The 56,027-nt window shown below is 69.6% G+C and carries 58 protein-coding genes (1 of these 58 running past the window's edge); 21 read left to right on the forward strand and 37 right to left on the reverse strand.

All coding sequences use genetic code 11. From position 1 onward, the window contains the following. Positions 1–186: 186 nt before the first annotated feature. The gene (gene rlmN, locus ACN6LD_RS03465) at positions 187–1,293 is read right to left on the reverse strand and encodes a 23S rRNA (adenine(2503)-C(2))-methyltransferase RlmN (protein ID WP_057580538.1); all 1,107 of its coding nucleotides are present in this window, start codon (positions 1,291–1,293) and stop codon (positions 187–189) included. 383 nt (positions 1,294–1,676) lie between these two features. Between rlmN and ACN6LD_RS03470 the strand changes: the two genes are divergently transcribed. From ACN6LD_RS03470 to ACN6LD_RS03480, 3 genes are all read left to right on the forward strand, one after another. Beyond that, the gene (locus tag ACN6LD_RS03470; RefSeq protein WP_319195468.1) at positions 1,677–2,630 is read left to right on the forward strand and encodes a DUF6414 family protein; all 954 of its coding nucleotides are present in this window, start codon (positions 1,677–1,679) and stop codon (positions 2,628–2,630) included. 264 nt (positions 2,631–2,894) lie between these two features. After that, positions 2,895–3,284, forward strand: a complete 390-nt coding sequence (locus ACN6LD_RS03475; protein ID WP_319195466.1) for a hypothetical protein — start codon at positions 2,895–2,897, stop codon at positions 3,282–3,284. Positions 3,285–3,770: 486 nt separating this feature from the next. Beyond that, the gene (locus ACN6LD_RS03480) at positions 3,771–4,331 is read left to right on the forward strand and encodes an HD domain-containing protein (RefSeq protein ID WP_319195464.1); all 561 of its coding nucleotides are present in this window, start codon (positions 3,771–3,773) and stop codon (positions 4,329–4,331) included. Here ACN6LD_RS03480 and ACN6LD_RS03485 read toward each other — a convergent pair. Beyond that, a complete protein-coding gene (locus ACN6LD_RS03485) occupies positions 4,319–4,789 on the reverse strand; it encodes an NUDIX hydrolase (protein ID WP_445042497.1) in 471 nt (156 codons plus the stop codon). The two genes, ACN6LD_RS03480 and ACN6LD_RS03485, sit on opposite strands and share 13 nt — an antisense overlap. Before the next feature lie 34 nt (positions 4,790–4,823). Further along, positions 4,824–5,555, reverse strand: coding sequence for an XRE family transcriptional regulator (locus ACN6LD_RS03490; RefSeq protein WP_445042498.1), 732 nt, complete (start codon positions 5,553–5,555; stop codon positions 4,824–4,826). A 156-nt stretch (positions 5,556–5,711) separates the two neighbouring features. Between ACN6LD_RS03490 and ACN6LD_RS03495 the strand changes: the two genes are divergently transcribed. The 15 genes from ACN6LD_RS03495 to ACN6LD_RS03565 all read left to right on the forward strand — a co-directional run bounded on the left by ACN6LD_RS03495 (position 5,712) and on the right by ACN6LD_RS03565 (position 16,115). Beyond that, positions 5,712–6,068 (forward strand): SCO3933 family regulatory protein, encoded by a 357-nt coding sequence (locus ACN6LD_RS03495; RefSeq protein WP_200735154.1) that lies wholly within the window; start codon positions 5,712–5,714, stop codon positions 6,066–6,068. A 2-nt stretch (positions 6,069–6,070) separates the two neighbouring features. Further along, positions 6,071–7,423 carry an FtsK/SpoIIIE domain-containing protein gene (locus ACN6LD_RS03500; RefSeq protein WP_445042499.1) on the forward strand — a complete coding sequence of 451 codons (1,353 nt, stop codon included), beginning with the start codon at positions 6,071–6,073 and terminating at the stop codon, positions 7,421–7,423. Between the two features lie 82 nt (positions 7,424–7,505). Beyond that, positions 7,506–7,670, forward strand: a complete 165-nt coding sequence (locus tag ACN6LD_RS03505) for a hypothetical protein (RefSeq protein WP_445042500.1) — start codon at positions 7,506–7,508, stop codon at positions 7,668–7,670. After that, the gene (locus tag ACN6LD_RS03510; RefSeq protein WP_445042501.1) at positions 7,670–8,344 is read left to right on the forward strand and encodes a DUF2637 domain-containing protein; all 675 of its coding nucleotides are present in this window, start codon (positions 7,670–7,672) and stop codon (positions 8,342–8,344) included. The genes ACN6LD_RS03505 and ACN6LD_RS03510 overlap by 1 nt, the downstream gene beginning before the upstream one ends. A gap of 22 nt (positions 8,345–8,366) precedes the next feature. Next, the gene (locus ACN6LD_RS03515) at positions 8,367–8,558 is read left to right on the forward strand and encodes a mobile element transfer protein (RefSeq protein WP_319198349.1); all 192 of its coding nucleotides are present in this window, start codon (positions 8,367–8,369) and stop codon (positions 8,556–8,558) included. Between the two features lie 11 nt (positions 8,559–8,569). Further along, a complete protein-coding gene (locus ACN6LD_RS03520; RefSeq protein WP_319198351.1) occupies positions 8,570–8,728 on the forward strand; it encodes a hypothetical protein in 159 nt (52 codons plus the stop codon). A gap of 11 nt (positions 8,729–8,739) precedes the next feature. Next, positions 8,740–9,063, forward strand: a complete 324-nt coding sequence (locus ACN6LD_RS03525) for a SpdD-like protein (RefSeq protein WP_319198353.1) — start codon at positions 8,740–8,742, stop codon at positions 9,061–9,063. Between the two features lie 91 nt (positions 9,064–9,154). Further along, on the forward strand, positions 9,155–9,706 hold the full coding sequence (locus tag ACN6LD_RS03530) for a GGDEF domain-containing protein (RefSeq protein ID WP_319198355.1): 552 nt from the start codon (positions 9,155–9,157) through the stop codon (positions 9,704–9,706). Positions 9,707–9,791: 85 nt separating this feature from the next. After that, positions 9,792–9,977, forward strand: coding sequence for a hypothetical protein (locus tag ACN6LD_RS03535; protein WP_319198357.1), 186 nt, complete (start codon positions 9,792–9,794; stop codon positions 9,975–9,977). Beyond that, positions 9,970–11,349 (forward strand): replication initiator protein RepSA, encoded by a 1,380-nt coding sequence (gene repSA / locus ACN6LD_RS03540; protein WP_445042502.1) that lies wholly within the window; start codon positions 9,970–9,972, stop codon positions 11,347–11,349. Before ACN6LD_RS03535 ends, repSA begins: the two co-directional genes overlap by 8 nt. Further along, positions 11,346–11,543 carry a helix-turn-helix transcriptional regulator gene (locus ACN6LD_RS03545; protein WP_445042503.1) on the forward strand — a complete coding sequence of 66 codons (198 nt, stop codon included), beginning with the start codon at positions 11,346–11,348 and terminating at the stop codon, positions 11,541–11,543. Before repSA ends, ACN6LD_RS03545 begins: the two co-directional genes overlap by 4 nt. Continuing rightward, positions 11,543–12,781 (forward strand): tyrosine-type recombinase/integrase, encoded by a 1,239-nt coding sequence (locus ACN6LD_RS03550; RefSeq protein ID WP_319197090.1) that lies wholly within the window; start codon positions 11,543–11,545, stop codon positions 12,779–12,781. Before ACN6LD_RS03545 ends, ACN6LD_RS03550 begins: the two co-directional genes overlap by 1 nt. Before the next feature lie 420 nt (positions 12,782–13,201). Beyond that, positions 13,202–14,188: an ROK family protein gene (locus ACN6LD_RS03555; protein WP_445042556.1), complete on the forward strand. Its 987-nt coding sequence runs from the start codon at positions 13,202–13,204 to the stop codon at positions 14,186–14,188. Next, positions 14,185–15,126, forward strand: coding sequence for a hypothetical protein (locus tag ACN6LD_RS03560; RefSeq protein ID WP_445042504.1), 942 nt, complete (start codon positions 14,185–14,187; stop codon positions 15,124–15,126). The genes ACN6LD_RS03555 and ACN6LD_RS03560 overlap by 4 nt, the downstream gene beginning before the upstream one ends. Further along, positions 15,123–16,115 carry a hypothetical protein gene (locus ACN6LD_RS03565; protein ID WP_445042505.1) on the forward strand — a complete coding sequence of 331 codons (993 nt, stop codon included), beginning with the start codon at positions 15,123–15,125 and terminating at the stop codon, positions 16,113–16,115. Before ACN6LD_RS03560 ends, ACN6LD_RS03565 begins: the two co-directional genes overlap by 4 nt. A 10-nt stretch (positions 16,116–16,125) precedes the next feature. Here the strand turns inward: ACN6LD_RS03565 and ACN6LD_RS03570 are convergent, their stop codons facing one another. The 9 genes from ACN6LD_RS03570 to rpsB all read right to left on the reverse strand — a co-directional run bounded on the left by ACN6LD_RS03570 (position 16,126) and on the right by rpsB (position 26,442). Continuing rightward, positions 16,126–17,277, reverse strand: a complete 1,152-nt coding sequence (locus ACN6LD_RS03570; protein WP_445042506.1) for a hypothetical protein — start codon at positions 17,275–17,277, stop codon at positions 16,126–16,128. Continuing rightward, positions 17,267–19,423 (reverse strand): ROK family protein, encoded by a 2,157-nt coding sequence (locus ACN6LD_RS03575; protein WP_445042507.1) that lies wholly within the window; start codon positions 19,421–19,423, stop codon positions 17,267–17,269. The genes ACN6LD_RS03570 and ACN6LD_RS03575 overlap by 11 nt, the downstream gene beginning before the upstream one ends. Positions 19,424–19,482: 59 nt before the next feature. After that, positions 19,483–21,006: a hypothetical protein gene (locus ACN6LD_RS03580; RefSeq protein WP_445042508.1), complete on the reverse strand. Its 1,524-nt coding sequence runs from the start codon at positions 21,004–21,006 to the stop codon at positions 19,483–19,485. Beyond that, a complete protein-coding gene (locus tag ACN6LD_RS03585; RefSeq protein WP_445042509.1) occupies positions 21,007–21,363 on the reverse strand; it encodes a hypothetical protein in 357 nt (118 codons plus the stop codon). Positions 21,364–21,627: 264 nt separating this feature from the next. Continuing rightward, positions 21,628–22,830, reverse strand: a complete 1,203-nt coding sequence (locus ACN6LD_RS03590) for a phosphatidate cytidylyltransferase (RefSeq protein WP_319197092.1) — start codon at positions 22,828–22,830, stop codon at positions 21,628–21,630. After that, complete coding sequence (gene frr, locus ACN6LD_RS03595; RefSeq protein WP_057580535.1) at positions 22,830–23,387, reverse strand: ribosome recycling factor; 558 nt, start codon at positions 23,385–23,387, stop codon at positions 22,830–22,832. Before frr ends, ACN6LD_RS03590 begins: the two co-directional genes overlap by 1 nt. 173 nt (positions 23,388–23,560) lie before the next feature. Further along, a complete protein-coding gene (gene pyrH / locus ACN6LD_RS03600; protein ID WP_057580534.1) occupies positions 23,561–24,319 on the reverse strand; it encodes a UMP kinase in 759 nt (252 codons plus the stop codon). A gap of 189 nt (positions 24,320–24,508) precedes the next feature. Then, on the reverse strand, positions 24,509–25,345 hold the full coding sequence (gene tsf / locus ACN6LD_RS03605; RefSeq protein ID WP_306949074.1) for a translation elongation factor Ts: 837 nt from the start codon (positions 25,343–25,345) through the stop codon (positions 24,509–24,511). A gap of 155 nt (positions 25,346–25,500) precedes the next feature. Next, entirely contained in the window at positions 25,501–26,442 is a 942-nt protein-coding gene (gene rpsB, locus ACN6LD_RS03610; protein WP_319197095.1) for a 30S ribosomal protein S2, read from the reverse strand. A 548-nt stretch (positions 26,443–26,990) separates the two neighbouring features. Here rpsB and ACN6LD_RS03615 point away from each other — a divergent pair. Next, complete coding sequence (locus ACN6LD_RS03615) at positions 26,991–27,602, forward strand: murein hydrolase activator EnvC family protein (RefSeq protein WP_445042557.1); 612 nt, start codon at positions 26,991–26,993, stop codon at positions 27,600–27,602. Between the two features lie 122 nt (positions 27,603–27,724). Here the strand turns inward: ACN6LD_RS03615 and ACN6LD_RS03620 are convergent, their stop codons facing one another. The 18 genes from ACN6LD_RS03620 to proS form a co-directional block, all read right to left on the reverse strand. After that, the gene (locus ACN6LD_RS03620) at positions 27,725–28,282 is read right to left on the reverse strand and encodes a TetR/AcrR family transcriptional regulator (RefSeq protein ID WP_319191699.1); all 558 of its coding nucleotides are present in this window, start codon (positions 28,280–28,282) and stop codon (positions 27,725–27,727) included. 114 nt (positions 28,283–28,396) lie between these two features. Next, positions 28,397–29,239, reverse strand: a complete 843-nt coding sequence (gene whiG, locus ACN6LD_RS03625) for an RNA polymerase sigma factor WhiG (RefSeq protein ID WP_266725921.1) — start codon at positions 29,237–29,239, stop codon at positions 28,397–28,399. A gap of 273 nt (positions 29,240–29,512) precedes the next feature. Next, positions 29,513–30,670 carry a DNA-processing protein DprA gene (gene dprA / locus ACN6LD_RS03630; RefSeq protein WP_319191694.1) on the reverse strand — a complete coding sequence of 386 codons (1,158 nt, stop codon included), beginning with the start codon at positions 30,668–30,670 and terminating at the stop codon, positions 29,513–29,515. Continuing rightward, positions 30,667–32,283, reverse strand: a complete 1,617-nt coding sequence (locus tag ACN6LD_RS03635) for a YifB family Mg chelatase-like AAA ATPase (RefSeq protein WP_319191692.1) — start codon at positions 32,281–32,283, stop codon at positions 30,667–30,669. The genes dprA and ACN6LD_RS03635 overlap by 4 nt, the downstream gene beginning before the upstream one ends. A gap of 1 nt (position 32,284) precedes the next feature. Next, the gene (locus ACN6LD_RS03640) at positions 32,285–32,686 is read right to left on the reverse strand and encodes a YraN family protein (protein WP_319191691.1); all 402 of its coding nucleotides are present in this window, start codon (positions 32,684–32,686) and stop codon (positions 32,285–32,287) included. 124 nt (positions 32,687–32,810) lie between these two features. Continuing rightward, positions 32,811–33,119, reverse strand: a complete 309-nt coding sequence (locus ACN6LD_RS03645) for a DUF2469 domain-containing protein (protein WP_005311352.1) — start codon at positions 33,117–33,119, stop codon at positions 32,811–32,813. Positions 33,120–33,175: 56 nt separating this feature from the next. Then, entirely contained in the window at positions 33,176–33,712 is a 537-nt protein-coding gene (locus ACN6LD_RS03650; protein WP_319191689.1) for an NUDIX hydrolase, read from the reverse strand. Continuing rightward, the gene (gene lepB, locus ACN6LD_RS03655; protein ID WP_445042510.1) at positions 33,702–34,478 is read right to left on the reverse strand and encodes a signal peptidase I; all 777 of its coding nucleotides are present in this window, start codon (positions 34,476–34,478) and stop codon (positions 33,702–33,704) included. Before lepB (ACN6LD_RS03655) ends, ACN6LD_RS03650 begins: the two co-directional genes overlap by 11 nt. A gap of 162 nt (positions 34,479–34,640) precedes the next feature. After that, a complete protein-coding gene (gene lepB, locus ACN6LD_RS03660; protein ID WP_319191685.1) occupies positions 34,641–35,621 on the reverse strand; it encodes a signal peptidase I in 981 nt (326 codons plus the stop codon). Next, positions 35,509–36,606: a signal peptidase I gene (lepB, locus tag ACN6LD_RS03665; protein ID WP_319191683.1), complete on the reverse strand. Its 1,098-nt coding sequence runs from the start codon at positions 36,604–36,606 to the stop codon at positions 35,509–35,511. Before lepB (ACN6LD_RS03665) ends, lepB (ACN6LD_RS03660) begins: the two co-directional genes overlap by 113 nt. After that, positions 36,599–37,330: a signal peptidase I gene (gene lepB, locus ACN6LD_RS03670; protein ID WP_319191681.1), complete on the reverse strand. Its 732-nt coding sequence runs from the start codon at positions 37,328–37,330 to the stop codon at positions 36,599–36,601. The genes lepB (ACN6LD_RS03665) and lepB (ACN6LD_RS03670) overlap by 8 nt, the downstream gene beginning before the upstream one ends. A gap of 45 nt (positions 37,331–37,375) precedes the next feature. Further along, positions 37,376–37,726, reverse strand: coding sequence for a 50S ribosomal protein L19 (gene rplS, locus ACN6LD_RS03675; RefSeq protein ID WP_445042511.1), 351 nt, complete (start codon positions 37,724–37,726; stop codon positions 37,376–37,378). Between the two features lie 137 nt (positions 37,727–37,863). Next, entirely contained in the window at positions 37,864–38,697 is an 834-nt protein-coding gene (gene trmD / locus ACN6LD_RS03680) for a tRNA (guanosine(37)-N1)-methyltransferase TrmD (RefSeq protein WP_319191679.1), read from the reverse strand. Further along, positions 38,697–39,251, reverse strand: coding sequence for a ribosome maturation factor RimM (gene rimM / locus ACN6LD_RS03685; protein WP_319191677.1), 555 nt, complete (start codon positions 39,249–39,251; stop codon positions 38,697–38,699). The genes trmD and rimM overlap by 1 nt, the downstream gene beginning before the upstream one ends. Positions 39,252–39,357: 106 nt before the next feature. Beyond that, entirely contained in the window at positions 39,358–39,597 is a 240-nt protein-coding gene (locus tag ACN6LD_RS03690) for an RNA-binding protein (RefSeq protein WP_003973401.1), read from the reverse strand. Between the two features lie 5 nt (positions 39,598–39,602). Beyond that, the gene (gene rpsP, locus ACN6LD_RS03695; protein ID WP_319191675.1) at positions 39,603–40,025 is read right to left on the reverse strand and encodes a 30S ribosomal protein S16; all 423 of its coding nucleotides are present in this window, start codon (positions 40,023–40,025) and stop codon (positions 39,603–39,605) included. Positions 40,026–40,453: 428 nt separating this feature from the next. Continuing rightward, positions 40,454–41,050, reverse strand: coding sequence for a hypothetical protein (locus ACN6LD_RS03700; protein WP_057580519.1), 597 nt, complete (start codon positions 41,048–41,050; stop codon positions 40,454–40,456). 260 nt (positions 41,051–41,310) lie between these two features. Further along, positions 41,311–42,726 carry a proline--tRNA ligase gene (gene proS / locus ACN6LD_RS03705; RefSeq protein WP_445042512.1) on the reverse strand — a complete coding sequence of 472 codons (1,416 nt, stop codon included), beginning with the start codon at positions 42,724–42,726 and terminating at the stop codon, positions 41,311–41,313. A 200-nt stretch (positions 42,727–42,926) separates the two neighbouring features. On the opposite strand from proS, the gene ACN6LD_RS03710 reads away from it, so the two are divergent. After that, entirely contained in the window at positions 42,927–43,787 is an 861-nt protein-coding gene (locus tag ACN6LD_RS03710; protein WP_319191670.1) for an SAM-dependent methyltransferase, read from the forward strand. Between the two features lie 306 nt (positions 43,788–44,093). Here the strand turns inward: ACN6LD_RS03710 and ftsH are convergent, their stop codons facing one another. The 6 genes from ftsH to nsdA all read right to left on the reverse strand — a co-directional run bounded on the left by ftsH (position 44,094) and on the right by nsdA (position 53,881). Next, positions 44,094–46,040, reverse strand: coding sequence for an ATP-dependent zinc metalloprotease FtsH (gene ftsH, locus ACN6LD_RS03715; RefSeq protein ID WP_319191668.1), 1,947 nt, complete (start codon positions 46,038–46,040; stop codon positions 44,094–44,096). A 108-nt stretch (positions 46,041–46,148) separates the two neighbouring features. Then, entirely contained in the window at positions 46,149–47,699 is a 1,551-nt protein-coding gene (gene ffh / locus ACN6LD_RS03720) for a signal recognition particle protein (RefSeq protein WP_266725910.1), read from the reverse strand. Positions 47,700–47,821: 122 nt separating this feature from the next. Next, a complete protein-coding gene (locus ACN6LD_RS03725; protein ID WP_445042513.1) occupies positions 47,822–50,332 on the reverse strand; it encodes a [protein-PII] uridylyltransferase in 2,511 nt (836 codons plus the stop codon). 26 nt (positions 50,333–50,358) lie between these two features. Continuing rightward, on the reverse strand, positions 50,359–50,697 hold the full coding sequence (locus ACN6LD_RS03730) for a P-II family nitrogen regulator (protein WP_003997576.1): 339 nt from the start codon (positions 50,695–50,697) through the stop codon (positions 50,359–50,361). Beyond that, entirely contained in the window at positions 50,694–52,037 is a 1,344-nt protein-coding gene (locus ACN6LD_RS03735) for an ammonium transporter (RefSeq protein WP_319191665.1), read from the reverse strand. Before ACN6LD_RS03735 ends, ACN6LD_RS03730 begins: the two co-directional genes overlap by 4 nt. A gap of 359 nt (positions 52,038–52,396) precedes the next feature. Beyond that, positions 52,397–53,881: a transcriptional repressor NsdA gene (gene nsdA, locus ACN6LD_RS03740; RefSeq protein ID WP_319191664.1), complete on the reverse strand. Its 1,485-nt coding sequence runs from the start codon at positions 53,879–53,881 to the stop codon at positions 52,397–52,399. 447 nt (positions 53,882–54,328) lie between these two features. On the opposite strand from nsdA, the gene ACN6LD_RS03745 reads away from it, so the two are divergent. Beyond that, positions 54,329–55,018: a bifunctional DNA primase/polymerase gene (locus tag ACN6LD_RS03745; RefSeq protein ID WP_319191662.1), complete on the forward strand. Its 690-nt coding sequence runs from the start codon at positions 54,329–54,331 to the stop codon at positions 55,016–55,018. Between the two features lie 256 nt (positions 55,019–55,274). Here the strand turns inward: ACN6LD_RS03745 and ftsY are convergent, their stop codons facing one another. Beyond that, a protein-coding gene (gene ftsY, locus ACN6LD_RS03750) for a signal recognition particle-docking protein FtsY (protein WP_445042514.1) crosses the window boundary here: on the reverse strand, positions 55,275–56,027 show its 3' portion. The gene runs 462 nt beyond the window's last position; only the last 753 of its 1,215 coding nucleotides appear in the window; its start codon lies beyond the right edge, outside the window — the gene reads right to left on this strand; it ends in the stop codon at positions 55,275–55,277.

The raw sequence follows: 56,027 nt of genomic DNA on the forward strand, positions 1-56,027 counted from the left end.
CCTGCCCGGGGTCCGCGCGGGACCCCGGGCAGGGCGCAACAGCTCGAGTGATGACCGAACTTCCTACCCAGAATGACCTGGGCGAGGTTCAGAGGGTCTGCGGCCCGGTTGCCGCACTCTCAGCGCTGTGGCGCTCCCCTGTCGGAATATGAAGATGTCTGAATCTGACGATGTGACGTGGCCAGATTACCTCTCCGTGGCCGCGAGCTGACCACAGGCGCCGTCGATCTCCTGACCACGGGTGTCCCGGACGGTGACCGGCACCCCGTGCGCCGCGATCGCCTCGACGAACGCCTTCTCGTCCTCGGGCCGGGACGCCGTCCACTTCGAGCCCGGGGTCGGGTTCAGCGGGATCAGGTTCACGTGCACGGGCTTGCCGCGCAGCAGCCGGCCGAGCCGGTCACCACGCCAGGCCTGATCGTTGATGTCCCGGATCAGCGCATATTCGATGGAGAGACGACGGCCGGACCGCTCGGTGTACTCGAACCCTGCGTCCAGCACCTCGCGCACCTTCCACCGCGTGTTCACGGGGACGAGCGTGTCGCGCAGTTCGTCGTCGGGGGCGTGCAGGGAGATCGCCAGCCGGCACTTGAAGCCCTCGTCGGCGAACCGGTGGATGGCCGGCACCAGCCCGACCGTCGACACGGTGATGCCCCGCTGGGACAGCCCGAGCCCGTCGGGCGCCGGGTCGGTGAGGGCGCGCACGGCTCCGACGACCCGCTTGTAGTTGGCGAGCGGCTCGCCCATCCCCATGAACACGATGTTCGACAGCCGCGCCGGCCCGCCGGGGACCTCCCCGTCCCGCAGCGCGCGCATCCCGTCGACGATCTGGTGCACGATCTCGGCGGTGGACAGGTTCCGGTCGAGCCCCGCCTGCCCGGTCGCGCAGAACGGGCAGTTCATCCCGCACCCCGCCTGCGAGCTGATGCACATGGTCACCCGGTCCGGGTAGCGCATCAGCACCGACTCCACGAGCGTGCCGTCGAACAGCCGCCACAGCGTCTTGCGCGTGGTCCCCTGGTCCGTCGACAGATGCCGCACGACCGACATCAGGTCCGGCAGCAGGGCCTCGCGCAGCTTCTCGCGGGAACCGGCGGGGATGTCGGTCCACTCCGCCGGGTCGTGCGCGTAGCGCGCGAAGTAGTGCTGCGAGAGCTGCTTGGCGCGAAACGGCTTCTCCCCGACCTCCGCCACGACCTCCTTCCGCTCGGCGGGCGAGAGATCGGCAAGATGCCGCGGCGGCTTCTGGGCTCCGCGGGGGGCGACGAATGTAAGTTCTCCGGGCTTCGGCATAACACGACCAGTGTCGCAGATCATCTCCGGGGGCCCAGGCCAGAGCGGGGTGGGGGTGGTCACCCTCGGGTACCGACTGTCGGCGTTGGTCGACCTCGCACGGCCCAGGGACGGCCCAGGGGGCTCGAGGGCTGCGAATCGGTGGCACGCGATAGCGGGCGTGGTGGACCGTGAGAACAGCCGGGTTCACAAGGCAACGGTGACCAGTCAGGTATGGCCCCCTCAACGGCCACAGGGGCACCTCACCACCAAAGTCATCCCTGTGCCATGTCGTCGCGCAAGCCTGCCCGCCCCCTGCCATGCCTTTATCAGATCCCCAGGCCGCGTCTATCCATTTCCGGGAAGTCATTCCTCGATCACCTGGCGCGTGCTACCTCTACGGTATGGCCGACTACCAGCTAGCGCACCCTCTCTACCTTGATGTCCAGATGATGGTCAGCTTTCTCGCCTACTTGGAGGGCGGCGTCTACGTCACCAGCGAAGAGACTCTCCAACGAGAGAAGAGCAGAGACAATAAAGTCGGCGGCTCGGGAAAGATGAAACTGCCCTCACTGGGGGCCCTACTTGGGCTTGAAGCGTCATTGAACGCCGAAACCGGGGGACACACCGGAGAAACCGCAGAGACTCGGGTCGCACGACATCACACCGCCGCGAGCCTATTTAATGGTTTGTACGGATTCCTGCAAGAGGACGGCGCGATAAAGGTTCTGGAAAGCCGCGAGGAGCTAGCAAGTGTAAAGCCCGGAGACTTCGTCAAACTGTCGGGCCGTTACACCGGGAATCCACTTGAGGAAACCCTGGCAATGATGAGCCAAATCATGGCTTACATGGAGGAGATGTCCCAAGGCGTCACTGGGGCTCGAACCCAACGCTCAGCGAACCGCCGCTCAGGCAACCCGCAGACCCGCGAGCAGGCTGCACAGCCGGAACCGAACCCACTTGCCGAGATCGTTGAGCAATTTAACGAGATTGATCAAAGCATCGAATTCAGAATCCTCAAGAAGATGAAAGAAGAGTTGGAATCTTCTCCGATTCACGATGTCGTACTTGAAACCTCAGCAGGCATTAAAGCTGTCCTGACAGTCGCTTCCGAGTACTACAACAGCACTGTCGCAGAAAAGCTTAGCTCGGGCGACTTCATCGTCCTCGGCAAGGTCACCCGCGTGCTTCGTGAGGGCGAATCCATCAACCTGACCCGCCGAACCGTAATGGGCAAAATGGGCGAGGATAATTTCGCGAGCTCAGTGACGAGCATTCCCGGGTTTGCCACGCAATCCAACGACCCGGTCGTTAACCATCCGGCGGTACAAATTTTGCCCATGGCCATCTTCGTCTAAAAATCCACCCAGGACGGTGCGATTCATAGGCGAGTCAAGACCGAAGTGATCTTGAAACCGCTCGTGGCATCGATGTCACCATGAGCCAAACTCCACACCCACCACACATAAACGACTCCTGACCAGGTGATTCGGCCCAGGGGTTGTCGCGCATACTCGCCTACGCCCGTCACCTCCGGACGCGACGGGCATGGATGAGGCGCGCACAGTCCTGTCTGGATCATCTCTGTTCGTTCCGCGCATGTGCCGCTACTCTGCGTACCCATGGGGAAAGCGGTGCGTCTGTACTGGGGATACATAGCGGTTGCGGCGTTGATCGTTGCCTGGAGCCAACAATGGTCGCTACCAGTCATTGTGGCTCTGTCGGTCGCGGTGTCGGCCTATGCCTCGTTCCAAGTGCCAGTCTGGTGCGGAGCAGTCAACAGGGACGGGCGGACCTACTGCCGCAACAACGCCTACGGGGTATTGATGGGGTGTCGCAACCGCCAACACAGGTGGCAGAAACTCAAGCTGATTGTCCTGCGCAGCAAGGTCGGAGACGTGAGCCGTTCCGTGTTCCCCACGGCCAAAGAGAAGTTCAATGGTGTTCTGGCTGTTGGAGGCCTGCTGTCTGCCGTTGCAGCGGTGATCGTTCCCGTTGTGACAGGTGGTTGACGGCCTACTCCAACCAACCGCAACCTGCTCTCATCCCGTCTGCCGTCGACCCATACACCGTGGAGCGGGCGTGGTTCAGGGCGTCAAGGTGGAGCGCGCCACTGTACGAACGACCTTGACGCCCTGGGCCGCGACTGCTCGGCTCTGCCTGGGTCGACGGCAGACGGGATGAGAGCTCCCGCATCAGCCACTCACGGCCGGCACTCGCGAACGGTGCCCCTGCCATCCTGGAGCCTGAGCGCCCCCGCCGGAGGCATGTCCTTGACCTGCGGGTGACTTCCTCGCTTCCGCCCGCAGCACGTAGCGCGCCGCCGGGCGCGGCCAGCCGGGGCGCAGACAGGAGGCAGGCCGCGCCGCAGAGGCGGCGCGCGCCCGCGCCGTGCGCGGGCTCTTGATGATGTAGGGAAAGTTCTACCGCGCCCGTGATCACGAACCGCTCGATCGAGGCCTGTCGGCTCCGTACTCGTCTCGGATACCGTTCCATCCATGCCTTCTGCACTGGACACGCCCCAAGGGGCTGCGGAGCTCGCCGAGTCCCTGCTGCCTCCGCTCGGGAACCGCTGGCTGCACACACAGGCCGTGGCTGCTCGGGCGCAAGAGATCGCCGGGGCTGTGTCTGAGGCTGATCGGGATCTCCTCGTCGCCGCCGCGTGGCTGCACGACATCGGCTACGCCCCCGAGCTGCGTGACACCGGCTTCCACCCCATCGACGGCGCGCGTCATCTGGAAACGCTGGGTGCGCCGGCACGTCTCGTACGGCTGGTCGCCCACCACTCCGGTGCCGTGTACGAGGCGGAGCAACGCGGCCTCACGGCGGAGCTGGCAGTCTACGAGCGTGAAGACTCGCCGGTCCTGGACGCCCTGATCATGGCCGACATGACGACCGGCCCCGCGGGGCAGTCCTTCGACTTCGACACCCGCATCGACGAGATCCTCGTCCGCTACGAGCCGGGCAGCGAAGTGCACAACGCGATCAGCAACGCGCGGCCGTACCTCAAGGGCGCTGTCGAGCGGACGCGTGCCCGTATGGTTCATCAGCCGATGTAGGGCTCTGCCTGGCCGGCCAAACCGTGCTCGATACGCATGCGCATGGACGGGTGGATGTTCAGGTCGTCCAGCCTGCTCGGGTCGACGAACGCGACTTCCTTGCTCTCGCTGCTGGTGCGCAGCTCGCCCCCGGTGATGCGGGCCGCGAAGCAGATCGAGAACTGTTGACGCACTTCGCCGTCGTCGTAGGCCATGACGTGGCCGGGGTCGGTGTAGAGGCCGACCAGGCCCGTCACCTCGACGTCGAAGCCCGTCTCTTCCTTGGTCTCGCGCACCGCTGCGTCCGCGACAGACTCACCGACGTCGACGCCGCCACCCGGCAGGGCCCACAGGTTGTTGTCGGTCTTGTGGATGAGCAACACCTCTCCAGCCTCGTTGCACGCAACGGCTGTGACCGAGGGGACGATGCTGTTTGCCTTCGGGGCGTTCGGATCGTTGATGTAGTCGACGCGGGCCATGCCTCCAGCCTCGCACGACGGGCCCGCAGTTGAGCTAGGCGGGCCGCCCTCGGTCCCAGGTGTAGTCGAAGCTCCGCATGTAGTGCCGGAACGTGCGGGCGCCAGGGATGTAGCGGAAGTGCAGTACCGGGTTCTGTCCGGCGGGAGCTCCGAGCACGTGCGGGTTCACGAGCACGTCGTCGTCGAAGCGATAGATCGAGTTGTAGAGGATCGTGTCGTGCAGCCGGATCTCCACGCCAGGCGTCTTCATCGCGGGATCGAGGTAGCGCCGAGTGATCCGGGCGCGTGCGGCCAGGTCGTCCCCTATGCCTTCCTCTTCCCCGCGCTGGCGGACCATCTCCGACTCCGGGTCACCGAGGAGGACGCGCACCTGAGCCCCGGACTTGGCCTTCTCGGCCAGCTCGTACGGGAGGTCGGGATGGTTGTCAAAGAGGAACAGCCCCGCGTACACGAGGATGTCCACCTGGTCCGCCGCCTTCTCAATGAGCGATGACCACAACGCGGCCGGCACCGCGCCCCTGTGCGGGTAGTACGTGATGAGCTCGGACGTGCTCGCCGTCTCGGCCTGCTTCTCGACGGCCGGCCACAGGTAGACCTCGTCGACGCCGAGGTAGCTCGCGGCCTTCCAGCGGTGCCCTCGATGCGGCGTGCGGTCGGTCGTGATCCAGCGCTCCACGCTCTTGGGGTCGACCCCGACGTGCTGAGCCACGGACTGGATGGTCTCGCCCTTCGCCGAAATCGCCGCGCGCAGACGCTCGTTCGCCATGGCTTGCCCTTCCTGGGACACCTCGGGGACGTTTTGACGATAGCTCAGACGTCCCCAAACGTCCACACGGGCCGTGATGCGTCCGCCCCCTCTCGCGGTCTCCTGATCTGACCGACGGGAGTCGGTCAAGAACCCGCTACAGCAGGAGACAAGACGATGCGTCAGATCCCCGTGGACACCTCCGCCGCGACCGTGATGGTCGCCAAGACCCCCCAGCCGAAGGTGAAGGACCGCCGGACCGGCGAGATCGCCACCGACATGGAGACCGGCGCGAAGATGATGACCGTGGACGTGATGTTCGCGGCGAACGACGAGGTGGAGATCCTGTCCATCGCGGTCCCGGAGCCGGGTATCTCGGGCGAGCTGGCCATGGGTACGCCGGTCGCGCTCACGGGCCTGGTCGCCCGGCCGTGGGAGAACGACTTCAACGGTCAGAAGCGGCACGGGATCGCCTTCCGCGCGGTGGCCGTCACGTCGCTGGTCGCCGCTGCCGCGTCCTCGAAGGCGGCCTGATCATGACCGTCTTCACGGTCGCGCTGGTGCTGGTCGTCGCCGCTGCGGGTCTCCTGCGGTGGCGGCGTCCCGTCTGGTACTGGATGACCTTCGGCGTCACCCTCGCCACGCTGCGGGTCCTGGTCCGGTACGCCTCCGTCATGGACGCCTGCGGGCTGACGGTTCCGCCCTCCCGCTGGCGGCTGGCCCTGGCCCGGGTCACCAATCGGGAGGTCCCGCAGTGCCGGCCGCCCCGCATCCTGCGCGTCCGGCCGACCCGGACCGGCCTGGTCCTGCGGCTGGCACTGCGGCCCGGACAGGACGCCTTCGACGTCGCCGCCTCCTCAGACCGGCTTCGGCACTCGTTCTCGATGTACGGGGTCACCTCGCGTGAGCTGCGCTCCGGGGTCGTGGAAGTGCGGATGACCGGCTATGACGTCCTCAAGCGGGTGCAGATGCCCGCCACCGTCGAGACCCGTCCGATGCTCGTCCCGGTCGCCCTGCGCGAGGACGGCTCGGTCCACTACCGCGACTACCGCGCCGTCCCGCACGCCCTCACCCTCGGGGCGACGGAGTCGGGGAAGTCGGTCTATCAGCGCAACCTGGTCGCCGGGCTCGCGCCGATGGACGTCGCCCTGGTCGGCATCGACTGCAAACAGGGCGTCGAGCTGTTCCCCCTCGCCCGCCGCTTCTCCGCTCTCGCCGACAACCCCGACACCGCCGCCGAACTGCTGGACGCCCTCGTGACCCGCATGGAGGGCGTCTACCAGGTCATCCGTGCCGAGCAGCGCATCACCTCGGCCATCGCGGACGCGGAGATAGCCGCCGACATCTGGGACCTGCCCGAACACCTGCGGCCCGTGCCGGTCGTGGTCCTGGTCGACGAGGTCGCCGAACTCGCGCTGGCCACGAAGAAGAGCGACCCGCGCCGGGACCGGATCATCAAGGCCCTGGTCCGCCTCGCCCAGCTCGGCCGCGCGGCCGGCATCTACCTCGAGATCTGCGGGCAGCGTTTCGGCTCCGAACTCGGCGACGGCGTCACCATGCTCCGCGCCCAGCTCACAGGCCGCACCGCCCACCGCGTCAACGACGAGACAAGCGCCAAGATGGCCTTCGGCGACATCTCCCCGGACGCAGTCCTGGCCGCCATCCAGATCCCCGCCGAACTGCGCGGGGTCGCCATCGCCGGAGACTCCACCGGCGGCTGGCACCGCATCCGCGCCCCGCACACCTCGCTGCGCCAGGCCGTCAACACCTGCAACCGGCACGCCCACCGCACCCCGGACCTGCCCGAACTCGCGCCTTTCCGGCCCGAGCTGACCGGCACCGCCCCGCCGGTCGAGCAGCTGGCCGAGGCCGCTCCCGCCACGGCCTGACCCACCCCGCTCCACGGTCGGCGCGACCGCTTCGCGCCAGGTCCCTACCCCTGCCATGCCTGATGAAGGGAGAACCCCCGTCATGTGCCCCGACTGCGAGGACTTCGCCCGCACCGTCCTGCTCCTCGGCCAGCTCGCCCTCTACGCCGACACCGCCGGCGCGGACCTCGACTTCGTCGACACCGTCAGCCCCGCCCTGGCCGCCTCGCTCCCCGAGCCGCCCGCCATGCCCGGTGAGGGGTCCTGATGGCCGCCCGCCACGGCCTGCGTGTTGACGCCGTCCTGGTCCAGGCCGTCATCGCCGGAGCGCTGTCCTTCGCCCACCTGCACGACCTGGCCTCCGCTGCCGGTCAGGACGGCTGGAAGGCCTGGGCCTACCCGATCAGCGTGGACATGCTCCTGGTCGCCGCCTGGCGACGACTGCGCTCCGAGGGCCCGTCCCGGCTGGCCTGGTGCTGGTTCCTCATCGCCCTGTTCGCCTCCCTCGGCGCGAACGTGGCCACCGCCGGGTTCCTCGACCTGGCCGACCCGCCCGCCCTGCTGCGCCTGGGCATCGCCGGATGGCCCGCCCTCGCCTTCCTCGGCGGCACCCTCCTCGCCCACTCCGCCGACCACCACACACCCACCGCGCCGGCACCCGCCCCGGCCCCGGAACCCGACCCCGTCACCGACCCTGAGCCGCTCCCCGAGCCCGTGCCCGTACTGGAGCCCGAGTTTTCGCCCGTCCCGGTGGAAGAGCCCCCGGCCCTCCCGGCCGCCGACCCGGCGCCCGCGGTTCCCGCCGTCCTCGTCGACCACGCCCGCAAGGTCGCCGACGACTACCGCGCCCGCACCGGCGGCCCGATCGACACCGACACCCTGCGCGCCCGCCTCGGCGTCCCGCCCCACCTCGCCGACGCCATCGCCGCCCAACTCGCCTGACCCCGAAGGGAGAACCACTGCCGTGCCCGCCCGCGACAACTTCCACTCCGTCATGCGGATCGGCCCCGTGCAGATCGGCACCCACCGCGACCGCAACGGCCGCACCAAGCACGCCGCCGTCTGCACCAACGACCGCTGCGGCTGGTCCGCCGACTACTCCAGCGGCACCGCCGCCCAGCTCGCCGCCCGCACCCACCGCTGCCGCGTCCGCTAGGAGACACCGCCATGCAGGTCCCGCTCTGGTTCGCCCTCGCCGCCGTCGGCTACCTCGGCTGCAAGCTCTTCCGCCCGCCCCTCTGGCTGGTCCTGGTGCTCCTCCTCGGCGGCTACCTCATCGCCGACAGCCTCCTCGCCCCCGTCATCGACACCGCCCTCACCAAGTAGGGAGACCCGCCATGCTCCGCCCCAAGATCCCCACCATGCCCACCCCGACCGGACTCGTCTCCCGGCCCGCCGTCCTCGAGCCGACCACCGTCATCCAGCACGCCCCCGCCCCGACCGCCCAGACCGCACCGGTCGCGCCGGCCTCGACGTCCCGGCCCACGGTGCAGCTCACCCCGGGGTCCGTGCTCGCCCTGGTCGGCGGCGGCACCGCCGTGGTCCTGGTCGTCGGCACGGTTCTCGTCTCGATGCTCCTGGCGGTCGCCGTCACCGCCGCCTCGGTCGCCGTCTGCGCCCTGGTCATCCGCTCGCTGATCTCCTCCCAGCACCGCCGCTGAAGGGTCCCGGGGCGACGCACAAGCCGCCAAGCACGCCGCCGCCTCTGGGACCGCGTTCCGGTACGCCAACCGCATCGCCAAGGAGAACCGCATGGAAGCGCACATAGCCGCGAGCATCCTGCCGTTACTCGGCTGGGCCGTGCACGGCGGCATCCTCGCCCGCCGCCTCGCCTCCGCCCGCCGCGACCCGCTCACCGGCCTGCACACCCGCGCCGGATGGACCGCCCGTGCCGAACACCTCATCCGCCGGCACCCGCGCGCCGCCGTCCTCCTGGTCGACCTCGACCACTTCAAGACCCTCAACGACACCCACGGCCACGCCGCCGGGGACGCCGCCCTCGCAGCCACCGCCGACAGGCTGCGCACCTGGTGCGGACACAACGGCACCGCCGGCCGCCTGGGAGGAGACGAATTCGTCGCCGTCGTACGGGACTTGGCTGCCGGTGATCTCGACAAGCTGATCGCCGCGCTTCACCGCCCGCTCGACTACGAGGGCGTCCCGCTGCCCCTGGCCGCCTCGGTCGGGGTCTGCAACGTCGCCGAGCTGGCGGTGCCCGTCCTGACCGATGCGCTCGCCTCTGCCGACGCTGCCATGTACGCCGCCAAGGGACGTGGCCGCCGGAGCTCCCGCACCACTCGCTGAGAGGCCACCGGGTGGCGCACAAGCCGCCAAGCACGCCGCCACCCGGGGCCGTTCCTTCCAACCGCAATCGAAAGGAACCACCATCATGGCCCACCACAGCTCGCCCCCGCCGAGGATCTGCCCGGCCTGCGACAGCTTCGCCTCCGTCGCCGTCACCCTCGGCGGCCGCGACCACCGTGGCCACCTGCGCACCATCACCGCGCACTGCCCGGCCTGCCAGGGCACCGGCACCACGCCCATCCGCCGCGACCGCGAGGGCGCCCGTGCCTGACACCCTGCTCGACCCGACCACCCTCGGCGACCTGCTGCGGGTGGCTTCGGCGTCCGACTACACCCGCTGGGAAGACCAGATCCGCCGCACCGGCGGCTGCGCCGACCCCATCCACCTGACCGGCTGGACCCTCACCAAGGACAAGACCACCGGCGAGACCCTGCACCACTACTCCACCGAGAACGAGCCGGGCGGACGCCTCCGCCTCGCCTGCGGCAACCGCCGCGCCTCCCGCTGCCCGTCCTGCGCCTGGACCTACGCGGGCGACACCTACCACCTGATCCGCGCCGGCCTCGCAGGAGACGACCGCCGCGACGTCCCCGCCACCGTCCGCGAACACCCGCGCGTGTTCGCCACCCTCACCGCCCCCTCCTTCGGCCGCGTCCACAACCGCCCCGACCACGGCGTCTGCCGCTGCGGCACCCGCCACCAGGCCGACGACCCCACCCTCGGCACGGCCCTCGACCCCACCACCTACGACTACGCGGCGGCCGTGCTGTTCAACAACCACGCCGGACAGCTCTGGCAGCGCTTCACCAATCGGCTCCGCCGCGAGATCGCCGCCCGCGCCGGCCTCTCCCAACGGGAGCTGAAGGAAGCCGCCCGGGTCTCGTACGGCAAGGTCGCCGAGTTCCAAAAGCGCGGAGCCCTGCACTTCCATGCCGTCATCCGCATCGACGGCCCCGACGGACCGGACACCCCGCCCCCGGCCTGGGCAACGGTCGGCCTCCTCGCCGACGCCATCGAGGCCGCCGCCGTCCACTCCTACACCTCGGTCTCGGTCCCCGCCGCCGGTGACCAGCCCGCGCGTACCTTCCGCTGGGGCACCCAGCTCGACGTACGCCCGATCAAGGCCTTCGGCGACGGCTCCGACATCACCGAGCAGGCCGTCGCCTCCTACGTCGCCAAGTACGCCACCAAGGCCGCCGAAAACACCGGCACCCTGGACCGCCGCATCGGCGAACTCGCCGAACTCGACCGCCACGGCGTCCCCGACCACGCCCGCCGCCTCATCACCGCGTGCAAGGAACTCGACCCGCTTTACCCCGACCGCCGCCTGTGGGCCTGGGCTCACATGCTCGGCTTCCGCGGCCACTTCTCCTCCAAGTCCCGCCGCTACTCCACCACCCTCGGCGCGCTCCGCCAGACACGCGCCGACTACCGCTCCGCCCAGGAACACGACGCCTTCGGCCTGGACGACGTCGAGCCGGACACCGTCCTCGTCCTGGCCGACTGGCAGTACGCCGGCCACGGCCACACCCCCGGCGAATCCGCGCTCGCCGCCACCATCGCCCGCAACCTCCAGCACAACCGCGAAACCGCCCGCGAAGCCCTACGCCACCAGCTCGCCCTGGAAGGAGCCGCCGCATGACCGTCACCATGCTCCCCGAGCGCTACCTGACCCCGGCAGACGTCGCGGAGCTGCTCGGCGTTCCGGTCGAAACGCTGTACCAGTGGCGGCGGAAGCGCACAGGTCCTCCGGCCTTCCGCGTCGGCCGGCACCTGCGCTACGACCCCGTCCGGCTTCACCAGTGGGTCGACGGCCTGACCGAGGTGGCCGCCTGATGCCTGGTCATGTGCAAGACCGCTGGTACAAGACCGAGTCGGGTCCGGACGGCAAGCCAGTGAAGGTGAAGACCGACCGCTACGGCAGCGGCCTTCGCTACCGGGCCCGGTATGTCGGGCCGGACGGCACCGAGAAGAGCCGGTCCTTCCCCGACCGTCAGAAGCGCAAGGCGGAGGAGTGGCTGGCCGAGACGGCTGCCGACATGACCCGTGGCCAGTACGTAGACCCCAAAGCCGCGCGCACCACTTTCCAGCAGTACGCGGAACGCTGGATCACGGGGCAGACCACCGACTTGAACACCCGCATCGGAGTGGAGACCCGGCTACGCCTGCACGCCTTCCCTCGCCTCGGGACGCGACCGCTCGGGTCGTTTCGCCCAGTTCACATCCGCGAGTTCGTGCGCGATCTGGAGAACGACGCGGCGATAGGCGGCAGCTACGCCCGCAACATCTACGCCAACGTCCGCGCGGTGCTGTCGGCGGCCGTGGATGACGGCCACCTCGCCCGGAATCCTTGCTCGGCCGCATCCGTCCGCCCGCCGGCCGTGTCGACCGCTCGCGTCGTGCCATGGCTCCCGTCCCAGGTGCGTGCGGTCCGTGACGCTCTGCCCGAGCGGTACCGAGCCATGGTCTCCGTGGGCAGTGGCTGCGGTCTTCGGCAGGGCGAGATCATCGGTCTGTCGGAGGACGCCGTGCAGCTCGACGGCGACACGCTGCGGGTCACCACGCAGGTCAAGCTCATCCGAGGTGTCGCGGTCTTCGCTCCGCCCAAGGGCAACAAGGAACGGGACGTACCGCTGCCGTCCTCAGTCGCCTCGGTCCTGCGGCAGCACATGAAGAGTCATCCGCCCGTGAGCTTCAAGCTGCCGTGGGGCCGGCCGGACGGTCCGCTCACCGAACGGCGCCTGATTTTCACCAACACAGTCGGCGGCCTCGTCTGGCGGAGCAACTTCAATGTCTACGAGTGGAAGCGCGCTCTTGCCGCGGCCGGCCTTATCCCGACTCCCGAGCCTGGGCAGCGGCACGCGTCCGCCCGGCACCACGGGATGCACGCGCTTCGCCACTTCTACGCCTCGGTCCTCCTGGACGCGGGCGAGAGCATCAAGGCGGTAAGCGAGTATCTCGGGCACTCCGACCCGGCGATGACGCTGCGGGTGTACGCCCACCTGATGCCCAGCAGCAGCGAGCGCGCCCGCCGCGCCCTGGACGACGTCTTCGGCACGGCCCAGGAGCCCTGACGGCCCAGGGACGGCCCACCGGGCACAAGACGGCCCCCTACTGGCGACAAAACCGCTGGTAGGGGGCCTCTTCGCGCCCGTGGGAGATCAGTTCTCCGGGCTTCGGCATAACACGACCAGTGTCGCAGATCATCTCCGGGGCCCCAGGCCAGAGCGGGGTGGGGGTGGTCACCTGCAGGCAGCGCCTGTCCTCCTCGGACGGCACAGGGTCTCGAAGATCACTCGGCAGAGCGTCACCCCCGCAAGCATTCGGCAATAGGGGTTCGAGTCATCAGACGGCTCACGCGGCTGGTGCGCTCTCGGCCACGCGCCAGCCATATCTTCACACCTCCACTGTTCTCTACCCGCGATCGACTGCCACCGCTATCCTTCACGGGAAGTTCCTCTTGACTGGGGGTACGGGTGGTCAGCCGTCTGACGGTGGGGATCGACGTGGGCGGCACAAAGACTGCCGCTGTTCTCATGTCCGGCTGTCGCACAGTTCTAGCCGATACCGTCGAGCCCACGGATCGCTCGGCCCCTCCGGAGCAATCCGCGAGCCAATGCCGGCGACTGATCGATTCCTTATTGGAGACGACGCACTCCGCTCGCGATGCTCTGCATGCTGTTGGAGTGGGGCTGCCTGGACTCATCGCGCCGGACAGAACCTTCCGGGATTCCATCATTCTGCCTGCCTGGCGTGACGTCGACTTCGAGTCTCTGCTGGGCTCGCGTCTCGGCGTCCCCGTCACCGTCGACAATGACACCACCATGGCTGCGTTAGGACATTTTGCCAGCTTGCGGCCGCACAAGCGTCCGCGTTGCCTTGTCTGCCTCACGTTGGGCACAGGAGTGGGCGGCGCAGTTCTCCTGGATGGGAAACCGCTGCGGGGCAGCGACGGCACCGCTGGGCAGATCGGCCACCTCGTCGTCGAGCCTTCCGGCAGACGGTGCGACTGCGGCAGCAAAGGCTGTCTCAATGCGTACGCCTCAGGTACTGCCATCAGAGCGCGCTTCGCCGAATTGAAGGCCGATGAATCAAGACCGCATGACGCATCCGCAGTCGCTTCGAACCTTGATTTACGGACTGCATTGCGTCACGGGGATTCCGCCGCAGAGAGAGCGCTGCGAGAAGCGGTGAATGCGCTCACCACAGCCGTATCGGGCATGGTGAACGTGCTGAATCCCGAGCTGGTCGTCCTTGGTGGCGGCGTAGCCAGCCTCGGGCGACGACTGACCGATCCCGTGCAAGCCGGCGTCTCCCGGCACTCATTCCCGGCCCCGGCCCGGCGAGTACGCGTATGCGTAGCCGCGCACGGCCCGCTGACGGGGGCTGTCGGTGCGGCCGTGACCGCCGGAATGCTGAGCGGCACGGCACCCTCGGACTCCTTCCGCCTGTGCCACACCGTCGAAAGAGACACCCGATGAGACCGGAAGAAATGCCGGGATGGATCAGTCGCGCCCTCCCCATGCCCGATCGAACCGTCGTATGGCTCCTCGACGTCGACGACACCCTCACCGACACCAAGTCGATGCATCACGACGCAGCCGAGTCTCTGGCGCCGGAACTGTCGGGGAGCATGACGACCTCCCTGGCCGCCTCGGTGGCCCGTCGCTTTCGTGAGGTGTTCGACGAACTCCTGGTGCTCCATCAACAGGTACCAACCGCTGGCAGGGCGGCGCTTAACTCTGTGAAGGAACTCGAGTCGCGAGTCCGCATCCATCAGGTCGAAATCCAGGAGAAGTGGGGAATCACACGCCTGTTCAGTCGTGAGATCCTCCTGCGTATCGCCGTCGAGGATTGCGGCGCAAGCCTCCCAGCGAAAGAGCTGAACCGCTGCGTCGATCGTTACTGGGATCACATGCGTGAGCACCCGTTCGTGTTCCCCGACGCTGCCCGCCTCTCTCGAAGACTGGCGTCGCACAGCATTCCCGTTTACCTCATGACATCCAGCGACGCTCGATATCGTGAGTGCGGTAACGGGCAGTTCATCTACGACCCTCGAGCGTCACGCAAAGACAAACGCAAACGGATGGTCAATCTCCGCAATCACGGCATCAACTATGCATCATCCTTCATCGGGGACCCGATCGACAAGCCCAGTAAAGAGTTCTACGAGTTGGTCTTCTCAGGCATTTCCCGTGACCTGGACGCGCCTCTACAGTCGCTCTCCATCGTCGTTGCGGGCGATTCCTACCGATCCGACATCCAAACTCCTCTCAAGATCTACGATTCCACCCTCGGCGTCCTGTGCCGCCGAGAGCAGTCCGCCGTCCGGGTCGAAGCGGACCGAGTACTCTCCGTCGGAGACTTCGACATGCTCACAAGGATGCTCGACGTCATCGAAGGCGAGGACCGAGGATGAAGGTGGCCGTCATTGTGGACGACCTGGATCCCGCAAGACGAAGAAAATGCTTCTGGGATGAACAACTGACCTCCATCCCTGATCTCCAGGTCGAACTTGTCAGCCTTCAGGAGAACATGGAAGCACGCCTGTTCTTCAACATCTACGTCTACGACGTCGTCATATTCAACTGGTGCGTACTGGACGGGGCGGTCATGTACGCGGCGGACCGCGCCCAGGACATCCTCGCCTTCTACGACGACCACTTCATCCAATTCGTGCGGCGGGGCGGTGTTGTGATCATGGAAAATCAGCCCAAGCGATGGCGGCCGGCTCAGCGAGCCTACGACATCCTCTTCCCAGGCCAGATGGCCGTCCTGGCGCGCGAAACCTACCCGTTCGGTTCGACCGTCCAAGTCAACGCTCGCCTCAGGGAACACCCGATTGTCCAGGGGGTCGCCGCCCCCATTCACTCCGCCTACTCCCAGCCCCCCGGAACGTCTTGGTTCCCCCCGGGATCGACGAGTGTGCGGTCGATAGAAGAGCTCAACCCGACCAAGATGTACACAGGGGCCTTTCAGAGCTGGTCGAAGGAATGGCTCCCGCTCCTGTATACCGAAGACCGACAGAACCCGGTGATGTTGGTGAAGTCCGAGGGCCTGGGCCTCTGGGTCGTGACGACGATGTACATAGCCTCGTCCAATGTTCACGACCTCATCGAATCATTGGTGGTCGGGGCCCGCAATCACAGGACCGCTATTCGGAATTTCCATACGACCGAGAAAAGCAAGCGGCGCGTTCGAGCGCTGATGTGCGCAGCCATCATTTTCGTCGTAGCCGTCGGACTCTTCCTTCTCCTCCAGTCGGGACTTCTGGAATCCAAAGTTCCGTACGGCGACACCTGGGCCGGGAACATCACCGTCAGCGTCCTCTTTGCAGCTCTCGCAAGTGGAGCCACCTTCCTCCGTGGATTCTTGATCCTGACCTGGCGAGCGGCACGCAACCGCTGATGCGGAGCAGTCATGACGGTCCCAGCGACACAACCAGCTTGCGGTAGGGCGCAGTGTTCGGATCCCTACGTTGCAGCAGAATTCCCGAGACTGCTCGAGGAGCGTCTTCCACAGACACCACGTCTGTGATGATCCGACGGAAGACGTCAGGATGACGTAGCAGCATGTCCATGGCACGGCTTATGTGCTCCGGCGAGGTCCCGCGGTGCCCGGTGAGATAAATGATCTTCCCCTCGCGGGTCCGCGCTTCGAACCTCCGTCCGGACCGCGGGCTGCCGCACACGTTGCGGCGACGAATCAGATTCAGTTCGACATCCGGAATCTCACTGATCTTCTCTCCCGGCCTGAACCCCGTGGTCAGATCGATGCAAGCGCCGGCACCTGCGACAGCGACGGCCTGAGCGAGCGCTTCACGTCGTTGCCCTCTACCCACACACAGCGCCACTGCATCCGGACCGGACCCTCTGTACAGGGCGGCACCGGCGGGGAAGCGACGTGACGACGGGCACGACGCAAGACCCTCTTCCACGAATCCGTTGTCCACCGCACTCTGCACTCTGCGCTCGGATCCGTCCACGAGCGCGACTTCCGCAACCCCCAGCAGGCGCGCCGCCACAGCGGTGACCACGCCCATCGGCCCCGCGCCCACCACCAGCAACCGCGTGACGGTTCCGGGAGCGCCGAGAAGCCCGAGACTGTAGACCGCGACAGCGAGAGGCTCCGAGATGACGGCGAGCAGCGGGGCCAGGCCGGTGCGCACCGGGATTAACCGCGCAGCCCACGACGTCGCCTCTGAAAGGCATACCGCCTCCTGCAGCATCCCCTCTTCGCTGTGCCCGACGATGCGGTCCTGATCGTGCGGATCCACCGGGTTGACCAGGTAGAGCCCTCCGTGCGCCCCTTCGCCGACTGCATTCCTCTGTCGACGCTCAGGAACTTGCACCACCGCCTCATGCCCCAGAATCCGAGCGGTGTCGTCGCGGCCGCCCGCGAGGATGTCGAGGTCCGTGCCGCAGATGCCCACGAACAGGGGCTGCACGACGCGATGCGCGTCAACGTGTGGAGGGAGGTCGAACGCTTCGCAGGTGAGCGCACCATGCCCGGGGGTCATGACGAGCCGTCTTGCACGTCGCCGCATCACGCCCGGCCCTTCACTCGCCATGACCAGAGAGCCTGGACCACGCTTCTCTGAGTTCGTTGCGCTCCACATCGCTGACGAATACGGGTGCGTGTCCGACTTCTTGGATCAAGGGAAATCGTTGACTCCCCCCTCGATGGGCGGCTGTCTCACCAAGGCTTTCGAAGAGCTGATCGGCTGTCACAGAAGCGCTGTAGACAGGGAGTCCGACCGCTTTGATCAAGCATATGACTCGGTCCACGACATCGGGCAGGGTGATGCCGCGGTCTCGGCCGATCTCTAGGGTGAGTGCCATGTCGATTGCGACCGCTTCGCCGTGGGTCACTGAGAGACCGCTCATCTCGATCAGGGAGCTCACACTATGCCCGAAATCGACTGCACGATCGAGTCCCCTTTCCCATAGGTTGCCGGACAGCGACGACATCATGGCGTCGGCTGCTCGGCCTACCGCCTCAAGCCCTTTCTCGGTCTGATAGAAAGCTGGATCGGAAAGTCGATGCGCATCGAATTCCAGCAGGTCGAAGAGTGTCTCGTCAGCGACGACGGATATCTTGATCGCCTCGGCTATTCCACTCATCATGAATCGGTGCGGCAGGGTATTGAGGAACCTCACGTCCAGAATCGTGTTCACGGGTGGATAGAACAGCCCCAGACGGTTCTTGTGACCGAACTCGTTGATAGCCACCTTTGCCCCCACCCCTGCGTCGATGAGCCCGACCAGAGAAGTGGGCACGCGCACATACGGAACGCCTCTCCGGTACAACCCTGCTGCCAACCCGACTGCATCGAGCACCGCCCCGCCGCCCAGTGCAACTACGGGATGCAGCCGACGGGAGACCTCAGCGGACTCGAGCGTCTGAAGAATCAGTTCCAGCGCCTTCCAGTTCTTCGCCGACTCACCCGAGGGCACGGCGCGAAGAAGGGGACGCAACCCAGCCGCGTCGAGTTCGACAACCAACTCGGGACCGTATATCTCGGAAACTGCCGCGTCAGCCAAGATGACCGGTCGGACAGCCCCCAGCGAAGCGAGACTGCGGACGAGCGCCCTTGCCGCTCCGCCTCTGGTCAAGACAGCCTCGTACGCCACCGACTGTTGCTCGTCCATGCGACGCGTTCGGTGAGACAGGAGATCTCCGAACGAGGGCCTCATCAAAGGCTTCGTCGCGAGTGCGGCGCCCAGCAGTCCGGCCGAGTCGTCCACGCCCGCGAACTGCACAGTGGTCCGGAAGTACTGCGGATCCGCCTCGGTAATCATATACATGCCAAGTCTTTCCAAAGTGCGATGCACTGCGTCTTGGTACGCATGGCCGAGAGACTGCGGCACGCCTCCGGTGACGACGATCCGCGTCACTTCCGGGTCGACAGTCAGCAGCGAGACGATGGACTGGGCGACAGGCTTCACGACTGAGTGCAGAAGTTCGGTCGCTGCCGGATCCGATGTCGCGAGGCCCTCCAGGAGCAGGGCAGGCCAGAGCGACGGATCTTGGAGCAGGGCGGGGTCGAGCCACTTTGGTCGTTCCAGTGCGGACGCCAGCCTGGCCATCACACGGGGTATGCCACGACCTGAGCAGTAGGCATTGAGGTGGGAAGGACCCCCGCAGTCACAGGGGAGGTCCAGCGCACGTCCGGCGACGTGGAAATCGATCGGTATGTGTCCGATCTCCCCCTGCATCCCGAGTTGCGGGTGCAGGGGCACTCTCCGATTCGCCACTTCGATCGTCCGGCAGGCGATTCCCGTACTGATCGTCAATACACTGATCTTCTTTGCATGGCGATACGCAGCCCTGCTCGCAAAGTAGGTGGCCAGCGCGGTCACATCGTTGATCACGGACCACTGGACGTCGGCCCTCGCCGCGGAGAGTGCCTTTGTGAGATCAAACGATTCCGAGCCTGGGCCCCAGAGGGGCCCGGAGCCAAGTATGACGCCTGTGTGCCCATTGACTGCTGCACCGACAGAGATGCTGACCGACAGGGGCGCGTTCACGCTCCCACCCCCCAGCCTGTGCGACTCACCGAGCACGTAATCGACGAGTCGCTGGCGCAACTGTGCCTGTGACAGGCCTGGATGATTCAGATAGTTGACCGCCGGCACACGCGTCGCGCCGGTCAGGGAACCGTCCGCGTTCCGCACAGCACTGCGAAACCACGTTCCCCCGATGTCCAAGACCACCTGACGAGGGTGCTCTGTAAACCCGGCAGGGCACGACGCTAAGGCAGCTGGTCCATCCACTAGAACTCCGCCAGGGAGTCGAACGAGCCGATGTCGACCCCGGTCGCGGCGACGACTGATCTGACGTCTGCGTCGATGGCCTTGAGCAGCGCGCCGTCCTCATCGAACGTCTCTGCGATGATCACCAAATTAGGGGAATTGGACGACGCCCGCACAAGCAACCAGCTTCCGTCTTCCAATTCCACCCGAATACCGTTGAGTCGGTTGATCCGCGCGATGGGTTGCCCTGCGAGCCGGTGGTTCTCCTCGAAGTATGCAGCGATCTGGTCGACCACGGCATACTTCGTCTCGTCCGAGACATAGGGTTGCCGATTGGGAGAGGCAAAGGACTTCGGCAGGAGCGATAGCTTCGCCGAGAGATTCCAGTCCTTTTCGGTAGCCTTGGCGCTGCAAAGTGCCCAGAGCAGTGCCAGGGCGGCGACACAGGCGTCATCGTACCCTCGACCGAGTGGCTCACCGAAGAAAAAGTGGCCACTTCGCTCAAATCCCGCGACGGCACCGGATTCGGCGACGGCGGCCTTGACGTAGGAATGTCCTGTCTTCGCCCACACGATATCGCTGGCCAGCTCGGACTCGTACAACGAAGTGGACTTGACGTCGATGACGAAGGGTCCGGCTACCTTGATCTGCTCCTCGAGGAACTTGGCAACCACCAGTCCGACACGGTCGGCGAAGACGAGTCGGCCCAAGTCGTCGACCACGCCGAGACGATCACCGTCTCCATCGAAGCAGAGCCCCACATCGGCTCCGCTACCAGCCACCAGAGACTCCACCGCGCGGAGGAAGGGGACACTTTCTGGATTCGGGTTGAAGTTCGGAAAGGTCCAGTCGGGTTCCACATTGCCCGGAACGACCTCGAAGCCGAGGCGCTCCAGAAGCACCGGCGCATAGAGGCCGGCTGTGCCGTTACCCGTCTCCACCGCGACCTTGAGGCGTGGCAGGCCCTCGAACCGGTCCGCCCACTCCTCGACGAGTCCGTCGAGATAGGCTTCGCGGGCGCCGTCACTGAACGTGTAGGAGCCCGACCTGCCCTCCGTGCCGGCAGCCTGGGCGGCGAGGGTGTACGACTTGAATTTCTGCATCTCGTCCGGACCGAAGGTCGATGCCTTGCGGTGGCCGATCTTCACGCCGGTCCAGCCGTTCTCATTGTGGCTTGCCGTCACCATGGCAACACAGTCCACATCCAAGGAGAACTGCGCATAGTAGGCGCCCGGCGTCGTCGTGAGGCCGATGTCCACAACGTCCATACCTGCTTGAAGCAGACCGACCACAAGCGCATTTTTCACGTTCTCCGAATAGCTCCGGAAGTCGTGACCCACGACGATGCGCCGACCGGCATCGAGTTCCTCAGCAAGGAAGCGACCCAGGTGAAGCCCGAGGACTCGGGCCCCCACGAAGTTCAGCCCGACAGGAGTACCGTCGCCGGTCGGCTGGATGACCCACCGTGCGTCATACTCCCGAAAACCCGTCTCGGCAAGAAGAATGTCTTCGACATAGCTTGCCGAGTTGTACGTCCCGCTCATTCAGACATCACTCCGAGTCGCCTTTTCTCCCAGAGTGTGCAAGTACTCGAGAGGAAATTCAAGAATCAAGCGCCTAGGCATTGCACCCACCCTGGAAAGGTCGAACATGAATCGCTCACCCAGGCGCTCCAACGTGAGTCGGTCGTGCTCTAATTCAATGGTGTGCGGACCGGCCGTCGCGGTGGCATCAGCGACGACGCGGGCGAAATCTGCACTTCGAAAAGTACCGGTGATGTCCACCCATTCATCGGTCTCGAGGTCGAACGGCCAGTGAGCTTTGACGACCGCGACGTCCGCGTCACTGAAGATATCGACACTGCCCTCTACGGGGTGAGGAAAGCTGAGGGTCATACTCACGGTGCTTCCGCCTCTCGGAGTTCAGGACTCACCCACGCGGACCCAGAGTCACCGCGACATGACGAAGGGTAACTGGATCGACGTCTTAGCCACTATACTGCGTGCCCCCTGGACAGAGTGGCGTTCAGGAGTTGTCGTATCCGGGCATTCCCTGTCTGGACCCGCGACGCGAGGACATACGTCCTCCTCACTGCGAGGCATGCTACGAAACGCCTGGAGCCCCCGCCGGGGCGGGGGCTCCAGAGTGCGGCGTACGGCACCGCCTCAGCCCGAACCCGCGAACAGGACGAACAGGGCCCAGACCACCGGCGCCGTCGGCAGAAGGCTGTCCAGCCGGTCCATGATGCCTCCGTGGCCCGGGAGCAGGGTGCCCATGTCCTTGATGCCCAGGTCCCGCTTGATCATGGACTCGCCCAGGTCGCCCAGCGTGGCGCTGACCGCGACGGCGAAACCGAGCAGCAGACCCTGCCACCAGGTGCCGTCGTCGATCAGGAACTGCATGCACAGCGCACCGGCCACCATCGCGAACGACACCGCGCCGAGCAGGCCCTCGCGGGTCTTGCCGGGGCTGATGCGCGGAGCGAGCTTGGTCTTGCCGAAGCGCCAGCCGACGGCGTACGCGCCCGTGTCGCTGACGACCGTCAGGAGCAGGAAGATCAGGACGCGGAAAGCGCCGTCGTCGGCGGTGAGCATCAGGGCGACGAACGTGGCCAGGAACGGGACGTAGAAGGCCGCGAAGACACCGGCGGTGACGTCCTTCAGATAGCCCTCGGGCGGTTCGGTCATGCGCCAGACCAGCACCGCGAGCGCGGTGAGGGCCATGGCGACCCACGCGCCCTCGGGTCCCCGGACGTATCCGGCGACGACCATCGCGGCCCCGCCGACCGCGAGCGGCACGAGCGGCGCCTTGATGCCCTTGCGCTCCTGCAGCCTGCTGGTCAGCTCCCACAGACCCACGACGACGGCGACCGCTATCACGCCGACGAACACGGCCTTGACGACGAACAGCGACGCGACGATCACGACGCCGAGCCCGACGCCGACCCCTATGGCCGCGCCCAGGTCTCGGCCCGCGCTCTTCTTCTGCGGTGCGGGCGCCGGCTGAGGGGCGTCGGGCATGGGCTCCGGATTCTGCGGCACCGCCGCAGGGGGCTGTGCCGACGGGGTGTCGTTGCCGTGGGCGGCATCGCCGTAGGACTGGGTGCCGTAGGGCGCGCCGCCGTAGCTCTCGTCGCGGAACAGGGGGCCGCCCGGCCGAGCGGCCCCCCGGTCGTCATCCTGGTGACCGCCGTGTGCGGGTACGTCGGGGACGATGGGCATGGGGCGAGTCTGCTGCGCCTCAGGCGCATCGTACGCGGGACCCGCCGGGGCGGCCCCCTGGACAGGTCCCTGCCCCTGATCGACGGGCCCCCAGTACCCGGCCCTCGGTCCGGCGTGCGGCGGTGAGCCCCAGGAAGAGTCGTTCATCAGACCTCGAGCAGCTCTGATTCCTTGTGCTTCAGGAGCTCGTCCACCTGAGCGACGTACTTCGCGGTGGTGTCGTCGAGCTCCTTCTCCGCACGGCGGCCCTCGTCCTCGCCGACCTCGCCGTCCTTGATCAGCTTGTCGATCGCGTCCTTCGCCTTGCGGCGGACCGCGCGGATGGACACCTTGGCGTCCTCGCCCTTGCCCTTGGCGACCTTGATGTAGTCGCGGCGGCGCTCCTCGGTCAGCTCCGGGAACACCACGCGGATGATGTTGCCGTCGTTGCTCGGGTTGACGCCCAGGTCGGAATCGCGGATCGCCTGCTCGATGTTGCGCAGCGCGGTCTTGTCGAACGGGGTCACCACCGCCATGCGCGGCTCCGGCACCGAGAACGAGGCCAGCTGGTTGATCGGCGTCGGTGCGCCGTAGTAGTCGGCGACGATCTTGTTGAACATCGCCGGGTGCGCACGGCCGGTGCGGATCGCGGCGAAGTCCTCCTTGGCGACGACGACGGCCTTCTCCATCTTCTCCTCGGCCTCGAGGAGGGTCTCTTCGATCACCACTTGCTCCTGCGTGTCTTGAGTAGGCCCGGCTGCGGATCCTTGCGGGGGCGGCGGCCGGCTGCGTCGCGTCTTCTTCCTGCACGGTTCCCGACCGGCAGGACATTGTCCATCCCCCGACCAGGGTCCGCCCCCCGGTCAGGTGTTGTCGTACGAAACCGGGTTTCCACCGGTCAGGCTCGGCCGCCTTGCTCGTCCACAAGCGTGCCGATCTTCTCACCCTTGACGGCGCGAGCGATATTGCCCTCCGCGAGAAGCTCGAAGACGAGGATCGGGAGTTTGTTGTCCCGGCACAGCGTGACCGCCGTGGCGTCGGCGACCTTCAGCTCGCGCGTGATGACCTCGCCGTAGCCGAGGGCGTCGTACTTGACGGCCGCCGGGTTGGTCTTGGGGTCGGAGTCGTAGACGCCGTCCACACCGTTCTTGCCCATGAGCAGCGCCTCGGCGTCGATCTCCAGGGCGCGCTGCGCGGCGGTGGTGTCGGTGGAGAAGTACGGCATGCCCATACCGGCTCCGAAGATCACCACACGGCCCTTCTCCAGATGCCGCACGGCGCGCAGCGGGATGTACGGCTCGGCGACCTGGCCCATGGTGATGGCGGTCTGCACACGGCTGTCGATGCCCTCCTTCTCCAGGAAGTCCTGGAGGGCGAGGCAGTTCATGACGGTGCCGAGCATGCCCATGTAGTCCGAGCGGGCGCGGTCCATGCCGCGCTGCTGGAGTTCGGCGCCGCGGAAGAAGTTGCCGCCGCCGATGACGACCGCGATCTCGGCGCCGTCGCGCACGACCGCGGCGATCTCGCGGGCGATCTTGTGCACCACGTCGGGGTCCACGCCCAGGCCCCCACCGCCGGAGAACGCCTCTCCGGACAGCTTCAGCAGGAACCGGCCGTGTACCTTGCCGTCGTCGCTCTTCTGGGCCTTGGTGGTCATGGGAGTTCCCGCCTCTTTCGCATGGTGCACAAACGAAGAAGGCCACTGCCGGTGGGGTGTTGTTCGCATCCCATGCGCGGCAATGGCCTCCTCGTCAGATCTGCTGTCGTCCGCCACGCGTGCGCGTGACGGCGTACCGGACGACTGCACCCGACCCTATCGGGCCGACGCGTCGATCGCGGTACGGACTCAGATGCCGACCTTGATGCGCGAGAAGCGCTTCAGGGTGACACCGGCCTCGTCCAGAACCTTCTGGACCGACTTCTTGTTGTCCAGCGCGTACGGCTGGCCGAGCAGCGTGGCGTCCTTGAAGAAGCCGTTGAGGCGACCCTCGACGATCTTCGGCAGGGCGGCCTCGGGCTTGCCCTCGGCGCGGGTGGTCTCCTCGGCGACGCGGCGCTCGGACTCGACGACCTCGGCCGGCACGTCCTCCTTGGAGAGGTACTTCGGCGCGAAGGCGGCGATGTGCTGGGCGACGCCCTTGGCGATCTCGGCGTTCGGCTTGTCCAGCTCGACGAGGACACCGATCTGCGGGGGCAGGTCGGGCATCGTGCGGTGCATGTACGCGGTGACGTAGCCGTCGGTGAACTGCGCGAAGCGGTCCAGCACGATCTTCTCGCCGAGGTTGGCGTTGGCCTCGTCCACGAACGCCTGGACGGTCTTGCCGGGCTCGATCTCGGAGCCGAGCAGCGCCGCGATGTCGGCCGGGGCGGTCTTCGCCACGTGCTCGGCGATCGCGTTGGCGACGGCCTGGAACTTGTCGCCCTTGGCGACGAAGTCGGTCTCGCACTTCAGCTCGACGATGACGCCGGAGGAGTTGTCGTCGGCGATGACCGAGACCACGGCGCCGTTCTCGGCGGAGCGGCCCTCGCGCTTGGCGACGCCCTTCTGGCCCTTGATGCGGAGCGCCTCGACGGCCTTGTCGACGTTGCCCTCGGCCTCGTCCAGCGCCTTCTTGCAGTCCATCATGCCGGCGCCGGTGAGCTCACGGAGCTTCTTGACGTCAGCGGCGGTGTAGTTCGCCATGATCTGTGAATCTCTCTCGGAGTTCGAAGTCTCGAAGATCTACGAAGATCTGCGGGCTGTGGGTGGACGGCGGGCGGCACGCTCGGTGCCCCCCGCCGTCACTTCGCCCTACGTCCGTACGGGCCGCGTGGCGACCGTACGGCTCACGGCCTGACTCAGGCCTGCTCGCCCTCGGCGGCCGGAGCGGCCTCGGCGGCGGGAGCCTCGTCGGCGGCAGCCTCGGCAGCGGGGGCCTCGACAGCGGCGGCCTCGGCGGCCGGAGCCTCGTCAGCGGCCTCGGCCGGCTTCTCGGCAGCCTCGTCCGCCTTCTCGGCGTCGGCCTTCTTCTCGCCCTCGAGCAGGTCGCGCTCCCACGCGGCCAGCGGCTCGCCGGCGGCCTTGTCGCCCTTGTCGCCGGTGGCGACGCCGGAACGGGAGATCAGGCCCTCGGCGACGGCGTCGGCGATCACGCGGGTGAGCAGGGTGACGGAGCGGATCGCGTCGTCGTTGCCCGGGATCTTGTAGTCGACCTCGTCGGGGTCGCAGTTGGTGTCGAGGATGGCGACGACCGGGATGTTGAGCTTCCGGGCCTCACCGACCGCGATGTGCTCCTTCTTGGTGTCCACGATCCAGACGGCGCTGGGGACCTTGGACATCTCGCGGATACCACCGAGGGTCTTCTCGAGCTTGGCCTTCTCACGCGAGAGGACCAGGAGCTCCTTCTTCGTCAGACCCGAGGCGGCGACGTCCTCGAAGTCGATGAGCTCGAGCTCCTTGAGGCGCTGCAGGCGCTTGTAGACGGTCGAGAAGTTGGTGAGCATGCCGCCCAGCCAGCGCTGGTTGACGTAGGGCATGCCGACGCGGGTGGCCTGCTCCGCGATGGCCTCCTGCGCCTGCTTCTTCGTGCCGACGAACATGACCGTGCCGCCGTGGGCGACGGTCTCCTTGACGAACTCGTAGGCGCGGTCGATGTACGACAGCGACTGGAGCAGGTCGATGATGTAGATGCCGTTGCGCTCGGTGAAGATGAAGCGCTTCATCTTCGGGTTCCAGCGACGGGTCTGGTGACCGAAGTGGACGCCGCTTTCCAGCAGCTCCCGCATCGTGACGACGGCCATGGCCGTTCTCCTTGGGTTTCTCGGTTGTGCCGCGGGAACCGGACGGCTCCCGCGCCTGACGCCCGCGATGCGCCGAGCCACGAAGGACCGAGAGGCGCTGATACCGGAAGACCGACGTGGCCGGGCCCCCCGATATTGGGGCGTGCGAAGTCGACCCGGTGACCCGGATCGCCAGAAGAAGTGTACGGGACCCGCGGGGTGCCGGGTGACGCCGCTGTCCACAAGCTGTGCACGGTCCACAGGCCGAAGCCCTGATCGGCGGGGTGCGGGACGGTTCGGTCATGTATGCGAAGCGATGCCTCGGCGGCCTGGCGCTGCTCCTGTCGGTCATGACGCTGACGTCCACGGCGTGGGCCGGCCCACCCGCCTCACCGGACTCGTCGGCCCGACCGGTTCCACCGCGCTCGTCCGCCCCGCCCGACCCGCCGAGCCCTGCAGACCCATCCGCCCCACTCGACCCACCCGACCCACTCAACCCACTCGACCCACCGAGCCCGGCAGACGCGCCGGACCCGCAGAGCCGGTCCGACCCACCGGGCCCTTCCGACCTGCCGGACCCGCCCGTCTCCCCGGGCCCGCCCGTCTCCCCCTACCCCGCTGTCCCCACTGTCCCGGCCGCGCCGCCGCCGGCCTCCCCGTCCTCTGGTCCCGCCCCCGCCCCCGCCCCCGCAGAGGCCGAGCCCGGCGGCGAGGCGCCTCCCGTCCCGGCGATCGGCCGGACGTGGCCGGTGGGCACGCGTCCGCCGGTGGTGCGCGGCTGGGAACCTCCGGCGACGCCGTATGCCCGCGGCCATCGAGGCGTGGACCTGGCGGCCCCGCCGGGCGCACCGGTACGGGCGGTGGCGGCCGGACGCGTGTCCTTCGCCGGCCGGGTGGCGGGCCGGGGCGTCGTCTCGGTGGAGCTGACGGCCACGGGCCTGCCGCCGCTGCGCACGACGTACGAGCCCGTGCGGGCGTCGGTGCGCGAGGGTGACCAGGTGATGCCGGGCCAGGTAGTCGGGACGGTGGAGCCGACGGGCTCACACTGTGCGCGGACCTGTGTGCACTGGGGGCTGCGGCGCGGCGGCGCCTATCTGGACCCGTTGTCCCTGCTGCCGCCGTGGCTGCGGCGCACGGCACCCTCCAGACTCCTGCCGGTACTGGGCGTCCCCCTGCCGTGACCCGGCCGGGGCGCCCCTGCCATGCCGCGGCCGGCGCCGTCCTTCGGGCGCCGACCGCGGCAACCCGGCAACCCGGCAACCCGGCAGCGCAGCAAACGCAGCAAACGCAGCAGCCCGGCAGGTCAGCCGCGGACTCCGCGCAGGACCATGCCGACCGCGGCCTCCGTGATCGCCGTCGGGTCTTCCGCGGCGCCCAGCTCGATCCGCCGTACCGCCGCGTCCACGACGCCCTGCAGCAGCATCGCCGCCAGCCGGGGCTCCGCATGACCCAGCTCGGCCAACGCGTCGCCGATCATCGCCACGAGGCCGCCGTGCGCCGCCCGGATCTTCTCCCGGGCCCCGGCGTCCAGCTCGCTGGCCGAGATCGCCACGACGGCCCGGTGCCGCCGGTCCCCGACCAGCGCGAGCTGGCGCCGCACGAACGCCTCGACCTTGGCCTCGGCACCGTCGGCGGCGGCCATCGCCGCTTCGACCTCCGCCGTCCACACGGGGAAGTCGACCTCGCACAGCTCCTCGACCACCGCGGCCCGCGACCGGAAGTACTCGTACACGGACGAGCGCGCGAGACCCGTCCGCTCGGCGAGGGCGGGGAACGTCAGCGCTTCCGTCCCGCCCTCGGACAACAGGGAACGTGCCGCGTCCAGCAGGGCGGCACGCTGCATCGACCGGTGCTCGGCCACGGAGGCCGCTCGAATCCTTGGCACGTCGTCCACTGTACGGACGCTCCACGCCCGGCGGGAGTGACTGCGCGCGCAGCGCCGAACAACGGGCCGGTCAGCGCAGGTCAACGCAGGTCAGCGACCGAAGCTCGCCAGTTTGGCCCGCAGCTGGAGCACCGACTTGGTGTGGATCTGGCTGACCCTGCTCTCGGTCACCCCCAGCACGTTGCCGATCTCGGCGAGCGTCAGCCCCTCGTAGTAGTACAGGGTGACGACCGTCTTCTCCCGGGCGGGCAGCGTGTTGATCGCCCGGGCGAGGAACCGCCTGAGCTCCCGGTCCTCGGCCACCTCCACCGGGTTGTCTGCGGCCGTGTCCTCGAGCGTGTCCATCAGGCTGAGCCGGTCGCCGCCCTCGCCGCCGACGTGCAGCAGCTCCTCCAGCGCCACCACGTTCGCCAGCGACAACTGGCTGAAGACGGCGTGCAGTTCCTCGACCGCGATGCCCAGCTCGGCCGCGACCTCGCACTCCGAGGGGGTCCGCCGCAGCCGTGCCTCCAGCGTGGCGTAGGCCCGCTCGACGTTGCGCGCCTTCTGCCGGACCGACCTCGGGATCCAGTCCAGCGCCCGCAGCTCGTCGATCATCGCGCCCCGGATCCGGGTGATCGCGTACGTCTCGAACTTGATCTCCCGGTCGACGTCGAACTTCTCGATCGCGTCGATCAGCCCGAAGACCCCGGAGGACACGAAGTCGGCCTGCTCCACGTTGGGCGGCAGCCCGACGCTCACCCTTCCCGCCACGTACTTCACCAGCGGCGAGTAGTGCAGGATCAACTGCTCCCGCAGCCGCTCGTCGCCGGTCGCCTTGTACGAGCGCCACAGCTCGTCGAGCGTCGAGGGAGCGGGCGGCCGCACGCTGCCACCGTCACGGGCGGCTGGGGGGATCGCCGCCCGGTCGGACCCGGAGGTGTGCTGGGGCATTCGTCGCCTTGTGCCGTTCTGCCGTGAAGTGCGTCGGGGTGGGTGAAGGTGATACCAGGTGGTGCAGTGGTGCCGGTCTGTGACGGAATCCTCGTGAGCGTAGCGTGACTGCGGTGTCGCGGTGCGCGAAGGCCGTGGCCGGACCGGTACGCAGATACGTTCCGCTGAGCGCCCTCCCGGGGCAGGTCGATCGCGGTCGTCATCACGAGGTCGCGTCAACTACCGGATTCCGCAAGGCTTTCGGCGTTCCCCCGGACGGCCGAACCCCCCTGGTCAACACGGAGGCCGATCCCCTCGAACGGAGACCATCGCCTGGCGTGTCAACTTCCAGCCGTCGCCGTGTCGTTCGACGTAGCCGAGCGCTCTGAGTTCGTACAGCCTCGCGATCGCGTCGTCCGGCGTCGTCCGGGCCTCGCGGGCGAGCTCGTCGACCGCCGCGGTCCGGCGCGCCGGGAGCGCGGCCAGCACGAGCCGGGCGCCCGGCTCGAGGAGGTCGCGCGGCAGCGCCGGCCCGCGCCGGTCGGGTGCCAGCTCCCCCATGTCACCGACCAGCTCGACGACTTCCGCAGCATCCGTGACCAGCACGGCCTCCTGCCGAAGCAGTTCGTGCACCCCGGCGGAGAGGCCGCTGGTGGCCGGGCCCGGCACTCCTATCGTGTGCCGCCCCAACCGCTGTGCCGCCCGGGCCGTGACCAGCGAACCGCTGCGGTGGGCGGCCTCGACGACGACCGTGCCCCGGGTGAGCGCGGCGATCACCCGGTTGCGCAGGACGAAGCGGCTCGGCGTCGGATGTTCGCCGGGCGGCAACTCCCCGATCACCAGGCCCTGTTCGGCGATCCGGCCGATCAGCTGTGTGTGACCCCGCGGATAGGGCCGGTCGACCCCGCAGGCGAGGACGGCGACGGTGGCGCCACCCGCTGCGAGAGCGCCCCGATGGGCGGCGCCGTCGACCCCGTAGGCGCCGCCGGACACGACGACCCATCCTCGTTCGGCGAGGCCGCAGGAGAGAGAGGCGGCCATGTGGGCGCCGTACTCGGTGCAGGCCCGGGCGCCGACGACGGCCACCGAGCGCAGCGCCCACATCCGCAGGCTGGGCCGTCCGCGCACCCAGAGCCCCAGCGGCCGGGCGTCCCCGAGATCCTCCAGCGTCCGGGGCCACTCGGCGTCGCCCGGGCACACGAACCGCACCCCGGCCTCCTCCGCGAGCGCCAGGTCCCGCTCCGGTTCGGCCCGCTCGGCCCGCGCCCGCAGACCGGCCCACCGCCGTGCGGTCACTCCCGGCAGCGGCTCACCGTCCGTGCACAGCCGCCGCACCACCTCCCGCACACCGCGCTCGCGAACCCACTGCCCGCCGACCTCGTCGCCCGGCTCGACGACCCGGCCGAGGAAGACCCGGGCCAGCCGGTCCTCGGCCCGGGCGCCCGCGTTCACGTGAGTGCCCCGAGGGCCATCGGCACCCCGCGGGGCACGCCCGTGCGCAGCTGCAGGGCCAGGGCCACGTCCGTCGCGTCCGGCCGGTCGTGGCCGACCAGGTCGGCGACGGTCCAGGCGACCCGCAGCACGCGGTCGAGCCCGCGGGCGGTCAGTGTCCCGCGCTCGAGGTTGCGCTCCGCCTCGTCCATCGCGCCGACCGCCGCGTGCCAGCGGTGGCGCAGCTCACGGCCGGGCACCTCGGAGTTGGTCCGCCACGGGGTGCCCGCCAGCCGGACCGCCGCGCGCTCCCGGGCAGCCCGAACCCGGTCGGCGACGGTCGTCGTCGACTCCCCTCCGGGCCCGCGGTGCGCGAGCTCGGCCCGGCTGACCGGGTCGACCTCCACGCGCAGGTCGACCCGGTCGAGCAGCGGCCCGGACAGCCGCGCCTGATAGCGGCGGACCGCGGAGGGCGAACAGTCGCACAGGGCGTCGCGCAGCGAGAAGCGCCCGCACGGACACGGGTTGGCGGCCAGCACCATGAGGAACCGCGCCGGGAACCGCACGACGCCCGCGCTGCGCGCGATCACCACATGCCCCGCCTCGAGCGGCTGCCGCAGGGCGTCGAGGACCCGGCTGCCGAACTCGGGGGTCTCGTCCAGGAAGAGCACGCCCCGGTGGGCCAGCGAGACCGCGCCGGGGCGGGCGACCCCGGGGCCGCCGCCGACCAGCGACTGCATCGTGGCCGAGTGGTGCGGGGCGCAGTACGGGGGCACGTCGATGAGGGGCTTGCCGGGCGGCAGCAGGCCCGCCACCGAGTGCACCGCCGTGACCTCCAGCGACTCCTCCCTGCACAGTGTGGGCAGCACCGCCGGCAGGCGCTCCGCGAGCATCGTCTTGCCTGCGCCGGGCGGGCCTTCGAGGAAGAGGTGGTGTCCGCCCGCCGCGGCCACCTCCACCGCGGTCCGCGCCGAACGCTGGCCGACCACGTCCGCGAGGTCGTGCTCCTGGTCCGGGTGGACGGCTCCCATGCCGGTTGCCGCGCCGGTGCCGGGCATCCGCAGGCCCGCCAGGAGCGGATCCGGGCGGCCCGCCTCGTCCGGGTCCTCCTCGGGAACGGGTTCGTCCGCGAGGACGGCGATCAGCTGCCGCAGGCTGCGCACCCCGAGCACCGAGACGCCCGGCACCAGCGTGGCCTCGGCGGCGGCGCTCTCGGGCACGACCACCTGTTCGTATCCGGCGGTCGCGGCGGCCAGGACCGCGGGGAGGACGCCCCGCACCGGCCGCACACGTCCGTCCAGGCCCAGCTCGCCGATCATCACGATGTCGGCGAGCACCCGCGGGTCGATCCGTTCGGCCGCGCCGAGCACCGCACAGGCCACGGCGAGGTCGAAGCCCGATCCCCCCTTGGGCACGGAGGCGGGGCTGAGGCCCACCGTGAGCTTCTTCTGCGGCCACTCGCCGCCCGAGTTCACCACCGCGGCCCGCACCCGGTCGCGGCTCTCGCTCAGGCTCTTGTCCGGCAGCCCCACCAGGGTGAACGCCGCCACTCCGGGTTCGAGGTCGGCCTGCACCTCGACGACGACGCCCTCGACGCCCACGAGCGCCACCGCACACGTACGCGCGAAGCCCATCTCAGGCCACCCCCCGCGCGTGCTGCACGACGGCGGCTCCGCGGCGCGGCAGGACCACGCCGACCAGGTCGACGCGGACGCCGCCCGGCGGGGCTCCGCCGTGTGCCTGGATCCATCGCTCGGCGAGCCCGCGCAGGCGCTGAGCCTTCTCGGGCGTCAACGCCGCCATCGGGTGCTGGAAGCCGCCCTCCCTGCGGGTCTTCACCTCGCAGACCACCAGTGCGTCGCCGTCCCGCGCGACGATGTCGATCTCACCGGTCCTGCCGCAGCGCCAGTTGCGCTGCAGGACCGTCATCCCGGCCTCGGCCAGCAGCCGGGCGGCCAGCTCCTCGCCGTACCTGCCGAGTGCGCCACGTGCCAGTTGTGCGTTCATGTCGGCACCACCTCCGGCACCAACGCTCACGCATCCGCCGCCACCGGAAGGATCTTGGTGGACACGCCGGCCGTTGTGGAGAACTCCGTCAGCCGTCCGAGCGAATCCCGCTCAGCCGGCCCCGCCGGGGCTCCCGGCGGGAATCCGGCACGGCTCAGCTCCCGGGTAGCTCCAGGTCGCTCTTGTTCAGCTCCTCGATGTTCACGTCCTTGAACGTGAGGACCCGTACCTGCTTCACGAACCGGGCCGGCCGGTACATGTCCCACACCCAGGCGTCGGCCATCGACACCTCGAAGAACACCTCGCCCTGGACCGAGTGCACCTGCATCTCGTAGTCGTTGGTCAGATAGAAACGACGCTCGGTCTCGATCACGTATTTGAACAGACCGACGACATCGCGGTACTCCCGGTAGAGCTTCAGCTCCATCTCGGTCTCGTACTTCTCGAGGTCCTCGGCGCTCATGGCATGTTCCCCTTCAGCCGTGCGATCCCCCCATTGTGCGCCAGTCCCGAGCGCCCCTAGACGATTTCCGTGTCAAGGGTCACCGGTCCGGCCGGGGGACCTTCGTCGAGCAGCCTGCGCAGCAGCTCGGCGAGTCTGGTCGGATACACCGTCTCATGTGCCTGGGTCAGTTCCTGACACGTCCACCAGCGCGCTCCGGCGACACTGCGCCGTTCCAGCTCGGTCAGGGCCGTCGCCCGGGTCGCCGTCACCGTCGTCCGGGCGAGGTAGTACCACTCGTCCTGGTCCCAGCGGCGGCCCGCGAAGGGGAAGGAGCACATCCGCCGCCACAGCACCGGACCGAGGTCGACCTCGGTGATGCCGGTCTCCTCGACGAGTTCCCGCAGAGCGGCCTCCTCACGGGTCTCGTCGCCCTCCACGCCGCCACCGGGCGTGAACCACCAGTGGTCGGCGGGGTCGTCCGGTTCATGCCCGTGCAGCAGCAGGATGCGGTCCTGTGGGTCCAAGAGGACGACCCGTGCCACCTTGCGCAGCCCGCCCTCGTAGGAGTCGACGCCCGCGACGGTCGGCTCGTGCGCCGGCTCAGCGGGCACTGGCGGGCTCCGGCCGGGTGCGGCGGCGGCCCGTCCGCTTGGCGATCGGGCCGTACGCGCCGCCGCCGAGCACCAACGCCGCGCCGGCGACGATCAGCCAGCCGATCGTGCCCAGCGGGCCCGGCTCGGAGAGGGCGCCGAGGTCCTCGAAGCCCGTGGGCCGCTTCAGCATGCCGTTCATGGGCCAGACGACCGCCTCGACACGGGCCTTGACCGCGCTGCGCGCCACCGTGCCCTGCGCGGCGTCCGTGAGGTGGGCGGTGGAGTCCAGGGAGCCCTGCCGCTCGTCGCCGAGGAGGAAGAGCCTGCCGTCGGGGACCGTCACGGTCGGGAAGTTCTTGATCTCGGCCAGCGTGCCCGGCGGAAGATACGGTTCCTCGATCCGCTTGCCGTTGACGGTCAGCTTGCCGTCGGTGCAGCAGGAGACCGTGTCGCCGCCGACCGCGACCACGCGCTTGACGACGGGCGCGTTGCTCACCCAGGTCTTGTCGATGAAGACGACCACGTCTCCGCGGCGCACCTCGCCACCGTCGATGCGCTCGGCGAGCACGCGGTCACCGGCGGCGATCGTCGGGCTCATGGAGCTGGTCGGCACGGTGTAGGGCCGGTAGAGCAGGGCTCCCCAGGCGAACCCGCCGAGGAACAGCACGAGGCCCAGTGCGACGGCCAGTCCGGACAGTCGCTGTCCGGTCCGGCTGCCCACCGGGCCGCTGCTGGTGCCACCGCCGCTGCGCGGGGCCGTTCGTGTAGTGCTCTCGCCACCCATGGACCCGCACCCTACCGGGCGGTACCGAACCCGGTCAGCCCCTCTTTCCCGGCCTCGCCCGGTTCGGCCCGGTCTTCGCAGGCCGAGGTCACACGCTTGGGAAAGGGTTTGCCGAACGAGGCCCGGCGGGCCGGGCACGGGCACGGGCCCAGCGGTCAGCGGTCAGCGGTTCTCGGAGTCCCCGGTCCGTCGGCGACGCCACAGGATCACCGGTACGACTCCGGCGAGGGCGAGACCCTGCGGCGCGACGGTGAGAGCCGCGGACGCCGCGGACTGATCGTTCAGACCGGTCTGCTCGAAGGTGTCCGGCACCGGCAGCGTGCCCCAGTGGGTGATCGGCCAGGCCTTGACGATGGCGCGGCCGACGACCTGGTCGACGGGCACCATGCCGTGGTTCTTGTCCGACTGGTTGTAACGCGAGTCGCGCGAGTTCTGACGGTGGTCGCCCATGACCCAGACGTAGCCCTTGGGGACCTTCACCGAGAACTGGCCGCCCTGGTCGTCCTGGCTGCACGGGGTGTTGCCGGGGTACACGTACGGCTCGTTCAGCGCCTTGCCGTTGACCGTGAGCGGGCCGGTGCCCTTGCAGGCGACGGTGTCGCCGCCGACGCCGATGACGCGCTTGATCAGGTCCTTCTCCTCCGCGGACGGCATCAGGCCGATCCAGCTGAGGACGGTCTGGAAGGCGTTCGGCTCGACGGTGTTCTCGCCCGCGAGCCAGTTGTCCGGGTCGTGGAAGACGATGACCTCGCCGCGCTCGGGCTCGGAGCCGAACCACGGGGTCAGCTTGTCGACGAGAACCCGGTCGCCGATCTTGAGGGTGTTCTCCATCGAGGCCGACGGGATGGAGAAGGCCTGCACCAGGAACGTCTTGATCAGCAGCGCGAGAACCAGTGCGATGCCGATCAGGATCGGCAGCTCCTTCCAGAAGGAGCGGGGCTTCTTCGCCTTCGGCGCCGAGCCGTCCGAACCGTCGCCGCCGGTGCGGGGCTGTTCGTCCGACGGCGGACCGTCGCCGCCCGCCACGGGGTCACTCCCGGAGGTCACGGCGCCGTCCGCCACCGGGTCGGCAGCGCCCACGGGGTGTCCGCGGTGCTCCTCGCCGTCGTGCCCGGACCGTGCGCCAACCGCCACATCCCCCACGCCAACTCCTCACCTTGTGCCGCTGCCTGCCCCACATACGACGCAGGCCCACCACTCCCATAACGAGCGGGAGTTCCGCAGGGGTCGGGAGTCTTCCGATCGATCCGTTCGGACCGTCGGTAGCAACCCTATGCGACGGCTGGGCGGAGGCGGTCGCCGCGACGGCCGAGCCGGTCACCGACGAGAAAGTTTGCGGTTCCTTGAGACGGATCCAGTGCCCGAGGGGCCAGGCGATCACCATGGCCCGGCCGACCACCTCGTCCTCCGAGACGGTGCCGCCGTAGTCGGTGTTGCGATGCGCCCTGGAATCGGCGGAGTTGGCCCGGTGGTCGCCCATCACCCACAGCCGCCCCTCGGGGACGGTGATGTCGAACGGGTCGTCCGAGGGGGTGTTGCCGGGGTAGAGATAGCTTCCCTCTTCCAGGGGAACGCCGTTGACGGTGACCCGCCCCTGGGTGTCGCAGCACTTGACGTGGTCGCCGCCCACCCCGACGACGCGCTTGATGAGGTCCTTCTCGTCGTCGGACGGCAGCAGACCGATGAAGGTGAGCCCTTCCTTGACCTGCTTGACGACGACCGGATCCGCCTTCTTGGCGGTGGTCTGCTCGTCGTCGAGCCAGCCGCCGGGGTCCTTGAAGACGACGACGTCCCCGCGCTCGGGCTTGGAGCCGAACCACGGGGTGAACTTGTCGACCAGGACGCGGTCGCCGATCCGGATGGTCTGCTCCATGGAGCCGGACGGGATCACGAAGGCCTGCACCAGGAAGGTCTTCAGCACCAGGGCTATCAGGACGGCGACGCCGACCAGCAGCGGTATCTCCCGCACGGCCGAGCGCCTGCGCTTGCGCTTGACCTTGCGCTGCAGCTTGCGCCGCTCCGCTCGGGAGCGGCCGGGGCCCGGGCCGGAGGTGCGCCGGACGCCGGTGGGCAGGAGGTTGTCAGCGGCGCTGTCGGGGAGGCCGCGCGGCTTGCCGCGGTTACCCACGGGCGCCCTCCGAGCCGGGCACGCGCCCGTAGGCGCTCGGACGCGAGAGGCGGGTGAGGTGGGCGAAGGGCCAGACGATCCAGTCGGCGCGGCCGATCACGTCGTCGACGGGGATCATGCCGCCGCCGGGTGAGCCCAGGTGGTCCCGGGAGTCGCTGGAGCGGCTTCGGTGGTCGCCCAGGACGAACAGGGCGCCGTCGGGCACGACCACGTCGAAGGCGGCCGTGGACGGGCTGTCGCCGGGATACAGGAATGTCGACTCGTCGACCGACCGGCCGTTCACCTGGATCCTCCCCTCCTTGTCGCAGCAGACCACGTGATCTCCCCCCACACCCACGACGCGCTTGATGTAGTCGGAGTTCCCGAAGTACCCGGTGCCGTCGAACACGACGACGTCGCCGCGCCGCGGCTCGGCACCGAAACGGTACGCCAACTTATTTACGAGAACGCGGTCACCGATCCTCAACGCGTTTTCCATGGATCCGCTGGGAATCTGGAATGGTTGCACCACGAAAGCGTTGAGGACGAGCAAAAACAGCAGGCAGGCCAGCGCGGTCAGGCTGTAGCGGCCCCCGGGGACCCAGGACGTGATCCGGCCCGCCCACGCAAAACGCGACCGCCCCTCCGGTCCCTGCGGGTCCGCGGTCTCCTGAGAGACGGCGGCGGCCACGGAAGGGCGGGAGGAGCGATCGCGCTCCGGCGTCGACTGAGCTTCGGTGTCCATCGGGGCCAGATGTTATCCGGCCCCTCCATGAACTCCGGAAGGCGCTCAGTTGTCGCGCTTCTCCTTGATCTTCGCGGCCTTGCCGCGCAGCTCACGGAGGTAGTACAGCTTGGCGCGGCGCACGTCGCCGCGGGTGACGAGCTCGATCTTCTCGACGATCGGGGTGTGCACCGGGAAGGTGCGCTCGACGCCGACGGAGAAGGAGACCTTGCGGACCGTGAAGGTCTCGCGGACGCCGGCGCCCTGGCGGCGGATGACTACGCCCTTGAACTGCTGCACACGGGAGCGGTTGCCCTCGATGACGCGGACGTGGACGTTGACGGTGTCACCCGGGCGGAAGGCCGGGACGTGGCTGCGCAGCGACGCGGCGTCGACAGAGTCGAGCAGGTGAGACATTTCGTCTGCTTTCTTCGCTGATGCCACAGGTCATCAACGGAACTAGATGTTCGAGGATTGAGTGCCGTGTGCCCGTCGAGGCGGGCGTCGTGTCCCCCTGCGGCAGGGGCGCACACCGGACGGCGCACAACAGCGGCCTATTCTTCCACGCTGTCGGTCCTGCGCCAAAATCGACCGAACGGGGCGCCCTCCGGGTCGGGCATCCAGCCCAGGATGGAGAGCATCTCGCGGTCCTTCTTGTCGAAGGTCTTCGGCTCGCAGCGCTCGATCAGGTCGGGCCGGTGGGCCGTCGTGCGCCGCAGTGCCTCGTCACGGCGCCACCGGGCGATCTTCCCGTGGTGGCCGCTGAGCAGCACCTCGGGGATCTCGCGGCCGCGCCAGGCGGGCGGCTTGGTGTAGACGGGCCCCTCGAGGAGGTTGGCCATCGCGCCGGGGGCGAAGGAGTCGTCGCGGTGGGACTCGGCGTTGCCGAGGACGCCGGGCAGCAGGCGTGCCACCGCCTCGGTGACGACCAGGACGGCGGCCTCCCCGCCGGCCAGGACGTAGTCGCCGATGGAGACCTCGTAGACCGGGATGCGGGTGGCGTACTCGTCGACGATCCGCCGGTCGATGCCCTCGTAGCGGGCGGGCGTGAAGATCAGCCAGGGGCGCCCGGACAGCTCGACCGCCAGTTCCTGGGTGAAGGGCCGGCCACTGGGGGTGGGGACGACCATCGCCGGGGCGTGCGCGCCGCGCTCATAACCGTCGGCGAGGACGGAGTCGAGGGCGTCGCCCCACGGGTCGGTCTTCATGACCATGCCCGGGCCGCCGCCGTAGGGGGTGTCGTCGACCGTGTTGTGCCGGTCGTACGTCCACTCACGCAGGTCGTGCACCCGCACGTCGAGCTGCCCACGCGCGCGTGCCTTGCCGACGAGGGAGACGTTCAGCGGCTCCAGGTACTCGGGGAAGATCGTGACGACGTCGAGGCGCATCAGGACTCTTCTCCGGCCGCGTCCCGGGTGCCGGCGACCTCGGCGCGGTCGTCGATGAGACCGGGAGGCGGGTCGATGACCGCCCGCTGCTCCTCGAGGTCGATCTCGGTGACGATCGACTCGACGAACGGGATCATCACCTCGCTGCCGTCGGGCCGCTCGACGATGAAGAGGTCCTGGGAGGGCAGATGCGAGATCTCGGTGATCCGGCCGACCTCGGCGCCGTCCACGGTGACCACGTCCAGGTCCATCAGCTGGTGGTCGTAGTACTCGCCCTCCTCCTCGGGCAGCTCCTCGGGATCGACCTCGGCGATCAGGAGGGTGTTGCGCAGGGCCTCGGCGGCGTTGCGGTCGCGCACGCCCTCGAAGCGCAGAAGGAGGCGGCCGCTGTGGACGCGGCCGGTCTCGATGGTCAGCGGGCCGGTCGGGGCCGGGTCCGTGAACAGGACGGCGCCGGGTGCGAGCCGCAGCTCCGGCTCGTCGGTGCGTACCTCGACGGTGACCTCGCCCTTGATGCCGTGGGCGCGGCCGATCCGTGCGACTACGAGCTGCACTTCTGAAGATCTCCTGTCGTGCCTGTCGTCACGAGTGCCGTAACGACTGCGGGCCGGGGACGGCCCAGTGGCCTTCCCCGGCCCGAGCCGGTGGTGCGGAAACGCGTCAGCGGACGTGATCCACGTCGACGAGGTCGACGCGGACGCCCCGGCCGCCGATGGCGCCCACGACGGTGCGCAGAGCGCGTGCGGTGCGGCCGTTGCGGCCGATCACCTTGCCGAGGTCGTCCGGGTGGACACGGACCTCGAGCACCCGCCCGCGGCGCAGGTTGCGCGAGGCGACCTGCACATCGTCGGGGTTGTCGACGATGCCCTTCACGAGGTGCTCAAGCGCCTCTTCGAGCATGCTGCTCAGGCCTCGGTCGACTCAGAGGACTCGGCGGCGGCCTCGTCCTTCTTCTCGGCCTTCTTCTTCTGGGTGATGGCCTCACCCTTACCCGAGTCTTCGCCGCCGAGGGCCTCGAACACGGGGCGAGCCTTCTTCGGCTCGGCGACGAGCAGCGGCGCCGGGGCGGGCTCGCCCTTGAACTTCTGCCAGTCGCCGGTCTTCTTCAGAATCGCGAGCACCGGCTCGGTCGGCTGCGCGCCGACACCCAGCCAGTACGCCACGCGGTCGGCGTCGACCTCGATGATCGACGGGTGGTACGTCGGCTGGTACTTGCCGATCTCCTCGATCGCACGACCGTCACGACGGGTGCGGGAGTCGGCGACGACGATGCGGTAGTGAGGCGAACGGATCTTGCCCAGACGCTTCAGCTTGATCTTGACTGCCACGGAAGTGGTGTCTCCTGGTCTTGACGTGGTTGGGCACGGCGAGATGGCCGCGTGGGGTTGCGGTACCCGAGTGCCCGATGGACGCGTCAGCCGGAGGAGAGAGGGGTCCTGTGCGACTGTCGAGTACAGCTGACCATTGTGCCATACCCGGCCGGTCCCCTCGGCCGGGGGGCTGCTGCGCCCGGGCACGGCTGAGCGGCACCCGGCGCCCTGCGAGGAAGCGTCGGACGCACGGCCCGGCGCGGCGGGGCGCCGGCCGCGGCCCGCAGCGCCCCTGAAGGTCCCCCGGGCCGGTGGGGCGCCGGGGGAGGCACTGCTGAACGCGGCGGACGGGAGCCCCGCCCGCGCCGTGGACCGGCAGCCACGAGATGCCGGTACCGGACCGCCCTCGGCCGGGGCCAGGGCCGGTCGTCTGGATCAGGCCGGGCCTAGGCCGCGCCGACGATCTCCGGGATCCGGAACGGCTTGCCGCAGCCCCCGCACACGATCGGCGCCTGGGCCAGGACCGACGGCACGACCCGGACGTTGCGCCCGCAGTCGCAGACGGCCTTGACGCGGACGCCTCCGCCGGAGGAGCCGTGCCGGGCGGCCGGACCCCGGAAGGTGCGGGCGGTGTCGGCCGAGGTGGCCGCCGTGTGGGCCTTGAGGGCACGCTGCAGGCGCTCGATCGTCGGGCGGTAGCGGCGCTTGGCCTCGGGGTTGAGCGTGACCAGGGAGAAGCCGCTGCTGGGGTGCGGTTCCTCGGGGTGGTCCAGCCCCATCTCCTCGGCGATCGCGAGGAATCTGCGGTTGTGGTAACGGCCGGCGCGGGAGGTGTCGCGGACGCCACGGGCGGCCGCGATGCCATGGACTGCCTCGTGAAGCAGCCGCTCGAAGGAGAGCTCGTGACCGCAGGCGGACGACGACTCCCCGATCAGGGACTCTGGCGCGGCGAGATCCGGCAGCTCGGGGTGGTACCGCTGAATGTCGGCCCACGCCTCTGCCAGCTCTGCGGCGAGAACTGGTGGTGTCTGTGTCGTGCTCACGTAATGACAACGAGCGGGGGTGCCCCAGTGTTCCTATTCCGGGGCATCCCAAATAATTTGCACGTACCCGTCAGTCGGCACTGATGCGTCCGGACGAGGGCGGGTGCGCTGATCTGCGGAGAAGCCTCGCACCTCGTACCAAGCTGGTGCGTAGTCCCCGGTACGACCCGGCGCGTAGACCATGTCCGCACGCCGGGCGCGGAGGTCTCCCGGGGGCGCAAGAGGCGTTTCGGCCGCTCTCGCGCGCGGAGGGCGCTGTCTCAGTAAGCGCGCGCCACGACCGCGACGTTACCGGGGGCGTCCTGGTCGTCCGGCACCGACCCGTCCTCGGCGACGAGACACCGTACGGTCAGCGACTGCTCGGCCAGTGCGGCCTCGCCTTCTTCGCCGAGGGCCGCCCACGGGAGGCGCGCCCAGCCGCCGGCGCCGACCGCCTCGACGGCTTCCCCGAGCGTCGACACGCCGGCCGTCCGCGACTCGCGGCGCTCGCGCGACTGCCGCAGCAGCAGCGCCTGGTCCTCCTCGAGGACGACGGGCAGCAGATCCGCGAGCGCGTCGACCGCCACCGGCTCCTTGCCTCCCGCGATGCGGCGGACCAGCATCGCCGTGCCGTCGGCCAGGTCGCGGGGCCCGATCTCGACGCGCACCGGCACGCCCTTGAGTTCCCAGTCGACCGCGCGCCGGCCGAACGGCACGTCGGTACGGTCGTCGACCCGGACGCGCAGTCCCGCCGCCGTCAGCCGGTCGCCGAGCCGGCGGACCTCGGCCAGAACCGCCTCGTCGTCCTTGACCGCCAGGACGACGACCTGGATCTGCGCCAGCCGCGGCGGCACCCGCAGCCCGTCGTCGTCGCCGTGGGTCATCACCAGGGCGCCGATCATGCGGGTGGTCGAACCCCAGGAGGTCTGCCAGACCAGCTCCCGTGTGCCGTCCTTGGACAGGTACCGGGTGTCGAAGGCCTTGGCGAAGTTCTGGCCCAGCTCATGGCTGGTCACCATCTGGAGGGCTTTGCCGTCGCCCATCATGCTTTCCAGGGTGAGCGTGTTGACGGCGCCCGCGAAGCGCTCCTTCGCCGTCTTGCGGCCGGCGACGAAGTCGATCGCCAGCACGTTCTCCAGGAAGTCCCCGTAGACCTCGCGGTGGATGCGCGCGGCGAAGTCGCGGGCCTCCTCGTACGTGGCGTGCGCGGTGTGGCCCTCCTGCCAGAGGAACTCGGACGTGCGCAGGAAGAGGCGGGGGCGCAGCTCCCAACGCACCACATTGGCCCACTGGTTGATCAGCAGCGGCAGGTCGCGGTAGCTCTGCACCCACTTGGAGAAGTACTCGTTGACGATGGTCTCGGACGTGGGCCGCACGACCGCCGGCTCCTCGAGCTCCTTGCCGCCGCCGTGGGTGACCACCGCCAACTCGGGTGCGAAGCCCTCGACATGGTCCGCCTCACGGGTGAGGTAGGACTGCGGGATCAGCAGGGGGAAGTACGCGTTCTCGGCGCCCGTCCGCTTGATCCGGGCGTCCAGCTCCGCCTGCATCCGCTCCCACAGCCCGTACCCGTAGGGGCGGATCACCATCGTGCCGCGCACCGGACCGTTGTCGGCCAGTTCCGCCTTGCCGATCAGATCCTGGTACCAGCGAGGGAAATCCTCCGCCCGCGGGGTGAGAACGGGTGCCTTTGCCATGGCGCGATGGTACGGGTCCACGTTGCCGGAATGTGAATTCTCGCCACCGGCACATGCCGTCCTCAAGCAGGGCTCCGCAACCCCTGGACGCGGCCGCGGACGGGGAGTTACCTGGCATACGGGGGCGGTGCCGGAGCACTGCACGGGGGCCCACTGATCGGGTACGGCAGCAGACTCTCGGCGGATTGGGGCGCTTTTCCATGACACCTGTGCTCGTGCGACAGCACCTGCCTCACGCGGGGCCGGCGTCCCGCGCGGATCTGGGTGCACGCGCGCGTGACTGGTCCGAGATCCAGGAACGGATGCTGGTTCCGCTCTACGAGGCCGTCTACGAGCGGCTGGACGTGGGGCCTGGCACCCGGCTCCTCTCCCTCGGCTCCGGCTCCGGGCTCGCCCTGGTGATGGCGGCCTCCAGAGGCGCGGCCCTCACCGGCGTCGAGTCCTCCTCCCCGGCACGGCTGGCCCTCGCGCGCGAGCGGCTGCTTCTGCGGGAGAGCTGGGGGGCACACGCACGTGCGGACATCCGGCTCACCGACCGGCTGCCCACGGACCGGGCGGGGGCCCAGACGCCCCCGTACACCCTCGTGACGGCCTTCGAGCCGATCGGACGCGTGGCAGGCGACACCGAGGAACTGGCCGGGCTGCTGGCGGCGGCGACGCCGCTCGCCCGGCGCGGCGCGCCCGTGGTGCTCGTCGGCTGGGGTCCGCCCGAGCGCTGCGCCACGACGGCGGTGCTCCGGGTCGCGGCCAAGGCGGCGGAGCAGGACCGCGGCACGGTCCGGCTGCGCCCCGCGCTCCGCGACGACCTCGAGGACGTGGCCCGGCGGGCCGGGCTGCGGCCGGACGGATCGGGCCGGGTGGCCTGTCCGTTCGGGTACGCCGACGTGGACAGCGCCCTCAAGGGGCTGCTCTCCACGGGCCTGTTCGACGCGGCGGTCGCGGCGACCGACCAGGCGCAGGTCGAGAAGGAGACGGCGGAAGCGCTCCACCCGTACCGGCGGCCGGACGGCACGGTCTGGATGCCGAACGTGTTCCGGTACCTGATCGCCCGGACCCCGTGAGCGCACGCCCTCTTCGACGGAGGCCGTGCGGTCAGGAGACCGGCTCCCGGACCGGGTCTACGGCCCGGCCCGGCTCCACGTCCCGGTCCAGCCCCGCCCGATGTCCCGGGTCCGGCCCTGCGTCCGGGTGCGGTCCCCCATGATCCGGAGCCTGGTCCGGGGCCGGGTCCGGGGGTGTGGCCAGAGCCTGGTCCGTGGCCGGAGCCGGGGCTGTGGCCGGAGCCGGGTCCGTGGCCAGATCCGGGTCCGGGTCCGTGGCCGGAGCCGGGGCTGTGGCCGGAGCCGGGGCTGTGGCCGGGGCCGGGTCTAGGCGTCCTTCTTGGTGAGCCGGGTGATGCCGGCGATGCGGTACGCGTCGGCCTCCTCCAGCGTCTCGTGCTCCAGCAACGCCAGCGCGAGGGCGTCCAACTGCCCTCGGTGGTCGCGGAGTTTGCGGCAGGCCTCCTCGTAGCACTCGTCGACGATGCGGCGCATCTCGTGGTCGATGACGTCGAGGGTCGCCGGGGCGGCGGCGAGGCCGTAGGCCTGCTGGGCGTCGTTGGGGAGGGCGGAGAGGCGGCCCACCCGTTCGCTCATGCCCCACCGCGCGACCATCCCGCGCGCGATGTTGGTGACCTGCTCCAGGTCGTTCTCGGCGCCGGTCGTGACGACGCCGTAGACGAGCTGTTCGGCCGCCATGCCGCCGAGGGCGCCGATGATCCGGCCGCGCAGATACTCCTCGGACAGCGCGTACCGCTCCACCTCCGGGGTCGACAGGGTCACGCCGAGCGCACGGCCGCGCGGCACGATGGTGACCTTGCGGACCGGGTCGGCGCCGGGCTGCAGCATGCCGAGGAGGGCGTGCCCGCTCTCGTGGAACGCGGTGCGCCGGCGGTCCTCCTCGGGCATGATCAGCGTGCGCTCGGCCCCGAGCTGCACCTTCTCCAGCGCCTCGGACAGGTCGGACTGCGTCACCTGTTCCTGTGCGCGCTTCACGGCGAGCAGCGCGGCCTCGTTCGCGAGATTGGCGAGATCCGCTCCCGTCATGCCCGGAGTGGTCCGTGCCATCCAGGCCAGGTCCACGTCCGGTGCGAGCGGGATCTCGCGGGTGTGGATGGCGAGGATCGCCTCGCGTCCGGCGCGGTCCGGCGGGGAGACGCTGACCACCCGGTCGAAGCGGCCGGGCCGGGTCAGCGCCGGGTCCAGGATGTCGGCGCGGTTGGTCGCCGCGATGACGATGACGCCTTCGGCCCCCGAGAAGCCGTCCATCTCGGTGAGGATCTGGTTCAGCGTCTGCTCGCGCTCGTCGTGCCCGCCGACCGAGGCGCCGCCGCTGCGGATCCGCCCGATGGTGTCGATCTCGTCGATGAAGATGATCGAGGGCGCCACCTTGCGGGCCTCGGCGAACAGTTCACGGACGCGGGACGCGCCGACGCCCACGATCATCTCGATGAACTCGGAGGCCGAGGCGGAGAAGAACGGCACGCCGGCCTCGCCCGCCACCGCGCGCGCCAGCAGGGTCTTGCCGGTGCCCGGCGACCCGGCGAGCAGCACGCCACGGGGCATCTTCGCGCCCATCCGGCGATAGACCTCGGGGTGTTCGAGGAAGTCCACGACGTCGTCCAGCTCGCCCTTGACCTCGTCGATGCCGGCCACGTCGGCGAACGTGGTGCGCCGGCCGTCGGGCCGCAGGCCCACCGGTTTGGGCGGTGTCTTGCGCCCGAGCAGGCCGCCCGCGCCTCCCGCGCCTCCCGGACCGCCGCCGAAGCGCCGGACGAAGAAGATCCACACGGCGACCAGGAGCACGATCGGCACCAGCGAGAGGAGCAGGTTGGCCAGCAGACTGCGCTGCTGCACGACGGGCCGGGCCGTCACCGTGACGTCCTGGCGGTCCAGGCTCTGCCAGAGGTCGTCGTCCGCGAAGGCCGGGCGCTGGGTCGTGAACTTGGTGTACTGGCCGCCGCCGTCGGGGTCGTCGCGGGCCTTCTTGAGCTGGCCCTGGATGGCGTCGCCCTTGGAGTAGATCTTGTCGACGTTGCCCGCGTCGACCTGTCTGCTGAACTCCGTGTAGGAGATCGTCGGCTCGTCGCCTGCGCCGAGGTAGTTCAGTCCGACGTACACCAGCAGGAAGACGATCACCGCGGTGACGGCCAGCCCCCACCAGCGGCCGCGCGCCCTCCTGCCGTCCGGGGGGCGTCGTCCGTCGTCGTCCGGGGTGCCCTCGGTGCGCCAGGGCTGGTCGGGGGCCTTGCGCTCCGGAGCGGCGTTGCTCATATCAGGACGCTACGACAGAGCGCCGGGCACGGCATGCGCTGAGGGTCGCACCGGAACGCGTCGAGGGCGCCCTCCGGCACGGGAGGACGCCCTCGGCGGCTGACGGACTCAGCCCATGAACTTCTTGAACTCGTCCGGCAGCTCGAAGTCCTGGGCGCCCTGCTGCGGCAGCCCGAGCGCGTTGCCGCCCTGGGCCTGGGCCTCGCGGCGCTGGGCCGCCTCCAGCTCCTGCTGCTTGCGCTTCATCGGGTTGCCGGAGCGCTGCTTGCCCTTGGCCTGCTTCGGCTGCTTCTTCGTCCGGCCGGCGCCGCCGCCCATGCCCGGCATCCCGGGCATCCCCGGCATCCCGCCGCCCTGGGCCATCCGCGACATCATCTTGCGCGCCTCGAAGAATCGCTCGACCAGCCCCTTCACGGCGCTGACCTCGACGCCGGAGCCCTTGGCGATACGGGCGCGGCGCGAGCCGTTGATGATCGTCGGGTCCTGGCGCTCGCCCGGCGTCATCGACTTGATGATCGCGGCGGTGCGGTCGACGTCGCGCTCGTCGAGGTTGGCGATCTGGTCCTTGATCTGGCCCATGCCGGGCAGCATGCCGAGCAGCTTGGAGATGCTGCCCATCTTCCTGACCTGCTCCATCTGGGCCAGGAAGTCGTCCAGGGTGAAGTCCTGGCCCTTCTTGGACGCCAGCTTGGAGGCCATTTTCTCGGCCTCTTCCTGACTGAACGTCTTCTCCGCCTGCTCGATCAGGGTGAGCAGGTCACCCATGTCGAGGATGCGGGAGGCCATCCGGTCGGGGTGGAAGGCGTCGAACTCGTCGAGCTTCTCGCCGTTGGAGGCGAACATGATCGGCTTGCCGGTCACCGAGGCGATGGACAGGGCCGCACCGCCGCGGGCGTCGCCGTCGAGCTTGGACAGCACGACGCCGTCGAAGCCGACGCCGTCACGGAAGGCCTCGGCGGTGTTGACCGCGTCCTGGCCGATCATCGCGTCGACGACGAAGAGGATCTCGTCGGGCGAGACGGCGTCGCGGATGTCCGCGGCCTGCTGCATCAGCTCGGCGTCGATGCCGAGGCGGCCGGCGGTGTCCACGACCACGATGTCGTGGACCTTCGTTTTCGCGAACTCGATGGAGTCCTTGGCGACCTGGACCGGGTCGCCCACCCCGTTGCCGGGCTGCGGGGCGTAGACGGCGACGCCGGCGCGCTCGGCGACGACGCTGAGCTGGTTGACGGCGTTGGGGCGCTGGAGGTCGCAGGCGACGAGCAGCGGCGAGTGGCCCTGCTCCTTCAGCCAGCGGCCGAGCTTGCCCGCGAGGGTGGTCTTACCGGCGCCCTGGAGGCCGGCCAGCATGATCACCGTGGGCGGCTGCTTGGCGAAGCGCAGGCGGCGGGTCTCACCGCCGAGGATCGTGACGAGCTCGTCGTTGACGATCTTCAGGACCTGCTGGGCCGGGTTCAGGGCCTTGGAGACCTCGGCGCCGAGGGCGCGCTCCTTGACGTTCTTGATGAACGTGCGGACGACCGGCAGGGCCACGTCCGCCTCGAGGAGGGCGATGCGGATCTCGCGCGCCGTGGCGTCGATGTCCGCTTCGCTCAGGCGCCCCTTGCCGCGCAAGTTCTTGAAGGTCGCTGAGAGGCGATCGGAGAGAGTATCGAACACGGCGGCGTCGGTCCTCGGTGTCGGGGGCGGTCTGAGCGTCTTCCAGAGTATCCGGCCGCGCAAGACATTCGTCCCCGCCTGCTGTATTCAGCGGGCGGGGACGAGCCGCGCGGCGCGCGCGATCACGCCCGCAGCGTCTCCTCCAGCTTCCGGGCGGCGGCGACGGCCTCGTCGCCCGGCAGGGGCGCGCCGTCCGTTCCGGTGACGTAGAAGGCGTCCACGGCGTTCGCGCCGAGGGTCGAGACGTGCATGCTGCGCACCCGCAGGCCCTCGTCCTCCAGCGCCCGGCCGATGCGGAACAGCAGCCCCGGCGCGTCCTGGGCGCGTACCTCGATGACGGTGGCGTGCCGGGAGGCCGTGGAGGCCACCGCCACGCGCGGCGGCGGGGCGACCACGCCCCGGCGGCGCGGGTAGGCGGCGTCGCGTTCCGCGAGCCGTCCGGCGATGTCCAGCGAGCCGTCGAGGGCGCGCACGAGGTCGGCGCGCAGCCGGGCCGCCTGGGGCAGCGAGCCGTACTCGGCGGCGACCCGCCAGTTCAGCAGCAGGACCGAGCCGTCGACGCCGTCCGGGAGGTCATGGGCGCGCAGCTCGGCGGTGCGTACGGTCAGCCGGTGCACGGCGAGGACGCCGGCCACCGCGGGCAGCACGCCCTCCTGGTCAGGCACCGCGATGAGCAGCTCCACGCCGAGCGGCTCGGGGTCGCCGGCCGGCTGCTCCCCCGCGGTCTCGGCGGGCGTCTCGGTCTGCGCGCGCAGCGCCAGCACCGGGCTTCCGGTGGCGACTGCCTCGATGGCGAGGCGTTCCTGCTCGGCGGTGGGCGCGGTGTCGTCCGGCGCCTCCGGTTCGTTGCCGGCGAGGACCGCCGCGACCCGCTTGACGAGGTCCGCCACGAGCGAGCCCCGCCAGGACGACCAGGCGGCGGGCCCGGTGGCCAGCGCGTCCGCCTCGGTGAGGGCGTGCAGCAGCTCCAGCGTGCTCTGCGAGCCGACGGCGTCGGCGACCGCGCGCACGGTGGCCGGGTCCTCCAGGTCGCGCCGGGTGGCGGTGTCGACGAGCAGCAGGTGGTGGCGGACGAGGGCGGCCAGCACGTTCACGTCGGCGCGGTCGAAGCCGATGCGGGCGGCCACGTCCTTGGCGATGATCTCGCCGGCCACCGAGTGGTCGCCGGGCCAGCCTTTGCCGATGTCGTGCAGCAGCGCGGCGACCAGCAGGAGGTCGGGCCGGTGGACGCGGCGGGTGAACTCGGAGGCGCGCACGGCGGTCTCGATGAGGTGCCGGTCGACGGTCCAGATGTGCACGGCGTTGCGCTGCGGCCGGCAGCGGACCCGCTCCCAGTCGGGCAGCAGCTGCGTGATCAGCCCCTCGGCCTCCAGCGCCTCCCAGACCTCGATGGTCGGCTGACCGGAGCCGAGCAGGGTGACCAGCTGCTCGCGGGCCTCGGCGGGCCACGGCGTGGGCAGCGGGCGCACGGTGGCGGCGAGGCGCCGCACGGCGTGCAGGGAGAGCGGGAGGCCGGCCTGGGCGGCGGCGGCCGCGGCGCGCAGCGGCAGCACCGGGTCGCGTTCGGGGCGTGCGGCGCGGGCGAGCACCACCTCGCCGTCCTGCTCGACGACCCCTTCGGCCAGCGGAGACCGCTCGGGCGCGGGCTTCCCGCCCCCGAGCGCCCTCCCGTCGCCCGCCACCGCCCTTCTGAGGAAGTCGCTTCGCTCCCCCACCAGTCTGCGCAGCCGGGGCCGCACGGCGCGTGAGCGCAGGACGCGTCCGACCTCGCGCCAGGTGACGTCGCTCGCGTACGAGATGACGCGGGCCGCCTCGTACACCTGCCGCAGCAGGGTGTCGGCGTCCAGCAGGTCCAGCTCGGCGGCCACCTGGTCCTGCTCCTGCAGCGCGAGACGGTCCGTGGCGCGACCGGTGGCCAGGTGGAGGGCGTCGCGTACGTCGAGGAGCCGTCGGCGGGCGTCGGCGAGTCCCTCGCGGGGGGCGTCGGCCAGCCAGGAGGCGGCGACGGCGCGCAGCGCGGTGGCGTCCCGCAGTCCGCCGCGCGCCTCCTTCAGGTCGGGTTCCAGCAGGTACTGCAGCTCGCCCTGGCGTTCGGCGCGCTCGGCGCACAGTTCCTGGAGTTCGGGCAGGCGCCTGGGCGCCTGGTTGCGCCAGTCGGCGAGGACGGACGTCCGCAGTCCGGCGGTGAGGCCGAGGTCGCCGGCGAGGTGGCGGGCGTCCAGCAGGCCGAGCTGGACCTTGAGGTCCTCGCCGGCGGTCTTGCGGGCCTCCGCCGGGGTGCGGACCGAGTGGTCGAGGGCGAGGCCCAGGTCCCAGACGGGGTACCAGAGGCGGTCGGCGAGGGCGGCGACGGTCTTGCCGTCCGCGCCGTCGTGCAGCAGCAGGAGGTCGAGGTCGCTGCGCGGGGAGAGCTCGCCCCGGCCGTAGCCGCCGACGGCGACCAGGGACACGCCCTTCAGTTCCTCGGCGCCGGCCGTGAAGAGCCCGGTCAGCCAGTCGTCGGTCAGTTCGGCGAGGGCCGCACGGCGCGGCGGCCCGGACCGCGCCCCCTCGGTGAGGAGGCGCAGCCGGGCCCCCGCGTAGCCGCTGGGTCCCGAGTCCTCTGCATCCTTGCGCACGTCCGTACTCGTCACCCAGCGACTCCTGTTCTCTTCTGCCGTCAGAGCGCGTCCGGGCCGCGCTCGCCGGTGCGGACCCGTACGGCCGTCTCGACCGGGAGGGACCAGACCTTGCCGTCACCGATCTTGCCGGTGCGGGCGGCCTTGACGATGACGTCGATCAGCTGCTCGGCGTCGTCGTCCTCCGCCAGCACCTCGATGCGGATCTTGGGGACCAGGTCCACCGTGTACTCGGCGCCGCGGTAGACCTCGGTGTGTCCCCGCTGACGACCGTAGCCGCTGGCCTCGGTGACCGTCAGTCCGTGCACGCCGAAGGCCTGCAGGGCTTCCTTGATCTCGTCGAGCCGGTGGGGCTTCACGACGGCGGTGATGAGCTTCATGCGTCCACCTTCTTGCTCGCCCCGGCGACGGCGGTCGGGGGGACGGTCGTGCGGGCGGCGCCACCGCCGGCCCCGCTGAAGTCGTATGCGGTCTCGGCGTGCTCGGCCTGGTCGATGCCGGCGATCTCGTCGTCCTCGGAGACCCTCATGCCGATGGTCTTGTCGAGGAGGAAGGCGAGGATCGCGGAGACCACCAGCGAGTAGGCGAGGACCGCGAAGACTCCGGCGCACTGCTTCCACAGCTGGTCGAAGGAGTGGTCGCCGTAGAAGACGCCGGTCGCGGTGGACTGTCCCTTGCCGGTGGCGAAGAAGCCGATCAGCAGGGAGCCGATGACACCGCCGACGAGGTGGACGCCGACGACGTCGAGCGAGTCGTCGTAACCGAACTTGTACTTCAGGCCGACGGCCATGGCGCAGAGCAGACCGGCGATGGCGCCGACGGCGATCGCGCCGAGCGGGGAGACGGCTCCGCCCGAGGGGGTGATGGCGACCAGACCGGCGACTGCGCCGGAGGCGGCGCCCAGCGTGGTGAACGCGCCGTGGCGGATCTTCTCGTAGATGAGCCAGGCCAGCATGGCGGCGGCGGTGGCGACCTGCGTGTTGACGAACATCAGCGCGCCGACGCCGTCGTCGTTGCCGAGCCACGAGCCGGCGTTGAAGCCGAACCAGCCGAACCACAGCAGACCGGCGCCGAGCATGACCAGCGGCAGGCTGTGCGGGCGCATCGGGTCCTTCTTGAACCCGACGCGCTTGCCGATGACGAGGATCACGCCGAGGGCCGCGGCGCCGGCGTTGATGTGGACGGCCGTACCGCCGGCGAAGTCGATGACGCCCAGCTCGAAGGCCCAGCCGCCGGCGCCCCAGACCCAGTGCGCGACCGGGAAGTAGACGACCGTGGCCCACAGGGCGACGAACAGCGCCCAGGCGGAGAACTTGACGCGGTCCGCGAGCGCACCGCTGATCAGGGCGGGCGTGATGATCGCGAACATCATCTGGAAGACCATGAACACGAAGATCGGGATGGTGTAGCCGTCCCACAGCTCCGTCAGGCCGATGTTGCTGAGACCGACCCAGTCGGAGTTCCAGCCGATGAGGCTGCCGGAGTCGGTGCCGAAGGCGAGCGAGAAGCCGTACAACACCCACAGGATGGTGACGATCCCGATGCTGATGAAGCTCATCATCAGCATGTTCAGCGTGCTTTTGACCCGGACCATGCCTCCGTAGAAGAAGGCGAGGCCCGGGGTCATGATCAGCACCAGGGCGGAACAGATGAGCATGAAGCCTGTGTTCGCGGAGGACAGCTTGGGTGCCTCCGCGGCAAGCGTGATGGCTGCTGCCATCGGCGTCTCCTCGTCGTAGGTACGGCCCCGTGCGGGCGAAGCCAGAGCGGGTTCGTGAGGGGTGGGCCGGTTATGCGCCATGAGATTCGCGCAGCGCCGTTTCGGTGGAGGCCCCTCGTTGTTTCGCCGCCGTGACGAAGGCGCCTCGTGCGTTACGCCTCGGTGAACTGGCTGATGTTCGACGAGTGGATCGTTATGGTGGCGCAACCTTCACTGAAGGAAGAAAACCGGCCGCGGTCGGCCTTCCGATGACCTGGCATGGGGGAGCCGAGTCGGGCAGTTCGGGAGGACCGGCCGCGGCCGGGGTTCTGGGGTTTCGCCCGGTGGACCGCTGCCGGCGGCCGGTCGGGCGGGGTCGTTCAGACCGCTTCGGCCGTCTCCGGCAGCTCCACGGTGAGCCGCTCGGTCAGGTCCACGACCTCGGAGAGATCCCCGAAATCGCGTACGGCGCTGTCGACCGTCTTTCGGATACGAGTGTCGACGCGCTCGGAGCGCACCTTCTTGGCCTCCTTCATGGCCTGTGTGGCGAGAACCGTGCTCTGCTCGGGCTCGCGCTGCAGCAGGTGCACCGTGGCCATGCCGATCAGGTTGAGCACATAGGAGCGCTGGTGGTCGCCGTCGCCCGCGAACAGTTCGACGGCCCGCCGCATCAGAGGCTCGGCCAGCGACGCGTAGGCGGGGCTGCGGCCGGCGACGTAGGCCAGGTCGCGGAAGGAGTGGCTGTTCTCGCCGTACAGCTCGGCCTCGGAGAAGAAGCGGATCCAGTCGGGGTCCGGCTCGTCCCACTCGTCGGTCTCGGCGAAGGTGTCCTCGGCCATCCGGACCGCGCGCTTGCACCGGCCGGGCTGGCCCATGTTGGCGTAGGCGCGGGCCTCCATCGCATACAGCATGGACTGGGTGCGCGGGCCGGCGCAGTCCCGGCTGCCGTACTGGGCGAGGTGGATCAGCTCCAGCGCGTCCTCCGGCCGGCCGAGGTGGATCATCTGGCGGCTCATGCTCGACAGCACGTAGCTGCCGAGCGGCCGGTCGCCGGCCTCCTTCGCCGCGTGCAGGGCCAGGACGAAGTACTTCTGCGCGGTCGGCTGGAGTCCCACGTCGTAGCTCATCCAGCCGGCGAGCTCGGCCAGCTCGGCGGCCACCTTGAAGAGCCTGCGCGAGGTGGACTCGGGCTGGGGCTCCTGGAGCAGGTCGGTCACCTCGTGCAGCTGCCCGACGACCGCCTTGCGGCGCAGACCGCCGCCGCACTGGGCGTCCCACTGCCGGAACATCACGGTGGTGGACTCCAGCAGGTCCAGCTCGGGCCGGGAGAGCCGGCCGCGGGCCCGGCTGGTCGGCACCGACTCCGGCTCCTCGAGCGGGGCGGGCGGCGAGGGGACCAGCCAGCGCTGCATCGGCTCGATGAGGGAGGGCCCCGCGCACAGGGCGAGCGACGTCCCGAGGAAGCCGCGGCGCGCCAGCATCAGGTCGCTGCGCGAGAACTCGCTGAGCTGGGCCACCGTCTGCGGGGCCGTCCACGGCAGGTCGACGCCGGTCGCGGAGGGCACCTGCCGGGCCGCGCGCAGGCCGAGGTCCTCGACCGAGACGACGCAGCCGAACCGCTCGGAGAACAGCTCGGAGAGGATCCTGGGGATGGGCTCGCGGGGGTTCTCGCCGTCCAGCCAGCGGCGCACGCGCGAGGTGTCGGTGGAGATGTGGTTGGCGCCCAACTGGCGGGCACGACGGTTCACTTGACGTGCGAGTTCGCCCTTCGACCAGCCGCTGCGCACGAACCACGAGGTGAGCAGCTCGTTCGGGCGCCTGTCCGCGCTCGCAGCGTTGTTCCCGCTTCCGCCGTTGCCGCTCACTGGAACGCCCCCATCCCTGAGACCACTTGTCACTGAGTGCGCCAAGCCTTATCAGAATGCCGGTAAATAGGGCCCGCCGTACGGCACTTGTCACCCTTCGAACGGAAACCCGACTTGCCCCCGGCATACCCACGAGCGCAAGCACCCACAGGACCCGCCTACTCAAAGTAATCCTACGATCACGGTCCCAGCCACGGCGATCCCGGAAACGCCACCATTCGCCACCCCTTCGGATGAACTCCCGATGACCCGTACGCGATTCACTTGACAGAGAACAGCCATGGGTGAGCGGAGCGAAGCACTCAGGGGCGCGCGAAGCCGAGCCCACCACCCGCGGCGCTTCCGGGCGCTGCCTGGATCGGGCGGCCCGGGGGAAGCGGAAGCACACAGAGTCACGGTGCTCGACCGCTGCGTAACCAGCGGCGCGTAGGACCCGTTGGAGGGGGCATGGGCTTCACGATCGGCGGCATTCGCGAGATCCGCTCCGGCGCGCGCAGGCGCGGTCGCTCGTCCGAGTGCACCGCCGTCGCCGAGTTCACGGGACTGTGGGGCTGGGACGCGGTGCCCGGCGCACGGGCCGCGGCGGGCGTCTGCTCCTGCGGACGCCCCGGGTGCCGCGAACCGGGGGCGCACCCGCTGGAGTTCGCCCCGCGCGTCCCGGCCGGCGCCACCCTCGACGACGTGGGCAGGACCTGGGGCGGGTTCCCCGGCGCCGCGGTGATGCTGCCGGTCGGACGCGCGTTCGACGTGCTCGATGTCGCCGAATCCGCCGGGCGGCGCGCCCTGGTCCGCCTCGAGCGCATGGGCCTGCCCCTCGGCCCGGTCATCGCCACGCCCGAGGGCCGTACCCAGTTCTTCGTCGCCCCCGGCGCGGCCGCCGAGCTGACGGACCTGCTCTACCGGATGGGCTGGGACGATCCGGCCGCCCTCGACCTGCGCGGCCTCGGACCCGGCACGTTCATCACGGCCCCGCCCTCCGACCGCGGCGGGCTCGGTCCGGTGCGCTGGCTGCGCGCGCCCGCTCTGGACTCGGCGACCCGCCCCCCGGAGGCCCGGCTGCTGCTGGGGACGCTGGCGTACCTGGCCCACCGCTCACGCGCCCAGGGCCCGCGGGAGACCCTCGGCCGCACGGCCTGACGCCGGCCACACCCCCGGACATCGGCCGCACCGCCCTCTGACATCGGCCGCACCCCCGCCTGACGCAGGCCGCGGGGTCGCTCGGACCCCGCACGGGGCCGCCCGGGGTCACCGCGGCGCCCCTCCCCCGCGGCCTGCGACGACGTACACGGCGAAGCGCCCGCTCCAACTGCACCTCGGAGCGGGCGCTTCTTCCGTGCCCCGGTCTGCCTCCCGGCACACCGTCTTCGGTTCTCGACCTCGCGCTGCCGACCGGTCAGTCCCCGATAAGGGCGTCAACGAAGGCCTCCGGCTCGAACGGCGCGAGGTCGTCCGCCCCCTCGCCCAGTCCGACCAGCTTGACGGGGACGCCCAGCTCGCGCTGGACCGCGACCACGATGCCGCCCTTCGCGGTGCCGTCCAGCTTGGTCAGCACGATGCCGGTGATGTCGACGACCTCGGCGAAGACGCGGGCCTGGACGAGCCCGTTCTGCCCGGTGGTGGCGTCGAGCACGAGCAGCACCTCGTCCAGCGGGGCGTGCTTCTCGACGACCCGCTTGACCTTGCCGAGCTCGTCCATCAGGCCGGTCTTGGTGTGGAGGCGGCCGGCGGTGTCGATGAGGACGACGTCGACGCCCATCTCCTTGCCCTCCTTCACCGCGTCGAACGCGACGGAGGCGGGATCGCCGGCCTCGGGACCGCGCACGGTGTGCGCGCCGACCCGCTCGCCCCAGGTCTGGAGCTGGTCGGCGGCGGCCGCGCGGAACGTGTCGGCGGCGCCCAGGACGACGGTGCGCCCGTCGGCCACGAGCACCCGCGCGAGCTTGCCGGTGGTGGTGGTCTTGCCGGTGCCGTTGACGCCGACGACCATCACGATGCCCGGCTTGCGGTCCTCGGGCTCGGTCTTCACGGTGCGGTCGACCTCGGTGCCGACCAGCTTGAGCAGCTCCTCGCGCAGCAGAGCGCGCAGTTCCTCGGGAGTGCGGGTGCCGAGCACCTTCACGCGCTCGCGCAGTCGTTCGACCAGCTC

The organism is Streptomyces sp. SAS_272 (assembly GCF_052543235.1).

What these genes read in the sequence shown, in the direction of transcription:
- lepB (WP_319191681.1), bottom strand. Translation starts at nt 37,330, where the DNA reads ATGGACACCGAAGCTCAGTCGACGCCGGAGCGCGATCGCTCCTCCCGC.
- ACN6LD_RS03570 (WP_445042506.1), bottom strand. Translation starts at nt 17,277, where the DNA reads ATGGCGAGTGAAGGGCCGGGCGTGATGCGGCGACGTGCAAGACGGCTC.
- trmD (WP_319191679.1), bottom strand. Translation starts at nt 38,697, where the DNA reads ATGCGCCTCGACGTCGTCACGATCTTCCCCGAGTACCTGGAGCCGCTG.
- ACN6LD_RS03510 (WP_445042501.1), top strand. Translation starts at nt 7,670, where the DNA reads ATGGCCGCCCGCCACGGCCTGCGTGTTGACGCCGTCCTGGTCCAGGCC.
- ACN6LD_RS03485 (WP_445042497.1), bottom strand. Translation starts at nt 4,789, where the DNA reads ATGGCCCGCGTCGACTACATCAACGATCCGAACGCCCCGAAGGCAAAC.
- ACN6LD_RS03525 (WP_319198353.1), top strand. Translation starts at nt 8,740, where the DNA reads ATGCTCCGCCCCAAGATCCCCACCATGCCCACCCCGACCGGACTCGTC.
- ACN6LD_RS03530 (WP_319198355.1), top strand. Translation starts at nt 9,155, where the DNA reads ATGGAAGCGCACATAGCCGCGAGCATCCTGCCGTTACTCGGCTGGGCC.
- proS (WP_445042512.1), bottom strand. Translation starts at nt 42,726, where the DNA reads ATGGCAAAGGCACCCGTTCTCACCCCGCGGGCGGAGGATTTCCCTCGC.
- ACN6LD_RS03505 (WP_445042500.1), top strand. Translation starts at nt 7,506, where the DNA reads ATGTGCCCCGACTGCGAGGACTTCGCCCGCACCGTCCTGCTCCTCGGC.
- ACN6LD_RS03745 (WP_319191662.1), top strand. Translation starts at nt 54,329, where the DNA reads ATGGGCTTCACGATCGGCGGCATTCGCGAGATCCGCTCCGGCGCGCGC.
- ACN6LD_RS03580 (WP_445042508.1), bottom strand. Translation starts at nt 21,006, where the DNA reads ATGAGCGGGACGTACAACTCGGCAAGCTATGTCGAAGACATTCTTCTT.
- ACN6LD_RS03545 (WP_445042503.1), top strand. Translation starts at nt 11,346, where the DNA reads ATGACCGTCACCATGCTCCCCGAGCGCTACCTGACCCCGGCAGACGTC.
- ACN6LD_RS03535 (WP_319198357.1), top strand. Translation starts at nt 9,792, where the DNA reads ATGGCCCACCACAGCTCGCCCCCGCCGAGGATCTGCCCGGCCTGCGAC.
- ftsH (WP_319191668.1), bottom strand. Translation starts at nt 46,040, where the DNA reads ATGAGCAACGCCGCTCCGGAGCGCAAGGCCCCCGACCAGCCCTGGCGC.
- ACN6LD_RS03645 (WP_005311352.1), bottom strand. Translation starts at nt 33,119, where the DNA reads ATGAGCGCCGAGGACCTCGAGAAGTACGAGACCGAGATGGAGCTGAAG.
- ACN6LD_RS03500 (WP_445042499.1), top strand. Translation starts at nt 6,071, where the DNA reads ATGACCGTCTTCACGGTCGCGCTGGTGCTGGTCGTCGCCGCTGCGGGT.
- pyrH (WP_057580534.1), bottom strand. Translation starts at nt 24,319, where the DNA reads ATGACCACCAAGGCCCAGAAGAGCGACGACGGCAAGGTACACGGCCGG.
- whiG (WP_266725921.1), bottom strand. Translation starts at nt 29,239, where the DNA reads ATGCCCCAGCACACCTCCGGGTCCGACCGGGCGGCGATCCCCCCAGCC.
- ACN6LD_RS03470 (WP_319195468.1), top strand. Translation starts at nt 1,677, where the DNA reads ATGGCCGACTACCAGCTAGCGCACCCTCTCTACCTTGATGTCCAGATG.
- rpsB (WP_319197095.1), bottom strand. Translation starts at nt 26,442, where the DNA reads ATGGCCGTCGTCACGATGCGGGAGCTGCTGGAAAGCGGCGTCCACTTC.
- ACN6LD_RS03565 (WP_445042505.1), top strand. Translation starts at nt 15,123, where the DNA reads ATGAAGGTGGCCGTCATTGTGGACGACCTGGATCCCGCAAGACGAAGA.
- ACN6LD_RS03710 (WP_319191670.1), top strand. Translation starts at nt 42,927, where the DNA reads ATGACACCTGTGCTCGTGCGACAGCACCTGCCTCACGCGGGGCCGGCG.
- rplS (WP_445042511.1), bottom strand. Translation starts at nt 37,726, where the DNA reads ATGTCTCACCTGCTCGACTCTGTCGACGCCGCGTCGCTGCGCAGCCAC.
- ACN6LD_RS03550 (WP_319197090.1), top strand. Translation starts at nt 11,543, where the DNA reads ATGCCTGGTCATGTGCAAGACCGCTGGTACAAGACCGAGTCGGGTCCG.
- tsf (WP_306949074.1), bottom strand. Translation starts at nt 25,345, where the DNA reads ATGGCGAACTACACCGCCGCTGACGTCAAGAAGCTCCGTGAGCTCACC.
- ACN6LD_RS03735 (WP_319191665.1), bottom strand. Translation starts at nt 52,037, where the DNA reads ATGGCAGCAGCCATCACGCTTGCCGCGGAGGCACCCAAGCTGTCCTCC.
- lepB (WP_445042510.1), bottom strand. Translation starts at nt 34,478, where the DNA reads ATGGGTGGCGAGAGCACTACACGAACGGCCCCGCGCAGCGGCGGTGGC.
- ACN6LD_RS03635 (WP_319191692.1), bottom strand. Translation starts at nt 32,283, where the DNA reads ATGGGCTTCGCGCGTACGTGTGCGGTGGCGCTCGTGGGCGTCGAGGGC.
- ACN6LD_RS03690 (WP_003973401.1), bottom strand. Translation starts at nt 39,597, where the DNA reads ATGCTCGAAGAGGCGCTTGAGCACCTCGTGAAGGGCATCGTCGACAAC.
- ACN6LD_RS03590 (WP_319197092.1), bottom strand. Translation starts at nt 22,830, where the DNA reads ATGAACGACTCTTCCTGGGGCTCACCGCCGCACGCCGGACCGAGGGCC.
- ACN6LD_RS03475 (WP_319195466.1), top strand. Translation starts at nt 2,895, where the DNA reads ATGGGGAAAGCGGTGCGTCTGTACTGGGGATACATAGCGGTTGCGGCG.
- ACN6LD_RS03495 (WP_200735154.1), top strand. Translation starts at nt 5,712, where the DNA reads ATGCGTCAGATCCCCGTGGACACCTCCGCCGCGACCGTGATGGTCGCC.
- ACN6LD_RS03490 (WP_445042498.1), bottom strand. Translation starts at nt 5,555, where the DNA reads ATGGCGAACGAGCGTCTGCGCGCGGCGATTTCGGCGAAGGGCGAGACC.
- ACN6LD_RS03730 (WP_003997576.1), bottom strand. Translation starts at nt 50,697, where the DNA reads ATGAAGCTCATCACCGCCGTCGTGAAGCCCCACCGGCTCGACGAGATC.
- ACN6LD_RS03560 (WP_445042504.1), top strand. Translation starts at nt 14,185, where the DNA reads ATGAGACCGGAAGAAATGCCGGGATGGATCAGTCGCGCCCTCCCCATG.
- ACN6LD_RS03520 (WP_319198351.1), top strand. Translation starts at nt 8,570, where the DNA reads ATGCAGGTCCCGCTCTGGTTCGCCCTCGCCGCCGTCGGCTACCTCGGC.
- rlmN (WP_057580538.1), bottom strand. Translation starts at nt 1,293, where the DNA reads ATGCCGAAGCCCGGAGAACTTACATTCGTCGCCCCCCGCGGAGCCCAG.
- ACN6LD_RS03480 (WP_319195464.1), top strand. Translation starts at nt 3,771, where the DNA reads ATGCCTTCTGCACTGGACACGCCCCAAGGGGCTGCGGAGCTCGCCGAG.